The 46,769-nt window shown below is 44.5% G+C and carries 41 protein-coding genes and 4 pseudogenes (1 of these 45 cut by a window edge); 30 read left to right on the top strand and 15 right to left on the bottom strand.

All coding sequences use genetic code 11. From position 1 onward, the window contains the following. Positions 1-441: 441 nt before the first annotated feature. From REC12_RS16365 to REC12_RS16355, 3 genes are all read right to left on the bottom strand, one after another. Positions 442-1,137, bottom strand: coding sequence for a hypothetical protein (locus REC12_RS16365; protein WP_308896308.1), 696 nt, complete (start codon positions 1,135-1,137; stop codon positions 442-444). A gap of 885 nt (positions 1,138-2,022) precedes the next feature. Then, positions 2,023-2,259, bottom strand: a complete 237-nt coding sequence (locus REC12_RS16360) for a DUF2922 domain-containing protein (RefSeq protein ID WP_308896307.1) — start codon at positions 2,257-2,259, stop codon at positions 2,023-2,025. A gap of 34 nt (positions 2,260-2,293) precedes the next feature. Continuing rightward, positions 2,294-2,518, bottom strand: coding sequence for a DUF1659 domain-containing protein (locus tag REC12_RS16355; protein WP_308896306.1), 225 nt, complete (start codon positions 2,516-2,518; stop codon positions 2,294-2,296). Between the two features lie 331 nt (positions 2,519-2,849). Between REC12_RS16355 and REC12_RS16350 the strand changes: the two genes are divergently transcribed. After that, positions 2,850-3,671: a DUF3102 domain-containing protein gene (locus tag REC12_RS16350; RefSeq protein ID WP_308896304.1), complete on the top strand. Its 822-nt coding sequence runs from the start codon at positions 2,850-2,852 to the stop codon at positions 3,669-3,671. A gap of 280 nt (positions 3,672-3,951) precedes the next feature. On the opposite strand, the pseudogene REC12_RS16345 reads toward REC12_RS16350, so the two are convergent. Together REC12_RS16345 and REC12_RS16340 are read right to left on the bottom strand one after the other, a co-directional pair. Further along, a pseudogene (locus REC12_RS16345) lies at positions 3,952-4,137 on the bottom strand (fructose bisphosphate aldolase); the annotation flags it as partial. Between the two features lie 15 nt (positions 4,138-4,152). After that, positions 4,153-4,272, bottom strand: a pseudogene (locus REC12_RS16340) (winged helix-turn-helix domain-containing protein); the annotation flags it as partial. Between REC12_RS16340 and REC12_RS16335 the strand changes: the two are divergent. Both REC12_RS16335 and REC12_RS16330 read left to right on the top strand, forming a co-directional pair. After that, positions 4,270-4,687 (top strand): annotated as a pseudogene (locus REC12_RS16335) (D-alanyl-D-alanine carboxypeptidase family protein); the annotation flags it as partial. The pseudogenes REC12_RS16340 and REC12_RS16335 overlap by 3 nt on opposite strands. A gap of 595 nt (positions 4,688-5,282) precedes the next feature. Continuing rightward, positions 5,283-5,417 (top strand): annotated as a pseudogene (locus REC12_RS16330) (CRISPR-associated endonuclease Cas2); the annotation flags it as partial. Positions 5,418-5,440: 23 nt separating this feature from the next. Here the strand turns inward: REC12_RS16330 and REC12_RS16325 are convergent. Together REC12_RS16325 and REC12_RS16320 are read right to left on the bottom strand one after the other, a co-directional pair. Continuing rightward, the gene (locus REC12_RS16325; RefSeq protein ID WP_308896302.1) at positions 5,441-5,671 is read right to left on the bottom strand and encodes a hypothetical protein; all 231 of its coding nucleotides are present in this window, start codon (positions 5,669-5,671) and stop codon (positions 5,441-5,443) included. A 57-nt stretch (positions 5,672-5,728) separates the two neighbouring features. Then, positions 5,729-6,139 carry a hypothetical protein gene (locus tag REC12_RS16320; RefSeq protein WP_308896300.1) on the bottom strand — a complete coding sequence of 137 codons (411 nt, stop codon included), beginning with the start codon at positions 6,137-6,139 and terminating at the stop codon, positions 5,729-5,731. A gap of 1,397 nt (positions 6,140-7,536) precedes the next feature. Between REC12_RS16320 and REC12_RS16315 the strand changes: the two genes are divergently transcribed. Beyond that, a complete protein-coding gene (locus REC12_RS16315) occupies positions 7,537-7,677 on the top strand; it encodes a LysM peptidoglycan-binding domain-containing protein (RefSeq protein WP_308896298.1) in 141 nt (46 codons plus the stop codon). Positions 7,678-7,734: 57 nt separating this feature from the next. Here REC12_RS16315 and REC12_RS16310 read toward each other — a convergent pair whose 3' ends face one another. Continuing rightward, the gene (locus tag REC12_RS16310; RefSeq protein WP_308896296.1) at positions 7,735-8,133 is read right to left on the bottom strand and encodes a hypothetical protein; all 399 of its coding nucleotides are present in this window, start codon (positions 8,131-8,133) and stop codon (positions 7,735-7,737) included. Between the two features lie 235 nt (positions 8,134-8,368). Here REC12_RS16310 and REC12_RS16305 point away from each other — a divergent pair, with 235 nt between their 5' ends. From REC12_RS16305 to REC12_RS16275, 7 genes are all read left to right on the top strand, one after another. Continuing rightward, positions 8,369-8,596, top strand: coding sequence for a hypothetical protein (locus REC12_RS16305; protein ID WP_308896294.1), 228 nt, complete (start codon positions 8,369-8,371; stop codon positions 8,594-8,596). Between the two features lie 262 nt (positions 8,597-8,858). After that, positions 8,859-9,479: a GyrI-like domain-containing protein gene (locus REC12_RS16300; protein WP_308896292.1), complete on the top strand. Its 621-nt coding sequence runs from the start codon at positions 8,859-8,861 to the stop codon at positions 9,477-9,479. A 94-nt stretch (positions 9,480-9,573) separates the two neighbouring features. Next, positions 9,574-10,806 carry an LL-diaminopimelate aminotransferase gene (locus REC12_RS16295; protein WP_308896291.1) on the top strand — a complete coding sequence of 411 codons (1,233 nt, stop codon included), beginning with the start codon at positions 9,574-9,576 and terminating at the stop codon, positions 10,804-10,806. Positions 10,807-10,976: 170 nt separating this feature from the next. Further along, positions 10,977-12,176 (top strand): saccharopine dehydrogenase family protein, encoded by a 1,200-nt coding sequence (locus tag REC12_RS16290; protein WP_308896290.1) that lies wholly within the window; start codon positions 10,977-10,979, stop codon positions 12,174-12,176. 9 nt (positions 12,177-12,185) lie between these two features. Beyond that, positions 12,186-13,322: a carboxynorspermidine decarboxylase gene (gene nspC / locus REC12_RS16285; RefSeq protein WP_308896288.1), complete on the top strand. Its 1,137-nt coding sequence runs from the start codon at positions 12,186-12,188 to the stop codon at positions 13,320-13,322. Positions 13,323-13,363: 41 nt separating this feature from the next. After that, positions 13,364-13,612, top strand: coding sequence for a hypothetical protein (locus REC12_RS16280; protein WP_308896286.1), 249 nt, complete (start codon positions 13,364-13,366; stop codon positions 13,610-13,612). A 425-nt stretch (positions 13,613-14,037) separates the two neighbouring features. Further along, on the top strand, positions 14,038-15,222 hold the full coding sequence (locus REC12_RS16275; protein WP_308896284.1) for a pyridoxal phosphate-dependent aminotransferase: 1,185 nt from the start codon (positions 14,038-14,040) through the stop codon (positions 15,220-15,222). Between the two features lie 221 nt (positions 15,223-15,443). On the opposite strand, the gene REC12_RS16270 is transcribed toward REC12_RS16275, so the two are convergent. The 5 genes from REC12_RS16270 to REC12_RS16250 form a co-directional block, all read right to left on the bottom strand. Beyond that, positions 15,444-15,680: a hypothetical protein gene (locus REC12_RS16270; protein WP_308896282.1), complete on the bottom strand. Its 237-nt coding sequence runs from the start codon at positions 15,678-15,680 to the stop codon at positions 15,444-15,446. Positions 15,681-15,727: 47 nt separating this feature from the next. Then, positions 15,728-16,801 (bottom strand): GerAB/ArcD/ProY family transporter, encoded by a 1,074-nt coding sequence (locus tag REC12_RS16265; RefSeq protein WP_308896314.1) that lies wholly within the window; start codon positions 16,799-16,801, stop codon positions 15,728-15,730. An 88-nt stretch (positions 16,802-16,889) separates the two neighbouring features. Then, positions 16,890-18,074: a Ger(x)C family spore germination protein gene (locus tag REC12_RS16260; protein ID WP_308896280.1), complete on the bottom strand. Its 1,185-nt coding sequence runs from the start codon at positions 18,072-18,074 to the stop codon at positions 16,890-16,892. Positions 18,075-18,096: 22 nt separating this feature from the next. Further along, positions 18,097-19,590 carry a spore germination protein gene (locus REC12_RS16255; protein WP_308896278.1) on the bottom strand — a complete coding sequence of 498 codons (1,494 nt, stop codon included), beginning with the start codon at positions 19,588-19,590 and terminating at the stop codon, positions 18,097-18,099. A 298-nt stretch (positions 19,591-19,888) separates the two neighbouring features. Then, a complete protein-coding gene (locus REC12_RS16250; RefSeq protein WP_308896276.1) occupies positions 19,889-20,734 on the bottom strand; it encodes a patatin-like phospholipase family protein in 846 nt (281 codons plus the stop codon). A 188-nt stretch (positions 20,735-20,922) separates the two neighbouring features. Here REC12_RS16250 and REC12_RS16245 point away from each other — a divergent pair, with 188 nt between their 5' ends. The 13 genes from REC12_RS16245 to REC12_RS16185 all read left to right on the top strand — a co-directional run bounded on the left by REC12_RS16245 (position 20,923) and on the right by REC12_RS16185 (position 37,339). Then, positions 20,923-22,203, top strand: coding sequence for a 4Fe-4S dicluster domain-containing protein (locus tag REC12_RS16245; protein WP_308896275.1), 1,281 nt, complete (start codon positions 20,923-20,925; stop codon positions 22,201-22,203). Between the two features lie 308 nt (positions 22,204-22,511). Beyond that, on the top strand, positions 22,512-24,251 hold the full coding sequence (locus REC12_RS16240) for a methyl-accepting chemotaxis protein (protein WP_308896273.1): 1,740 nt from the start codon (positions 22,512-22,514) through the stop codon (positions 24,249-24,251). 77 nt (positions 24,252-24,328) lie between these two features. Continuing rightward, on the top strand, positions 24,329-26,248 hold the full coding sequence (locus REC12_RS16235; protein ID WP_308896271.1) for an LTA synthase family protein: 1,920 nt from the start codon (positions 24,329-24,331) through the stop codon (positions 26,246-26,248). A gap of 70 nt (positions 26,249-26,318) precedes the next feature. Further along, a complete protein-coding gene (locus REC12_RS16230; RefSeq protein ID WP_308896269.1) occupies positions 26,319-27,473 on the top strand; it encodes a YibE/F family protein in 1,155 nt (384 codons plus the stop codon). Beyond that, positions 27,470-28,264 carry a YibE/F family protein gene (locus tag REC12_RS16225; protein WP_308896268.1) on the top strand — a complete coding sequence of 265 codons (795 nt, stop codon included), beginning with the start codon at positions 27,470-27,472 and terminating at the stop codon, positions 28,262-28,264. The genes REC12_RS16230 and REC12_RS16225 overlap by 4 nt, the downstream gene beginning before the upstream one ends. An 862-nt stretch (positions 28,265-29,126) precedes the next feature. Next, positions 29,127-29,720 (top strand): NADPH-dependent FMN reductase, encoded by a 594-nt coding sequence (locus REC12_RS16220; RefSeq protein ID WP_308896267.1) that lies wholly within the window; start codon positions 29,127-29,129, stop codon positions 29,718-29,720. A 297-nt stretch (positions 29,721-30,017) separates the two neighbouring features. Further along, complete coding sequence (locus REC12_RS16215; RefSeq protein WP_308896265.1) at positions 30,018-31,799, top strand: ABC transporter ATP-binding protein; 1,782 nt, start codon at positions 30,018-30,020, stop codon at positions 31,797-31,799. A 91-nt stretch (positions 31,800-31,890) separates the two neighbouring features. Continuing rightward, entirely contained in the window at positions 31,891-32,715 is an 825-nt protein-coding gene (locus REC12_RS16210; protein ID WP_308896263.1) for an alpha/beta fold hydrolase, read from the top strand. Between the two features lie 57 nt (positions 32,716-32,772). Then, a complete protein-coding gene (locus REC12_RS16205) occupies positions 32,773-33,447 on the top strand; it encodes a response regulator transcription factor (protein WP_308896261.1) in 675 nt (224 codons plus the stop codon). After that, complete coding sequence (locus REC12_RS16200) at positions 33,444-34,487, top strand: ATP-binding protein (protein WP_308896259.1); 1,044 nt, start codon at positions 33,444-33,446, stop codon at positions 34,485-34,487. The genes REC12_RS16205 and REC12_RS16200 overlap by 4 nt, the downstream gene beginning before the upstream one ends. Positions 34,488-34,648: 161 nt before the next feature. Next, a complete protein-coding gene (locus REC12_RS16195) occupies positions 34,649-34,822 on the top strand; it encodes a hypothetical protein (protein WP_308896258.1) in 174 nt (57 codons plus the stop codon). A 104-nt stretch (positions 34,823-34,926) separates the two neighbouring features. Further along, entirely contained in the window at positions 34,927-36,468 is a 1,542-nt protein-coding gene (locus tag REC12_RS16190) for a Na+/H+ antiporter NhaC family protein (protein WP_308896256.1), read from the top strand. Positions 36,469-36,619: 151 nt separating this feature from the next. Beyond that, positions 36,620-37,339: a M48 family metallopeptidase gene (locus tag REC12_RS16185; protein WP_308896254.1), complete on the top strand. Its 720-nt coding sequence runs from the start codon at positions 36,620-36,622 to the stop codon at positions 37,337-37,339. A gap of 104 nt (positions 37,340-37,443) precedes the next feature. Here the strand turns inward: REC12_RS16185 and REC12_RS16180 are convergent, their stop codons facing one another. Next, entirely contained in the window at positions 37,444-38,358 is a 915-nt protein-coding gene (locus tag REC12_RS16180; RefSeq protein ID WP_308896251.1) for a LysR family transcriptional regulator, read from the bottom strand. A 430-nt stretch (positions 38,359-38,788) separates the two neighbouring features. On the opposite strand from REC12_RS16180, the gene REC12_RS16175 reads away from it, so the two are divergent. From REC12_RS16175 to REC12_RS16155, 5 genes are all read left to right on the top strand, one after another. Further along, positions 38,789-39,187 (top strand): PaaI family thioesterase, encoded by a 399-nt coding sequence (locus REC12_RS16175; RefSeq protein WP_308896249.1) that lies wholly within the window; start codon positions 38,789-38,791, stop codon positions 39,185-39,187. Between the two features lie 228 nt (positions 39,188-39,415). Continuing rightward, positions 39,416-40,843 carry an ATP-binding protein gene (locus REC12_RS16170; protein WP_308896247.1) on the top strand — a complete coding sequence of 476 codons (1,428 nt, stop codon included), beginning with the start codon at positions 39,416-39,418 and terminating at the stop codon, positions 40,841-40,843. Then, positions 40,836-42,230, top strand: a complete 1,395-nt coding sequence (locus tag REC12_RS16165; protein ID WP_308896245.1) for a sigma-54-dependent transcriptional regulator — start codon at positions 40,836-40,838, stop codon at positions 42,228-42,230. Before REC12_RS16170 ends, REC12_RS16165 begins: the two co-directional genes overlap by 8 nt. Continuing rightward, complete coding sequence (locus tag REC12_RS16160) at positions 42,217-43,587, top strand: MFS transporter (protein WP_308896242.1); 1,371 nt, start codon at positions 42,217-42,219, stop codon at positions 43,585-43,587. Before REC12_RS16165 ends, REC12_RS16160 begins: the two co-directional genes overlap by 14 nt. A 469-nt stretch (positions 43,588-44,056) precedes the next feature. Next, complete coding sequence (locus REC12_RS16155; protein ID WP_308896240.1) at positions 44,057-44,650, top strand: hypothetical protein; 594 nt, start codon at positions 44,057-44,059, stop codon at positions 44,648-44,650. 285 nt (positions 44,651-44,935) lie between these two features. Here REC12_RS16155 and REC12_RS16150 read toward each other — a convergent pair whose 3' ends face one another. Beyond that, a complete protein-coding gene (locus REC12_RS16150) occupies positions 44,936-45,577 on the bottom strand; it encodes an MBL fold metallo-hydrolase (RefSeq protein ID WP_308896238.1) in 642 nt (213 codons plus the stop codon). 436 nt (positions 45,578-46,013) lie between these two features. Between REC12_RS16150 and REC12_RS16145 the strand changes: the two genes are divergently transcribed. Beyond that, positions 46,014-46,769: the beginning of an alkaline phosphatase family protein gene (locus REC12_RS16145; RefSeq protein WP_308896236.1), read on the top strand. The gene runs 1,233 nt beyond the window's last position; 756 of the gene's 1,989 nt are visible here — the first part of the coding sequence; the start codon lies at positions 46,014-46,016; its stop codon lies off the right edge, out of view.

The raw sequence follows: 46,769 nt of genomic DNA, 5'->3' as shown, positions 1-46,769 counted from the left end.
CGGTACATTTTAACCTCCAAGTGCACGGTTTTATTAACCTTAATTCATAGTTCCTTGCACTAAAGATTCGACGAAAATGCCCAGAAAACCTTGCAAAATCAGGCTCTTTCCTGTTTTTTTGCACTCGTTAGCAAGCCCTATTTAGACATTGGGAGCATAAAAAAGACGCCGATTAACCGACGCCTGTCACACTTTGTTGGACAGGGCATATATTGTAGTAGGAAGATGTTTTTTTCAAAAAGCAGAAACTCGGCGAGGAGTGGCGCCAGATTCTGCTTTTTGTGTTGCCAGGAATTGAGGAGGAGAGCGATTAGGCTCTTCTTTTTGGTTCGTATATTTAATCTATTATTTGACTATCTGACGGATCGAGTAGTCCGTGAGCATGGGGAATAGCGAAACAAATAATAGGGAGACGATAATTTTTTAATAGTCTCCTCCAAATTAGTCCTCTGCAGAAGGCGTATAGCCACGCCTTTTAGCCTCTCCCAATGTTATGGGGATGCTGCTTTTTGAAAGATACTTAGACCCAGCGGTGTGGTACTTCTTGCCTGTTTTCGTTATATATACGATTGTATTGTCATCCTCCGTAGAGGGGCTTACATTGGCTGATGGGTTGGCTGTTTGGTCGGTTGATGCTGTTATTGAATTATTAGAACTAGTCGAAGGAGGGGGTTGAACCGGAGTAGAAATAGAAGGGATGGGCGGTGTTGAGTCAGGGGTTAGACTTTGGCTTGGTGCTGGGGTTTGTGGCGAACTTGCAGTAGCTGTCGCGGGTTGACTTGAGGTGGAAGAAGAATTTGATTGGGGCATTGTTACGGTATCTGTAGCCGGTGATGTTTTTACATCCGTTTGATGCTTCGCAACAGCGTCGGCATCATTCTCATCTTTAGTTGTTTGTTCAGTTTTTTGAGTAGTGGTTGTCGCATTGGGCGTAATGCTTGAGGCAGAGGGCACCGAGGCCTTATTAGGCGAATTGATTGCAAAAATACAGAATAAAACAAACATAACTAAGGCAGATAATAAAGTTTCTTTTCTTGTGTATTTTTTCTTGCCTTTCGAAATCCATTTAGGATTGATACTGACTATTGACATTAATACGAAGAGCAGGAAACTCAAAATGCCCAATATTTCTAACATTCAATGCATCTCCTTATAATTAATTTTTGACTTCAACGAATTAAGTTGATTTCCTTCTTTCCGACATTCTTAATTGTTTTTCGATAAATATGTAAGGAAAGGGAAATGCCTTCCTGATAAGAATGATGTGGATGAGGGTATCCATGAGGTGCACCGAGAAAATCGGGTAAGTTTCTTGAATCCCAGTTTTAGCATCTCATAGGTATCGATTTGGTCAATACCTATTGCAAGTCTGCTTTAAAGTCAGTCGGTCAAGCCGATTGACCAAGGTAGAGAGGACGATTTTTCCCACGCTTAATATCTGGACTATTACTTATATGCATCAGCAAAAGTGATTTATTGGGGACATATTGGGGACAACACCTATTTCAAGCTGTACAAATTCACCATAATCTGCACCATACTTAAAAGAAAAACCCCTAAAAAAATCAGGGGTAGGAAATCTGTGATAATATATAATAGGTAGGTTTCAAATTGTAAGGAATTGAAACCTGATTCCGAAGTTTTTATGAGATTTAAGGTAAACGTCTCCAGACTATCCAGCCGTCCTTATCTAATTGTTCCATCGTCTCTAACTTATTGGGGAAATCAGAAGAATGATGGTAGTTTGGTTCAAGTGATTGGCGATTTGTGCTAAGAAATACAAGAAAACTAATAAAACCTTCCCTAGTAAATAGTTTTTGCTGTCGCTCCCTACGAAGGAGCAGAGATTTATCAAGAAATGCATAACTAAGCCTCATCGTTTTGCGGTGAGGCTTAGTTATGCATTTTGAAAGCGGCTCATCAAAGCCATGCCGCCCGTCCCAAATTGGCATAAGCTTTCCAATTTGGGACGGGCGGCATTTAGCGGCGGTGGCCGAAGAAATTTCAGCCGCCGGCGATAGGCTACTCCTGAGGATCGTAAAGGTCATTGGTTGTCGTATCAATGACTTTTATATCCCGTATTCCCGTCAGAGCGCCGCTGGGCGTTAAGAAAATATCGCTTGCAATCAGCGAATTCATAACGGCCATGACCTCAGTCGGCTGCAGGTCCTCTTTCGGATCGGAGAGTGTTATAGCAAAAGTTTTGCCGCCTGTGGTATTAAACGTTAACCTGAGTACCTTATTTGTCGAGAGAGCCATAGTTTTGCCTCCTTTACGTCAGGTCTTTTTCCGGTTATTGATCCGTAAGTTCAAAGGTCTTCCGGTAGAGTACGTCCAGCACCGGATTTTGACACAGGCCGAATAAAGCATAGACCGCATCGTAAAGGGCCTGTTCCGAGGCATCGAGCCTTAGGTAATTGAGGCTTTTCTGCCTTTTTACTGGGGCGCCGAGGGCGGTGAGCCCAGCCTGGTAGACAACAATCAGAACCGAATTCAAAGGGGTCACTGCGACTGCCATTTTCTACTCACTCCTTTTCTCCGGATTGACAAGCCGCTTGAAGGACGGTCTGTCCCTATAGTTTATGATTTCTCTTGTCCAAGGGTGACACCAATCTGCCTGTTTGTCATATGTTAGAGATAACAAGGCGCCTCCCTGGGGAGTGTTGGGGGATTCTCCGAGGCAGGACTTTTGATGAAGATAAACCAGTTAATCTCAGATCTGACCGGGCTTGTACCAAGAATCTTACGCGCGTAAGATTCTTGGTACAAGCCGAGGAAAAGGCCCTCACCCTTGCCGGGATAATCCCATAGTATGTGGATAAAAGAAGAGAAAGGACCCGTGAAATAATATGGGGGATATTATCCCGGAGCCTACCCGGCTTTTACTTGCGGCTGCAAGTAATATCATTAAACACCCGCCGGAGAAAATAGTGCTTAACAACTTAATAGAAATCGGCAGACGGCTGACAGAGGCCAAGGGACTAATCAAATATGGGGAATGGGGCAAGTGGTTGAAAGAGTCCGTTGGATTTTCCCAGAACCGGGCTGAAAAACTGATGCGCCTCTATGAGGCGTACGGGAGCCAACAGCCCGCTTTAGGCGACGCCGGAGCACAGGCCCGGGATCTGCCTAATTTGAGTTACACCCATGCCCTCATTCTTCTGGGAGTGCCGGAAGAGGACCGGGCGCAATTTATCAGCGACATAGATATAGAAAGCATGACAACCCGTGAGCTGCAGCAGGCGGTTAACGAGCTGAAACAGTCCCAACAGGCGAAAGCGGGTCTTCAGAAAACCCTGGATGAGGAAAAGGAGAAAAACCTGCAGCTGGCCAAGGAGTGCGACAATCTAAAAAAAGAGACCGACGATTTGCGGAAGTCCAGGCAGGAACTTCAGCAGAATGTTGAGAAAAAGGTTATGGAGAATAAGAAGCTCGCCGAACATTCGAATTTGAGGAGCTACCAAAGAGTAAGTAACGAGCTTGCCGCCACCCAGATCAAACTGCTTACGAGCAAGGTCGCTTTTCGCTTTGAGAGCTTGGATAAAGCTTTTAAGGAACTGACCTATGAGATGAATCTGCTGGCGAAGATTGATCCCCAGGTGCATGGGGAGTATAAAAAAATGCTGAATGATTTTTTAATTAAAGCCATGCAAGAGAGAATGGGGAGTTAAAAAGGGATTTTGAAAAATTCAACATCAAAGTCAGACCAGTCTTTCCGAGGCGGGTTACTTGCTTGTGATTTTTCAGATGAAGTGTATAAAATATGAAAAAAATAACGTTATAATTAGAGCCAGTGTTCAGCACAATATAAATAGGTGGGAGGAGGCTCTATAAATGGCAAATCGATTGAGTCTCTGCCAAGCGTTAAGAAGAAATAGATCAAAAATGTCGTATCTCCCCTTGTATTTTAAATAGAAGGGGAGATACGGTAAAACCATTATGTAATTGATGCTGATAAATAGCTTTAATAGAGCTTGACAATGTCGCATTAAATTCTTCATCTGATTGCTGAGCCGTCAGGCCTTGCGATAGAGCACGCGAAAAGCTGGCGATCAATCCTTGATTACGATAACTTTCGTTTGCTTCAATTTGAGTGTACCCCTCAGACAAAGCCACAACCCGTGCAACATGAAGATCAGTTCTTGTAAATTGCTCCTGTTTTTGTTTATCGGTTTTAGCCAGGACATAGGTTGGGCGAGTATACGAAAGACTCAAACACTTAAACATTTTAGTAATGCCACGAATGGTATAGTCATACCAATATTCCCCCATTTTGAAAATACGACCGGACTTCACAATGTAAACCACTACACAACGGTCAAAGATTGGGCTATGCTTTTAAGCTTATGCTTGGCAGAATGATACTTTCCGGAAGGTTTTTACTTCTTCCCGTCCTGCCACACCACCTACGAATAAGCACTCCCGCGGGATAACCTTTAACAGCCCCATGCTTGAAGAACTCAACAAGCAAAACATTGTTGACGGGGAAATCTTAGAAGGGAAAACCGGATATACCGATGAGGCCGATTTATGTCTCGCGAGTCTCGACAAAGTAGATAACCAAGAATACATTTTGATTTCAGCTGGTGCGCAAGGAGATTACCATACGGAACAGTATGATATTATCGATGTCTTAGCTGTATACAACAGTATAGGAAAACAGCACTACAAGCGTCTTCCAGAATAAGGGCATAAAGTGTGTGACAATTGAATAGAACGCCCTTGAGACTGATGTTGCTTTAGAAAACAGCGAGGGTTTAGGATTTGCCGGATCGGATAGGATCTGGCATTATCTTTCTTTTGAAAGCCCATTGGTATTGGCGGCTTTTACCCCAAGTCCTTGTGCCTCAAAAGCTTGGAAATTTATTTGTGCTCGAAGAACAACTCTTGAGCGTACCTTCAAAAGAATCCTTGTTGACCGTAAAATTGAGAATGCTCGGCCTTTATTCTGTTGCCATTTGGGGAAAAAGCGAGCTTCTCTTTTGCTAAAGGGGAGATTCTCCAAGGAAGGATTCTGGATGAAGATAAATTAGTTAATCTCAGATCTGACTGGGCTTGTCCTAAGAATCTTACGCGCGTAAGATTCTTAGGACAAGCCGAAAGAGAGCTCGTACTCTTGCCGAGATGTTTGGGCCTTTATAAGAGTTTGCATATTCGAGTTAAAAAAGTACAATCCTCTCTGAGAACTTGAGGAAGAGGTCAAAACCCTAAAACTGGCTGCCCTTTTATGAGTCAGTGGTAACGAAAGATTAGTGGGCCAGAAGGGGGTGGGGCTATGTTTCATCCTGGTTTATGATGTTGGTGAAAAGCGCGTAAATAAGGTATTAAAGCGTTGCGGAAAGTACTTAAATTGGGTGCAAAATTCTGTTTTGGAAGGAGATATTAGTGAAAGCAATCTTAAGAAATTGAAAATGGAGTCAGAGTTGGCAGTGTAAGTAAATTAATTTTTAGGTACTCGTGTTGCCCATGATGTTACCCCACATTTCGGGCATTTAACAAGTTTTCTCCCCATTGAATGCGGTGCCAAAGTACCCATAATAGGTGATATGCTAAATTTGCCACCACAGTTTCCACATTGATAGTCAAACTTTTTATTCAAAAAGCCTTGAAATAAAGCTGTTAGTACCAAAACAATTGGAATTATTATAATTGTTCCTATGGATTTTGGCATATAGCGCCTCCCCTGATAAAGTCAAAAAATTTTACTCATATAAATTCAAGCGCTGAATTATGACTGATTAATTTTCGATTTCAATTGTTCATAGAGCGAATGTGTTTCTGCTGATGTTTGATCATTGATAATAACCATTCCGGTGCGAGTTGTAATGTAGATAAACGGAGGTTTAGAGAGGTCGATATAAACCATCATATCATTGCCGTCTGATTGAAACTTTCCTCTAAGTACGGTTCCGTCATTATATCCATAAATTTTCGATAGATTTGCAGGAGCATTATCTTTTTCTTGAATATTTTTTATATCGGAAAAATTAATAGTAGTCCCGTTTGATTCGGAGATCGTAATCGCCTTATTGCTGATACTTATAGCAGGAGACTTGGTTGTTACAAAAAAATGACTGTATATCATTGTGGCAGCAAGAATAATAACCGCCATTATTATTCCCATTCCTCTTTTTCTCATATTAGTAACTCCCTTAATATTTAGAAATACTGATTGTTAAAACCGCATTATCATCCATAACACGCAATTCATATTTCTGGTTACCTTTACCTTCATCGTATTAATATATCATTCGCGTCCGTTCTGTTCAATCGATCCGGGTCTTTGACACTTGCGCTTAATATAGAACTCTCTAAAGGCCTTGGAAGCAGGGCTTTTTTATTGAAAATATGTCAAATTCTCTCTGATTTTTAGTGAGTAAACTTACGTAATGTGTTGTAATGTAAGGGATTGAAGGAAATTATACTATGCGACTTAGTATATCCAAATCTAAAAATGCTACTTCGCTTTATTTGCCATCCAAAGTGATTTTCAATGATCGTCAACACTTCTTCAATGGCGGCATGATTGAAAATAAATCAAGTTGTTCGTGTAAATGCAAGAAGGGTTCCAATAATACGCCGGTATTGCACCACCTGAAGAGGTGGTAGTCTTCTCGCTGTACGATGATAAAAACTGCTCTATACGTGTTAATAAAGCGCCGGTGTCGGCCATACTCCAGAAAGAGGTCTCAGCTAAATAGTATTGAGACCTCTTTTTTCAGTTAAAATTCAGTTATTTCTCAGACCAGTTTCAGATTATTGTTACATAATAATATTATTCTAAAGCAGTTAAGCGAAAGAAGGCGCAAGTATGAAGCATTTTATTTTACACCTCGTAATGATCACTTACTATTAAATTGTGTATGCATTTTGAAAAAGAAGGGATGTTTAGCTAGGAAGTAGAAAATGCAAAATCCCGCCTTAGCGGTTAACATATACTTTCTTTTATTTTTCTTCCTTTTCTTTTAAATAATCCCTCCTAGCGAGGGACTTTTTTATTCTTAACACCTGCATAATCAAAGTGATCGACTGGACGCTATGCTGAAAACCCGCTTCCTTGGTTGGAGGGGGGGTTTCTTGTATTAGTATTTCTAATATTAACCTTTAAAAGATCTAATTTGTCTTTTCCATCGGTAAGTATTATCATTGTGAGTGTTAATACAGCCATATACTTATTATGCCCCTCTTAAGAGAGGGCCTTTTTTTTATTTGCAAGGGTATGAATCTCTCCCGCTTAGGCGAGGGAGGATTTTTTTAATTACCAGAGGCCGCCTGCGCCATATCCTCCAGCAGCCACTTTACCGGACAAGGCCTATATGATTAATAGAATTGGAAATTGTAACGGTAATGACTTTTCCTCTAAGCAGAATCTCGGTGGGGCATACCGGGATGCTGTCTTTTTTGCTCTGATTTAGGAATGCGCTTGTATGGAGTGTTTTGCTACGGATAAACTCGTGTAGAGTTATTTTAGTACACGCACCAGACGAGCCGGATATGGAATATCTTGGAGTATATTTAAGATAAGGGGGAATTTCAATGTATTATGTACGCAGAGGAGATACTTTGCATAAGATAGCTCAATGTCACAGGACTAGCGTTCATCGGCTTATGTCCTTAAACCCGCAAATTTCTAATCCTAACCTGATTTATCCGGGACAAAGAATCAGGATTCGTTAGGGAATATAGCATAAAAAGCCCTGGTTTTGCGCCAGGGCTTCTATTTTTAAGGAGAGATTAATCGTCCTCCTTTTTGGCTATCTTTATATCCATGAGCGATTTTTCGGTTTTCTGGATCGGAGAGTCTTGACCACCATTCTTTCTTAGATTTAAATGGTCTTGCTTTCCTAAAAGATCCGGATGATTTTTGTCGTTGATGCGATTAGCTTTCAAAGTTTTATTATATTTTAGAACTTTTATTGAAGTATCTGTAATAAACCATATTAGTGCAGGTATTAAAGGCAATAGCGGTAAAGGCCATAAAGGAGTTATACATAAAAGAAGACATACAATTACAGATAGCATTGCCTTTTTGTTATATCCGCCAGTAAATTCTCTCCAGCCGATGGTATATTCATTTGAAAACATCGAAGGATTGGAAGTTTGATCGATTAGCTTTCGAAATATAAATCCCATAAAAATACAAAATCCCTTTTCTAAAATATTAGTTATAATGACTTTCGCTTTCCACGGATATCTTGTATTTCCTGCTTTCCGACATTCTTAATTGTTTTTCGACTTACTTTAGATTGGCCGTCAACTTAGCCGCTTTGATCAAATAAATTCCAACCAATAACAAAAGAACAGGCTACATGTGGGATATAATGGAATATTCTATATCTGAGCTTATCGTTAGTTGGGAGGTATTGACATGATTGAAAATGAATCAAGTTGTTCGTGTAAATGTAAGAAGGATTCCAATAATACGCCGGTATTGCTGGGTGGTATTATTGTTTATGAATTGGCAATAGCGATTATTCTATTGATCTGTATCCTATGGGAATTGAAAAAACCCTGTGGCTGCGAACCGTGCGGCGGTGAATCCTGTGGCTGTAAAACAAAAAATGATTTAATTGAGCTGTCTCCGTTGGCAGAATAGTATGTGCTTTTATTTGGGGAAAGAAGATAAAAACTTAATACCTTTGAATAAGGAAGCCTCTGCTAAACTAGAGGCTTCTTTGACATGAGTAAAATGTTTAGAGAGTTGAAAGAATTTAAAGGGTTTAAGGAGTTTAAGGAGTTGAAAAGATAAAGGGGTTAAGGAGCAGGAATTAGGGTATTGGCGGTGAATTACCTATCATGGACTCGGAAAAATTAGTAACTATAAAATCTAGTGCATTCTCATTAGCTTGGAGGTCAGTATGGACAAACTGGATTACAAAAAAGACTTTAAAGAGTTATATTTACCCCCTAAAAAACCGGTTATCGTTGCAGTGCCCCCTATAAAATTTATCATGGTTGCCGGCAGCGGTGATCCGAATGGGGAAGAGTTTGCCTTGAGAACTGCCGCGCTTTATAGTCTCAGTTATGCGGTGAAAATGTCCTATAAGGGCAGTCACGTGCCGGTTGGCTATTACGATTACACTGTTTTTCCTCTTGAAGGTGTGTGGGATTTAGTTGATAAAACCTTACCGCTCACGGACAAAAGCAATTTCAGCTATAATCTGATGATCCGCCAGCCGGAATTTCTGACTGCGGAGTTATTTGCGCAATTCCGGGAAGAGACAGCTAAGAAAAAGCCCAATCCTTATTTGGATAGTATGGAATTTGGCACGATAACAGAGGGCCTGTGCTGTCAGATGCTTCATATTGGAAGTTATGATTGTGAGCCGGAAAGTTTCACAGTCATGAATCAATATTGCCGGGAGCATAATTACCGGAGGTGTTCGCTTCAGCATCGGGAACTATACCTCTCAGATCCCCGCAAAACCGAAACCCATAAGCTGAAAACAGTGTTGCGTTATCAGGTGGAAAATGCCTGAAATTGTATACATCGCCAATAGAGTTGCAAAATCTCCAGCGAATAAATATAATTTGTAACAACATAACCTGAATTTGACGAAGGAGTTTGGATACATGGCACTTGTAAACGAAAACTATTTAAAGTTACCCGGAAGCTATCTTTTTTCTGAAATAGCCCGCAGAGTGAACCAATTTAAGACCGCTAATCCTGAGGCGGATATTATTCGCCTGGGGATCGGCGATGTAACCCGCCCTTTGCCGCCGGCAGTTATTGCGGCGATGCATCAAGGTGTTGAAGAGATGGGTAAAGCGGAAACGTTTCGCGGCTACGGCCCGGAACAAGGCTACAAGTTCTTAACCGAAAAAATTATCGCCCATGATTTTACCCCGCGTGGCGTGGAGATTTCTGACGATGAAGTCTTTATCAGTGACGGAGCGAAAAGTGATACGGCAAATTTCCAGGAGCTTTTCGGAACCGATAACATTATGGCAGTGACTGATCCGGTGTATCCGGTTTATGTCGACAGCAATGTCATGGCGGGGCGAACCGGGATGTTCGATCCTGAGAAAGGACAGTACGGCAAGATTATATATCTTCCTTGCACTGAGGAAAACGGCATGAAGCCCTCCTTGCCTAAGACGCGCGTCGATATGATTTATCTCTGTTTTCCGAATAACCCAACCGGGATGACCCTTTCGCGGGAGGAATTGAAACAATGGGTGGATTACGCCCGGGAGAATCGCTCCATTCTTTTGTTCGATGCGGCTTACGAGTCTTATATTCAAGAAGAGGGTGTTCCCCACAGCATTTTTGAGATTGAAGGCGCCCGTGAGGTCGCTGTGGAGTTCCGCAGCTTCTCCAAGACGGCAGGTTTTACCGGAACGCGCTGCGCCTATACGATCGTACCCAAGGAAGTTAAAGTCTACGATTCTAAAGGCGAAGCTTATAGTCTCAATCAGCTTTGGCTGAGAAGGCAAACTACGAAGTTTAATGGAGTATCTTACCCGGTACAGGCTGCGGCAGTTGCCGTATTCTCGGAAGAAGGGCAGCAGCAAGTCAGGGAAACGATCAATTATTATATGGAGAACGCCCGCATCATTCGTGAAGGCTTACAAGAGGCTGGTTATAAGGTTTTTGGTGGAGTCAACGCGCCCTATATCTGGCTGAAAACACCCAATGATATGGGTTCTTGGGAGTTTTTCGATAAATTAATGACCAAGGCCAATGTGGTAGGTACACCGGGGGCCGGCTTTGGCGCCAATGGGGAAGGATATTTCCGTTTAACCGCTTTTGGCACACGGGAAAATACTCTGCGGGCGATTGAACGGATCAAAACGAGAATGTAAAGGAAAATAATTTAATAACTGGCTTTTTAAAAGGTTATATTAAAACAAGGGATGGGTTTGTCAAATCCATTCCTTGTTTTTCTGCATTTTTCTATATTTTTATTGATAATTTTTAGTGGTTTATGTATAATTTGCATTGCTGTAAAAGTGTTTTAAGGAGGTTGCTGATAATGGGAAAAGCGTTGATTATTGGGGCTGGTGGAGTTGCCAGTGTTGCAATTCATAAATGCTGTCAAAATCCGGATGTCTTCGAAGAAATTTGTATTGCAAGCAGAACTTTGGAAAAGTGTGAAGAGATCAAAAATAAATTGGCGGGAAGTCGCACTAAAATTCATACGGCTCAGCTTGATGCCGATTATACCGAAGAGGTCATTAACCTGATCAAGAGCTTTAAACCGGATATTGTTATGAACCTTGCGCTCCCTTATCAGGACTTGACGATTATGGACGCTTGTTTGGCCACGGGTGTCGACTATTTGGATACTGCAAATTATGAACCCCCCGATGTCGCAAAATTTGAATACAAATGGCAATGGGCCTATCGGGAAAAATTTGCTCAGGCAGGGTTGACCGCCTTGCTGGGCAGCGGTTTTGATCCTGGAGTTACGGGGGTTTTTTGCGCCTATGCTCAGAAACATTATTTTGATGAAATCCATTCCATTGATATTGTAGATGCCAATGCCGGTGATCATGGTTATCCTTTCGCCACGAATTTTAATCCTGAGATTAATATTCGGGAAATTACGGCGAATGGCCGGTACTTTGAAAACGGTTCCTGGGTGGAAACAGCGCCTCTTTCCGTGAAAAAAGTCTATGACCTCCCGGAAATCGGTCCCAAAAGTATTTACCTGATGTATCATGAAGAACTGGAGTCCCTGGCAATTCATATCAAAGGAATTAAGCGCATTAGATTTTGGATGACCTTTTCGGATAATTATCTCAACCACTTACATGTCCTGGAAAACGTTGGCATGACCTCAATTGAACCTATCGAATTTGAGGGACGGCAAATCATTCCTTTGCAGTTTTTAAAAGCTATCCTTCCCGATCCGGCATCTCTGGGACCGAGAACGAAAGGAAAAACGAATATCGGCTGTATTATGCAAGGGATTAAGGACGGAAAGCCCAGAACTTATTACGTCTATAATGTTTGCGATCATCAGGAATGTTACGCGGAGGTTGGCTCTCAGGCTATTTCCTATACCACAGGGGTTCCGGCTATGATTGGAGCCATGCTCATGCTCAAAGGTCTCTGGAAAAAACCCGGTGTCTTCAACGTGGAAGAATTTGATCCCGATCCTTTTATGGAAGCCTTAAATAAATGCGGTTTGCCGTGGCAGGAAAGTTTCTTGCCAACTCTCCTTGATTGAGGTGTATAAATGGACATTGACGTCAGTGCCCTGCCTTCCCCCTGTTATATTGTGGATGAACGCTTGCTTCTCAGAAATCTTGAAATACTGCATTCCGTGCAACAGCGCACGGGATGCAGTATTCTCCTTGCTTTAAAAGGCTTCTCAATGTATTCCCTGTTTCCTTTGATCGGCAAGTATCTTAAAGGCGTCACGGCAAGTTCTTTGTTTGAGGCCCGGCTGGGTCATGAGGAAATGGGAAAAGAAGTTCATATTTATGCACCGGCTTATGTCGAAGAGGATTTTGAGGGTATTCTCGCCCATTGCGATCACATTACTTTCAATTCCTTTACTCAATGGCAGAAGTTTAAGCACAGAGTAAACGGACAAAGCAAGAAAATAAGCTGCGGCCTCCGCATCAACCCGGAATATTCCGAGATAGAGACCCCTATTTATAATCCTTGCTACCAGTATTCCAGACTTGGTGTGACGCTGGCCAATTTCCGGCCCGAGGAGCTTGAGGGCATTGAAGGTCTGCATTTTCATACCCTGTGTGAGCAGAATTCGGATACCCTTGAGCGCACTGTGAAGGTTGTTGACCAGAAGTTCGGGCAATATATAAAAACCATGAAGTGGCTTAATTTGGGCGGCGGGCATCATATTACCAGGCCCGATTATGATCTTGAGACCTTGGTTCAGACCATACAGTTTCTTCAAGATAAATATGGAGTAGCGGTCTACTTGGAGCCGGGTGAGGCCGTAGCTTTAAATACAGGCTATTTAGTAGCCAGTGTTCTCGACATTGTGGACAATGGCATGGAGATTGCCATTTTGGATACCTCAGCGGCATGTCATATGCCGGACGTACTGGAAATGCCTTACAGACCTAATATTATTGCTGCGGGCAAACCGGGGGAATATCCCTATACCTATCGGCTTGGTGGTCCTACTTGCCTTGCTGGGGACGTTATTGGCGACTATTCTTTCAAAAAACCATTAAAAATCGGTGAAAGACTTGTATTTTGTGACATGGCCCACTATACTATGGTCAAGAACAATATGTTTAATGGTGTCAATCTTCCGTCCATTGCCTGTTTTAAGGCAGAGCAAGGCATTAAGGTTATCAGAAAGTTTGGTTATGAAGATTTTAAGACCCGACTATCCTGAGAATTTGGTTGTAAACAGGCAGCCAGCTGGTGAGGTATTTTATGTATGATTTAGTAGACTACAGGAAAACGAAGAAAAAGTATGTTCAAGATTTTCCGGAAGGAATTCTAGACGTGATCGAGGCAGCTTATCCGAGTAAATATCGTTTGCTTGCAGAAGACCCATCTCTGATGACAGCCTTGTTTTCTAACGAGGAATGGACAGATATTTTGACGAAGTCAAGAAATTCTTACAGCGATCATATTCAGCGCCTGATTTTTTCCCAAAAAAAATGGGCTCAAGGAATTTGAAACTGGTCGGATTAAAGTTTAGGAAAACTTTAAACAATATGTTCTGTAAAGAAAACTTGGCTGCAGTCCGAAGACACTGCTTGCGCATGGATTAGCGGAGCTGAGAAGCACCGGACGTGGCTGTCCAAGTGTCCCTGGAGCCAAGGATGGCGGGAAGGGATATTTGGGCGAAGGCGGCTGTCCAGTTGAACGTAGGCCGGAAAAAGTAGGCAAACGAAGTTTCTGCTTTCAGACAGGACAAAGAAAGCCAGGGCCATCTCGGATGGAGTCCCTGGCTTTGATGTATCCTTTTGGAAATATCTTTAACGTTTACTAGTTGACATAAATTGAGAAACCATTAAACTAAATGAAAAGGAAGTCCACCGTTTACATACAACCAAACAAGAACTGGGTCAACGATAACTTACTGAAGAAAGGTGAAGACCATGATATCCAATAAAATGCAGGAGCAAGTCCAAAACAGTTCGATCATTCGGGCAATGTTTGAGGAAGGAAAACGCTTGGCAGGAATCCACGGCGCGGAAAATGTTTTTGATTTTAGCCTTGGGAATCCAAGTGTCGAACCACCTGAGGAAGTTAAGCAGGCAATTCTGGAGATCTTAAATACCGAAAATTCCATAAGTGTTCACGGTTACATGAACAACTCAGGCTTTGAAGAGGTGAGAGCTGCCATAGCCCAATCGCTCAACAATAAATTTGGCACCACTTTTTTGCCTCAAAACATACTTATGACGGTTGGAGCGGCAGGTGGCTTAAATGTTATCTTCAAAACCTTGCTCAATCCGGGAGATGAAGTGATTACTTTTGCTCCCTTTTTTGGGGAATACCGCAGTTATGTCAAAAACTACGAAGGTGAGCTCGTTATAATATCTCCCAATACCCTTAATTTTCAGCCCAACCTGGAAGAATTCAAACAAAAAATCACCCCGAAAACTAAAGCTGTGATTATCAATTCCCCCAATAATCCGACAGGCGTTATTTACTCGGAAGAAACGATTGTTAAACTCGCGGACATATTAAGAGAGAAACAAAAAGAATTTGGGACGGATATTTATCTTGTTTCTGATGAGCCCTATCGCGAATTGGCTTATGATAATGCCAATGTACCTTATCTGTCCAAATATTACGCCAATACAATTATCGGCTATTCTTTCAGCAAGTCCCTTTCTCTGCCCGGCGAAAGGATTGGCTACCTTGTCATTCCGAATCAGGCGGCGGATTTTGAAAATATCATAGTTGCGGCGAACATCGCCAATCGCATCTTAGGTTATGTCAATGCCCCGTCTCTATTCCAACGTGTCGTTGCTAAATGCTTGGATGCTAAAGTGGATGTCGATACTTACAATAAGAATCGGGAACTTTTGTATAATAACCTTGTATCTTACGGCTATGAATGTATCAAACCTGAAGGGGCGTTTTACCTGTTTGTTAAAACTCCTATTGAGAGTGATGTGGAATTTTGCAACCTGGCCAAAGAGAAAAACATTCTTATTGTTCCCGGAACCGCCTTCGGTTGCCCTGGTTATGTGAGAATTGCTTACTGTGTTGCTTATAGAACTATTGAGAAAGCTTTGCCAGGCTTTAAAGCCTTAATTGCAGAGATTAAATAGACTAAATAAGTTAATTTAGACTCTGAATGAAATTATTAGGGTGGCAAGATTAGCAGGATTCAAAAAGTGTAAAATTAGTTTATGGTCCGAATAAATGGAAGAGATGAAAATAGAGTCAAGGAAAACCATTAAAATCGGGGCTAAACAAAATAAAGTAAGTAAAGTAAAGCATCTGCCTATCAATGAGCAGGTGCTTTACACTTGTATAGGTTCATGATTAATTACTGAGGCGGCACATGGTAGCCAAGATATTGGTAGATTGTATTCATCAAAAGGGTCAAAAGCTTCACAGGGCTGAATATCGGCCAATTAAGAGCGTAAGAAATAGCGGTAAACAAGGCTAACAAGTAGATGACACCATAAACTTTGCAATCTCCCCACCTTTTTTTTTGCCATAAAGGTGGCACTTGAATTAAGGCCATAAGGCCGAATCCTAATAAAACCAAGATTACCGCCATTGTTTAAAGAGTCCACCTTTCGGGTCAATGTACGGGATAATGACGCTTTAAGACTTAGGGCTGTGTTGTTTCAGGAAAGAAAGAACATAGAGAAGAAACGGGATTCCCACTTCAAAGGTCGGAACTGCATACTGGCTCCAAACGGACTTGCCATAATAGCTCATTTCCCGGATGTTATCCATACCCGGGAAGGCGGATATGCTGAGGAGGATAACTAAGGGCGGAACTAAGCTGCGGCGGCTTTGAAGCTGAAAAATGTCTCCCAGGAGAATAATCCCCGCGTAAATCCATACGGCAGCCTTCACACTAACGGCTGTCACCCAGACTGTCATCACGAGGGCATCATACCCGCGAATACTTCCGCTGACCGTGGCTATCCGCGTGAGCTCCAAGGTAGGAAATTCGTAGAAAGTGGCTAATGTTGGCCCCATAATAAGTATGAGGACGACAATCAGATACTCCAAAGCAAAGGCATTAAGAATTACGGTCCACAAAAGAGTTCGTTTAGTAATGTGCCGAACTTCCGGAGCGAAGATCAAGGCTAGAATGACCTGATCAAACCAACCGATCGGTGTTATCATACCCGCCAAAACAGGGGATATCCCATGCTCCAAAGGAGGAAACAGCTGATCGACGTTAAAATTTTTGGCATTAGCCACGCCGATTACAAGAAAGGTCAGGATCATCAGGGGAATGACAAACGTATTAAAACGGGCTAAAGGTTCCAAGCCAAGGTAGGCAGCATATCCTGCCAGGCAAGTTAAAAGGAAGACCAAAACGAACATCGGTGTTTCGGGCATGAAAGCGCTTTTAATCATTTCTCCGCCCGGAACGACAATCGTAAGCACCGTAACATTGAAAAATATCGCATACCCCAAGGCGATGAGATTTCCCAAGGGCTTGCCTAATATTTGGCTGAAAATAGTCAAAGCCCTTTCTTGCGGGTGTTTTTTACAGAGGTTTCCGATGAGCCATACTGCGGGAAGACTGAGAACTGTGCTCACAAGAAGCGTGAGGTAAGCATCTCGCCCAGAGTTGGACAATAGGGATGAGGGAATGTAAACCAGGCCGGTAGCCAAGACTTCAATGACAATTAGCCCGATAAGTTGACGCTCTGAGATTTTCCCCGCTTCCAGCTTAAAACACCTCCCGCTTGCTAAAGGATCTGCTGACTATGATGTAAGACTTCTTTCTTTTTTCCTTCAAGGCCTATTCTTTTAAACCTGGATATTTGTCCATAGCACTTGAATTGCGAAAATGACTGTTAACGACAATTTCAATGGGCAGCCCGGCATAGACATCCGGCCAGTGATCCTGGACTTCCTGCCAGGAGCGGAGATGATAGGCGTGAACTTTTTCCGCAATGTTAAAAACGTCGGCTTTGTTTTCCTGCAGATGGGTCATAAGCTGGTCGAAACGCTGGGTTAAAACGTCGTCAAGCCGGTTTTCCAAAGCCCTGATATCTGCCGGACTGCTGAGGTGGCTCGTTGAAGTTTCAGTAACATTAAAGTCACAGGTTACTTGGAGGCGAACATTCAGTTTAGGAGATGTCATGACTTGAAATACGGCCGGGTCTCCGGAAAGCATGACACTCAGGAGAGGAGCACCAGGGTCCGGTACTTGAGTAAAGGAAAAGCGAGAGTTTTGAAAACCGTTTTTCAGCCATTCGTAAGTTTGCCCGTCAAGATCGTCAAGATAGCCCGTAAGCTTATCCTTTTGAAAAAGGGCGCTCGTTCCAAGGAGAAGCTGATCGATTTGAAAGCCCGCCGGAGCGTCTGTGTTTTTGAGATCAATGGCATTGACGAGAATCTGCGATCCGCTATCGCTGTGATAATTAAGCAGAAACTTGAATAAGGTTGGAATTTGAGTTTGATGTTTGCGCACCAATTCTTCCAAGCCCATCGCCGGATAGCGAACTAAGAGGTTGGTTGTTGTCAATAACTTTTGCCCGGTTCCTCCCTTGGCAATAATAATCCAGGCGGATTCCTGCCCCCATTGGTTGCGGGCAAAAAAATCCAGGTAGGGCATGAGGCCCTTTTTGGCGAGGTCTTCGCCAATAAAGAAAACCGCATTGTGTCCGAAGTAGAGAAAACGGGGAGTAATTTTATCGATTTTTTGGATTGCATCCTGAACAGAATTTCCATCCGCCGAAAGGAGAGAAAAGGTAGATTGATCCCCTCCTGTCGGCGAAGAAGGCGTCGATGTGGATGAAATAAAAGATTCTGGCAGAATTCCCTGGAGTGTCAGGCGAATTTTTCCGTTGACACTGTCCAGACTGATCCCCAGGACAATTAAACGGTCGGTTAATTCGTGCCCGCTCCAGCAGCCAGGCAGGAGCAAAAGTATGCTTATGAGAATGAGGAAACAGGTATTGCGGCTCAACTTGGCAAACAACCGGTATGCCCCCTTTCCTTACTTACTGCTGATTGTTCCCATCCTTGTCCTGGGGTCTCATGACTTGTTGTTTCCCTTTAAGAATTTCCCAGGGCGGCCGTAAGAAAACATCGGACCATTCCTTTAAGTGTAAAGAAGAAACCGGAGAAAAATAAGGGACACCTAAGCTTTCCAAGGAAGAGGCGTGCAGCAGGATGGTACACCCCCCCAGTAAAAACCCGTACAGACCGAGAATTGAGGAGAGTATTACCAGCAGGTAAGAAAAAAGGCGTACCGTTGAGCGCAAGTCCTCTGTGGGAACAGCAAAGGTGGAAATGGCTGTCAGGGCAACCACGATGACCATAATGGGGGAGATAATCCCGGCAGATACAGCGGCCTCGCCCAAAACAAGTGCGCCGACGATACCGATGGCCGGTCCGATTGTGCGGGGAAGACGCAAGGCGGCTTCACGAAAAATATCCAATGCCCCGAGCATAATGATGATTTCCGCCACGGTTGGTACAGGGACGTTGACTCGGGATGCCGATAAGGAAAAAAGAAAGCGTAAAGGAAGCATATCGGGCTGAAAAACCGTAAAAGCCAAGTACAAAGCCGGCAAGGTTGCCGCTAAAATGTAGGAAAGATAGCGAATCCAGCGGATAATGCTGCCCACCATAAAGTGCTGAAAATAATCGTCAGGGGATTGGAAATAGGTCCAAAAAGTTGTGGGCATTAAAAGAGCGAAAGGACTGCCTTCGGCGAAAACAGCGGCACGCCCCTCCATAACGGCGGCGACAACTTTATCCGGCCGTTCAGTCGATTGAATTAAAGGAAAAGGTGTATAGGTTTTTTTCGACAGGAATTCCGTCAGAAAACCGGTTTCCTGAACACTGCGGAGTTTAATCTTAGTTAAACGGCTGCTAACCTCGTCAAGGAGAGAGGGTTGGATTTTGCCGTTGAGATAGACAAGGGCAACGTCCGTTTTCGATTCTTCGCCTAATTTATAGATTTCAATTTTTAAGTTTGGATTTTTCAGGCGAGCTCTAATAATGGACAGGTTAGGGTCCAAAGGTTCCGTAAATGCTTCCTGTGGCCCGCGGATTACCGGTTCCGTTTCGGAGCGTTCAATTGAGCGGTGTTCGATCCGGGCCGTCATAGCCAGGAAGGCTTCAGCCGCCCCGTCAATAAGAATCAGGGTACTGCCGCTCATCAAAGGAATTAGGATTTCCGACCATAAAGTAAGGGAATTCTCGGGCAGGAAAGGCAGGGCCAGGCGGAGGGCCTTGGGAAATAAGCCTTTTTGCGGTCCGATTTCAAGGCGATACAAAGCGGGCAGGATCGTTTGACTGATAAAATTCAACTCCGCCGCCGGTGAGGAATAAACAAGCATACCTGAGGAATCGGCCGCGGTTGTAAAAGGCCGGAACACAAAATCATCACAATGCTCCAGTATTTCGTGCAGGTAGGCAAGATTATCTTTGAGAGAAGGAGAAAGAGAAGCTCCCATTTGAGGAGGAGGCTGAGATCTGCGCGGCATGTTCTACCCCCTTGCGGTTGATTTTTCTAAAATAGTAAACGGTAGGAATTTTGTGCTAAAGTTATTCTCCCTAGAAATGGAATATTTATGATAAATTTAGTAATGGGAAATTTGAGCGCTGTTGGACGGGGGTAAAGAAAACCCGGCTTATGCCGGGCCTGCGGGAACGGAGGTCGTTAGTTGCCTCTGTGTAGGAGGAAACTATTAGCGAAATTATACTTTTTGCCCTGATCCTATAAAAATAGCACCTGCCGCAGTGCGGCAGGTGCTTGGACTAAATTCAGATAGTGAGTAGAGTTCAGGAAACAAATTTTATGATTTGCTCATGGATGTCTTTAGTATCGTTATAGCCATTGTGAAGCAGTTCATAGAGTTTAACGGGGTCTTTTTCCAGTCGCCCGACGTCTAATTTCTTTGACGGTCTGATGACGAGTGCTTTACCTTCTTGTTCGAGCTGCTCAATCAACTCCAAGGTTTCATTGTAAACCTTGTAACGGTTCAACATGGTCTCCACCAACCTAGGGTAGTTCCGGTAAGTCAGCTTTAAAAGTCCGTTGAATTTTCCCGGACTCTTTCGGTAGTCTTTGTTTCTGGTTAAAACCACGATGTTTTTGGTGTTGCCGTCCTGCAGGGACTTCCTGATGGGTATGGAGTCGGAAAGTCCGCCGTCCAATAATTTATGACCTTTATAAGTAACTATGGGAGAGAGTATGGGCAGAGAAGCGGATGCTCTTAAGGCTTCAAATTTTTTACCCATCTCTTCTTTAGTCAAATAGACAGGCTTTCCGGTTTGGCAATCCGTTGTCCCCACTAAAAAGTTACAAGGCGAATTGTAAAAAGCCTCAAAATCAAAAAAGACATGTTTGTTGGGAATTTCATCGAAGATGAAATCCATCCCGAAATAGGATTTGTAGAGGAAGAGACTTCTAAAACTCATATAGCGCCAGTTCTTGACATAGTTGATAATGACTTTTTCGTTTCTTCCCGGTTGTTTGGAAATATAGGATACGGCATTACATGCTCCGGCGGATACTCCTATTATATAGTTGAAATATAGATCGTTTTGCATAAACCATTCCAGAACACCACAGGTGTAGAGCCCCCTCATCCCTCCGCCTTCTAATACGAGTCCGACATTTTTCATCTGAAACCACCTCATTTTCACTGACGATTATTCCGCCGCTTAGCTAATTAAATTCAAAATGCTTTAGCCTAAGATCCTCGGCCGGTCAAAGTAAGGAGAAATTTAAAATAGCTTGGAAGAATGAACCAAGTTGTACTATAATCATTTTATATTATTTTAGCAAATAAAGCACTTTGAAAGGAGTTTAAATGGCACATCGAACTTTAAAATCCGGGTACCGGCAATTGAGCGAACGCTTGAATCGCTTTCCTCAAGGGGCGCCTCCTACGGAATATTTTTTTCAAATATTGAAGGTTTTAATGAGTGAAAAGGAAGCGGCGATTTTGGCCAGGCTGCCGATAAAACCCTTTACGCTGCAGACTGCCGGTGAAATTCTCCGCCTGAATCTCCAAGATACTGAAAAGACTCTGACAGAACTGGCCTCCCGAGCCTTATTGCTGGATATTGAGGAGCCGAACGGAGAAAGGACTTTTGTTTTACCGCCGCCTATGGCCGGTTTTTTTGAGTTTTCCCTGATGCGTCTCAGAGGAGATCTCGATCAGAAGCTGCTTGCCGAACTTTTTTATCAATACTTAAACGTTGAAGAGGATTTTGTGCGCGAGCTCTTTGTCAGGGAGACAAAACTCGGCAGGATTTTTGTCAATGAACCGGCCTTGAACACTGTTAATGACCTGCACATCCTTGATTACGAACGCAGCAGTGAAATTATCAAGAAAGCCTCTCATATAGCCGTTGGACTCTGTTATTGCCGGCACAAGATGAGTCATATGGGGAAAGCGTGTGCTGCCCCCCTGGAGATCTGTATGACCTTGGGAGGGACTGCGGCGAGTCTGATAAAATACGGTTATGCCAGGGAAGTAAGTGTTGCGGAATGTATGGGTTTGCTCGAAAAAGCTTATGACCATAACCTTGTGCAAATTGGAGAAAACGAACAGGAAGGGCTGCCTTTTATTTGTAATTGCTGTGGCTGCTGCTGTGAGGCTTTGCTGGCTATTAAGAGGTTTGGCACTCTGAATACGATCAACACCACAAATTTCCTGCCGAAGATTGAGGAAGCCACGTGTAACGGCTGCGGAAGGTGCGTTTTGACCTGTCCGGTCGGGGCTTTGTCCCTCAGCACACAAACAGAAGAGAATGGGACTGTGCTGAAAAAGAGCAAGCTTGATGAGACGATTTGTCTGGGCTGTGGTGTTTGTGTTAAATCCTGTAACCGCGGAGCGATAAAACTCAAACACAGAGATAGGCGAGTGATAACGCCTGTCAATTCCGTTCATCGCATTGTCAGGCAAAGTATTGAAAAAGGGAAGCTTCAAGATCTCATTTTTGACAACCGGGCTATGTATAGCCATAGGGCCATGGCGGCAATACTGGGAGCAATCCTAAAAATGCCCCCCATAAAACAGATCATGGCCAGTGAACAAATGAAGTCTAATTATCTTTTAGCCTTGATCAAAAATTATAAAGGGTAACTCTTAAACAGTAAACTGTGCCTGCGGCACTAAAATAACCAAGGAAATCATCGCGTTGCCATAAGGGCAGGAGATCGGCTAAAGCCAGTCTTCTGCTCTTATTTATCGTATTATCGTATCTTTAAATTTACAAATAGGAAGACAATAAAGGGTTATTAAGTTTGTATGTCGAAATATGACATTGCCGGACCGGAAAGTCGGAAAATCCGGAAAATCAGACGGTATAAGTTACCTGTCCGGCAGCTTGCAATGTCAAAGGCTGGCACTGGCAGGAGAATTGACTTAACAGGGAAATGGAGTGTCATAGGATGGATAAAACACTTAAAACCTCAAATTCTGGCATAAATTTCAACATACGAATTAAATTGCGCTTAAGCTTCCTGGCTGTTATTTTACTGGCCTTTCTTGTCGGGGGAGTGGGATATTATGGCGTCCATAAAATCGATCTGGAAGCAAACGATCTGGGGAACCATTGGCTGAAAGCAACCAATGCTTTGTCCCAAGTGCTGGAAGATACGGAAGACATACAGCGCACTCTTTTGCTGGGCTTTATAGAACGAACAGACGCCACTGCTTACCAGGGTATCAAATTTAGCTTTACGACCTATCGGACGAAATGGGCAAAGGATTTCGCCACTTATACAAGTTATGTGACAACAGCGGAAGGGAAAACAAGAAATGAGGCTTTGCAGAAATCCTTCACCGCTTATATGACCGATGCTGAACAGGTGTGGAAATTAATAGAGGAGCAGAAAGACGCTGAGGCTAGTTCGGTCCTGACAGATAAAAGCAAGGTGAGTTTTGACCAGCTTCTTACAGATATGGAAGCTCAGATGTCTTTTATGGACCAAGGCGGGGCCCAAGCGGTGGCTGATGCTCAGGCAACAGACGGTTCTGTTTTGAAGCTGCTGATTGTGATTGTGATCCTTGCGCTGGTTGGCGGGATAGTTCTGGCGCTTGTGCTGGCCAGGAATATCAGCCGGCCCCTTGCTAAAGTGACGCAGGTTGCCCAGCGTGTGGCCGCAGGAGATCTGGACATTGAGATGCCGGCGATCAAAAATAAAGATGAAATCGGCTTTTTATCCCAGGCCGTCAGTGAAATGCTCCACTCCTTAAGAGATATCATCGGAGAAGTTTTAACCCAGTCCGCGAATGTGGCGACTACCAGCGAATCACTGACAGCGGCGGCAGAGGAAGCCACCGCCGCAAGCGAACAAGTTTCCGGTACCTTAGCGCAGCTTGCCGCCGGGGCAACGGATCAAGCCGCAGCGGTGAAAGATGCCGGTGCTGTCATGGAACAAATGTCTTCAAGTGCCCAGCAGGTGGCCGCCAATGCGGAGATCGTTAACCAAAGCAGTGAAAAAGCGGCACGAGCCGCTGGAGTCGGCCTTGTTCAAGCGGAAAATGCTGTGCAAAAAATTCAACATCTGCGTGACGCATCCGAGCAAGCCGCCGCTGCTGTGTTTCAATTGGAAGAACAGTCCGGGCAGATTGGGCAAATTGTCGATGTGATCAGGAATCTGGCAGAGCAAACCAATTTATTGGCTTTAAATGCGGCGATTGAGGCCGCGAGAGCGGGGGAACAAGGGAAAGGCTTTGCGGTTGTTGCCGAAGAAGTGAGGAAGCTGGCCGAGCAATCTTCGCTGTCAACAGCTCAGATAGCTGAGCTTATCGGCAATATTCAAAGGGAGACCAAACGGGCTGTAGAAATAATGGAGAAGGGTAAGGGCGATGTCGAAGCCGGAGTAGAGGCAGTTAATTTGGCTGGACATTCCTTTAAAACTATTGGCGAAGAGGTCAACACGGTTGCTGAGCAAATTCAGCAAGTTACTTCCGTTGCACAGCAAATGGCCAGCGGAACCGTTCAAGCCGTTCAAGTGGTGAGGAATATTGGAAGTATTGCGGAACAAGCGGCCCTTAGCACGGAAGAAGTCTCAACTGCTTCAGAGGAACAAGCGGCGACGATGGCATCAGTGAGTGAAGCGGCGGAAGCTTTGGCAGGGTTTGGCGATGGTTTAGCGTTATTAGTCGGCAAATTCAAAGTTTAAGGCTGACATTTCATTTTCTAAAATCTGTGTTATATTAGGACTATGGCAAAATTTATAGAAATATGGAGAAATGATGGTTGCTGAGTTTTAAGAAAATCGCCTTAAGGCCGGGATTAGTTCAGGCATTCAGCCGCAATTACGAGATACTTCTCGTAGATTTTTTGTTGCTGCTCAAAATATTCTACCTTAATTTCTTTATAGGAGTCACCTCATCTCTGAGCATGTCAGTCTGCTCCTTGGCAATTTTACTGGCCTTTTCGATTTGGACTTGTTTATTGACACCGAGGAGCAGAAGGACGGCACTATTTGTAGTGGCAGGTTTAATAAGCACCTTGTTATGGGTGGACTTATTATTCTATCGGATCTACCACACTGTTCTGTCAATTCCCGTGCTCTACGAGGCCGGACAAGTTGAGGGAGTGTCAGGCAGTATTGCGACGCTTATTAATAAAGGAGACATAGTTTTCTTTATCGATCTTCTGCTGCTGGCTTATCTGTTTTTTTTAAGAAAATCCAATAAGTATAGTTCCCCCATAGGGATTGTCAGGAGGATCGCCCAAGCCGTTTTGGTATTCCTGATATGTGGCTTGATTTTGGGCATACGCTTGAGGAGTGTCAGCCAATCTTTTGATCAAGATGCCTATATAGGCTTGAACTGGACCAATACAGTTCTTGAGCAAATGGGTATTATTAATTATCATATCCTGGATCTCTATCAATTTTTTAATGTTAAGGACGCCAAGGCCGATTTTGACGGCAAAGTGGGACTGCTGAAGACTTGGATGGAGCATCATCAGAGTCTCGAAGGCACTAATTTAAAAGGTGTTGCCCAAGGGAAAAATCTGATCGTGATTCAATTAGAGGCCATGCAAGGTTTCTTGATTAATAACTCCATCAATGGTCAGGAAGTCACGCCCAACCTTAACAAGTTGCTTAAAAGCAGTATGTATTTTGACAACTATTTTACACAAATTGCCGAGGGCACTACGTCGGATGCCGAGTTTATGTCCCTGAATTCCCTCTATCCGGCCGCTGAAGGTTCGTATTACATATTGAAACCGTTAAATACCTATTATTCCCTGCCCGCTGCCCTCAGAAATTCAGGCTTTACGGGCAGCTATGCTTTCCACGGCTATAAGCCGGAGTTCTGGAACAGAAATATCATGTACCCTTCGGAAGGATTTAATAAATTCTACAATGAAAATGATTTTCAGATCGATGAGAAGATGGGCATGGGTCTCTCGGATGAGTCCATGTTTAGGCAGACTCTGTCCATTCTTGAGCAAAAAAAACAACCCTTTTTCTCCTTTATTGTAACCTTGACGGCTCATTATCCCTGGGACGGTATTCCTGACAACAAAAAAGGATTAAATATCCCTCAAGGTGAGTTTAGCGATATGTTTGCCGATTATCTTCAAGCTCAGCATTATGCCGATGAGTCCCTGGGCAAATTTATGGACAATTTGCAGCAACAGGGAATTCTGGACAATTCCGTTGTGGTAATTTACGGTGACCATTTCGGACAGTATTTAAAAGATGAGGATATCCGGAAATTCCTCAACTCACCTACGCCCATTAATGATGATACTTCTCTTGAATTGCATAAAGTGCCGCTGCTTATTCATCTGCCCGGCGGAAACTATGCCGGTGTGCGTCATATTTCCGGAGGGGAGATGGATTTATACCCTACTTTGGCTAATTTATTCGGTTTGGATAAAGGCAAATTATTTTATTTTGGGCACGATCTCTTGAATATCAAGGAGGGATTCAGCGCCTTCAGAGTCTATGCGCCGGACGGTTCTTTCGCAACGGATAATTTATTGTATATTGCCAATAAAGACGGTATTTTTGAACACGGTGCGGCCTATGACCGTCAGACAGGGAAACAAGTTGACATCGAAAAGGCCAGAAGCGGGTATCAACGTGCTTTATGGCATCTTACCATGTCCGACCTCATTCTAAAGGTGAACGGTCTGCCCCAATTACTGAAAAAATAAAACCAAAGTTCTTTAGTTGCGACCCTATACAAGCCTTAAGGATTTAAGCTTTAAAGAGGATAGTGCCAAGATGCTGAAAATATTTTTTCTTCAAGATAAATTTAAGAACTCCGGGGTATTTGTAAAAGATGGCAACTGCCTTAAACTAAATAGAACAGTCGTTCTGGTTGTAATATCTTTGTTGGTCGCGCTCATTGGTTTGCTGTTTATATCCCATAATGAAGGCTATTATCATAAAACGATTGCTAAAGTTACAGCGCTGACGGACCAATACAGCTTGGACAAACAAACGGACAACCAAAGGATTCAAGCAGTAATCTTGAACGGCAGTTACAAAGGTCAGGAAGTAACCCTTGAAAATAAAGCGGCTAATTCTCAAGCTTTGAACTTGAAGTTCAAGATTAATGACGAAGTTTTCGTACAGGTTCAAGGGGATATAAACAAGCGGGCCATTTCTGCCGAAATAACAGGTTTCAAAAGAGACAATTATATTGCCTATGTGACGTTTATTTTTGTTGTCTTAATTCTAAGCATAGCAGGCTCTAAAGGCTTGAGGTCTTTAAGCAGTCTGGTTATTAATGTACTGATTATTTCCGTCGTCTTTGCTTTGTATTTGCGGGGAGGGAACCTTATTTTGGTTTCCTCCGTCGCCAGTTTTTTATTTATTTTCACGTCTTTGTTCCTTGTCGGCGGCATAAACAGAAAAACCTTTTCCGCAATTCTGGGCACAATCCTGGCTACTCTTATGGCGATGCTGATAGCGCTTGTCATCTTCAAAGCAACCGATGGCAACGGAATCCATTATGAAGAGATGGAATTTCTGACCTCCCCTCCGGAGCCGATTTTTATCGCGGAGATTTTGATCGGTACTTTGGGTGCGATCATGGATATCGCCATTACCATGTCAGCCTCGATACAGGAAATGTACAATAGGAATCCCCATGTTGAGAGGAAGCTTATACTAAACTCAGCCCGGGAAATCGGAAAAGATATTATGGGCACCATGACAAATACCTTAGTCTTTGCTTATTTCAGCGGCAGCATCCCGATGATTTTGCTTTGGCTTAAAAATGGTTATCCGTTATATGAGATTGTCAATATCAATATCTCCCTGGAAGTTATAAGAATTCTTACCGGCAGTATAGGGATTGTGATCAGCATTCCGATTACAATGTATATCGCTATGGTCCTTCTGAAAAATCACAAGATTGGACTGAGATCATGAGTGTGCAATTTTTATTGTTGAGCATCCTCTTTATCCTGATGGCTGTTATTGGCGGCAAGAGAGGCCTGAAAGCTTTTTTCTCCTTATGGCTGAACTTTCTGACCTTGTTTATGATGCTCATTTTAATATCTCTGAATATTGATCCGCTCAAAATAACCATATTGGGTTCGATTATTATTGGCTCGATTACTTTATTTTACATTAATGGAGTTAATAAAAAGACAGTCTCCTCCTTTCTGTCAGTAACTTTAGTCGTTCTGTTAACGATGATGCTCGTTTATAAAATAGCGGCGGCGGCTAAAATTCAAGGATTCAGCAGCGAACAATCGGAAACTATCTCTTACTTATCTCTGGACGTTCAGCTTGATTTCACAAAAATCGTGGTTTGTGAATTTTTAATTGGGTTATTGGGGGCAATGATTGATATTGCTATTTCCATCGCCTCGGCGATGAATGAGCTGTATGTCAATAAGCTGTTTACCACCCCCCAAAGCCTATTGATCTCGGGAATTAATATTGGCAAAGACATTTTGGGTACTATGACCAACACCTTGCTTTTTGCTTTTATCGGCGGATTTATGACCCTGGTAATTTGGTTCAGCAAATTCAATTACTCGCTCACAGATATCTTGAACAACAAGGTGTTCGGAGCGGAAATTCTGCAGGTTCTGTGCAGCGGAATAGGTATTGTCTTAATCATACCTGTCACGGCAATCATAACCTCAAGAATTTTGCTTAGGGATAAGTCCGGCAGCCCTTGTGACGATAGCGGCAAAAGTCCTTCATATTAAGAGCATGGAGCAGGCGATGATTATTCAAGAAACGCTGAAGCAACTCCCGCAATGCCCGGGAGTCTATCTAATGTTCGATTCACAGGAACATGTAATCTATAGAGCCCAGAGTTAAGAGGATTGTAGAGCGGATTACGCTTAGGTGTCCTTCTTAACTTCTTAAATTCTGCGGCGTTTTGTCCGCATGAGCACTTATACTTAAGGCCAGGAAGATTTTCTCATTGATATTGGGAGAGGATCTGGCTATAATAAGAACACAAGTTCGATACGAACCAAATATACGTACCGAGAGGTGGTCTGAATGCGAGATATTTGTGCTGAATGCGCTCAAAAAAAGTGTTGTCCGGAACCTTGTGAAGCTTGGCTGATTGCTCACAATCAATGCCCTGTATGTCGGAATAAACTTATACATACGGGAGGGTGTACGGAATGCATCACGGGCGACTGGGCGAAGTGTGGCTGACATGAAAGCAGTCATAGCTCCCAGCGAAATGACGATCAAAGAAAAGGCTTTGAACTCAAATTTGACAGCGGTATTGGTAAAGAACTTTTGCTTAAAATTTAATGCTTTTTTTGGAGCCTTTCCTGTTCAAAGCAGAGAAAGGCTCAATTTTTTTGTCGGCAGACCTTAATTCTAAGGTCAGAGACCTATAAATTTGAATGTTAAAAAAAATCACTATATTTATTTGTTATTATCGGATTATTTTTTATTATCGGACTATTAGTGACTATCCTGGAAGGAAAAGTATTACAAATGTGGAATGTATAAAGAATATGGAATTGAGGGTCGGACCACTAACTCTTTCGCTTACGCTGTTCAGCTTTAGAGAAGGGGTAAAATTTATGGGGGGTGCTGCTTTTGGTGACTAAAAAAATTAAAGTGCTTGGTTTTGCTGGAAGCCTACGTGAAAAGTCTTACAACAAGGCCGCTTTGCGCGCGGCTGCAGAGTTACTTCCTGAAAGTGCAGAAATGGAAATCCTGGACTTATCGTCGATACCGTTTTTTAATGAAGATCTTGAGGTTCAAGGGGTGCCTCAAATTGTTGCAGACTTTAAAGAGAAATTGGCAGCGGCTGATGCCTTTTTAATATCAACACCGGAATATAATTATTCCATACCTCCGGTGTTGAAAAATGCTTTAGATTGGGCCTCACGGGGGACTGAATTGCCTTTGAGCGGCAAATCTTTGGCCATCATGACGGCTACCTCAGGTGCCTTGGGGGGAGCGCACGTTCAGTACCATCTGCGACAGGTTTGCGGCAGCGTGGGGCTGAAAAACTTAACGAACCCCAAGGTCCTGATAACGAGTGCCGATAAAAAATTTAACCAAGAGGGAAAACTGACAGATGATTTAACCAAAAAGTCCATTGCCAAACTTTTGCAGGCCTTGGTTGACAAAGCCCAGGAAGGGCCAGTAGCCCCCAATGCGGCAAATGGCCTGTCCTATGCACGCTAAGGGTTAATGACTCAAATAGATCAGGCACGTTGAGCACGAAGGGATAGCAAACCTTCGTGCTTTTGTGTTGCCGGCATTTTTCTTGATAATAAAACACAATAAACTTAAAATAAGCTCACCGAATTAAATTTGCTTACATAAATCTTGAACATTATGGCTTAATTAAGCTAAAAGGCAATAATTCTCTGACGACTTTTGTTTTTGTTCATATTCAGTTCATAAAAGCAGAGTATAGTTCATCTCGTTGAAAAGATCTCTTGCTTAGGAACTATACTGAAAAGAAAAGGAGAGAGCTGAATGTCTCACGAAGGATCACAAATTGCAACGACTTCCCCTAATGCGCCCAAAACTGGTGATTGGCGTTCCTTTATTAACCTGCTTAGGCAAACCAAGCCGCCTAAATTGCTGTTGAGTATAGCAATTTTAATGAGTGTCGCCACGACCTGTGCCGGGCTCATCGTTCCCTTGTTTACCAAAAACCTTGTGGACAGTTTTTCCTTGAATTCCATAAACCGAACGCAAATTGTCACTTTAGTCCTTGTCTTTATCACTCAGGCAATTGCCGGCGGGCTTTCCATTTATTTATTAAATTATGCGGGCCAAAATGTCGTTGCCGCCTTAAGAGACCGATTGTGGAAAAAACTGCTGGTTTTACCCGTATCCTATTATGATAACAGCTTAAGCGGAGAGACGATCAGCCGCATGACCAATGATACCGGGGTGGTCAAGGGTCTGATCACTGAGAATTTAACGAATTTTTTTAACGGTATGATCTCTATTATTGGCTCGATTGTGATTCTTCTCTACCTCGACTGGAGAATGACCTTAGCAATGTTGATTGCTGTCCCTTTGTTAGTTCTCGTCTTGGTGCCCCTGGGGCGGCAGATGCATAAAATTTCCAAGGGGACACAGGACGAAACGGCTCGCTTTACGGCGGTTATCACTCAGGTTTTAGCGGAGATTCGCTTGGTGAAGGTTTCCAACGCCGAACCTAAGGAGTACAGCAACGGCAGGAAAGGAATCGGCAATCTTTTGCAATTCGGCCTAAAAGAAGCTAAAGTTCAGGCTTTAATTTCTCCGCTCATGTCCTTCGTCTTGATGGTGTTCCTGGTGATTATTATCGGCTACGGCGGAATGAGGGTCTCTTCAGGAGCTCTGACCTCGGGGGGACTGGTCGCTTTCATTTTGTATCTCATTCAAATTGTGATGCCCATGGGCCAGATCACGACCTTCTTTACTCAATTTCAAAAGGCTATGGGAGCGACGGAAAGGATCATCGCAACCCTGGGTCATTCCGAAGAGGAGCAAGAGGCGGGAATCCGGCTGCAGTATACCAATCAGGCGATTTCTCTGGAAAATGTGTCCTTTGGTTATGAAAGCGAAGAAGAGGTTCTCAAAGGCTTGAATTTCACTATAGAACCCGGTAAGGTCACCGCCATTGTCGGACCCAGCGGCGGCGGCAAAACAACACTGTTTTCTCTTCTGGAACGATTTTATCAACCGCAACAGGGAACGATAAAGCTGGGTCAGGACTCCATTGACAAATTTTCGCTGCAATCTTGGCGGAGCCAGATTGGCTATGTGTCTCAGGAAAGTCCGCTGATTGCCGGTACTATTCGCCAAAACCTTTGTTACGGACTAGCAAGAGAGATCAGTGACCAAGAGCTGGAGCGTGCCGCTAAAATGGCTTATGCCGATGGCTTTATTGCTGAACTTCCCGAGCAATATGAAACCGAAGTCGGGGAGAGGGGAATCAAATTGTCGGGCGGCCAGCGTCAGAGAATTGCCATTGCCCGGGCCTTGTTAAGGGACCCTAAAATTTTGATGCTTGACGAAGCTACTTCCAGTCTCGACAGCAAGTCGGAAATCGCTGTGCAAAAAGCTTTGGAAAACCTCATGAAAGGCCGGACAACTCTGGTGATCGCTCATCGCCTTTCCACAGTCGTTGATGCCGATAAAATTCTGTTCATCGAAAAGGGCAGGATAACGGGAAGCGGAACTCACGAGCAGCTTCTCCAAACCCACCGGCTTTACCGCGAATTTGCCGCCCATCAATTGCGTCTCAAAGAAGCAATCTGACCGTCGTGATAAAATTAAATCCTCAAGAAGAATACGAGATTTAGTTAATAAAACGTTTTAATAAACCAAACAAGCGAAAGGGAGAACTACCATGAGTGAGACAGCCAACCGAACATTACAAGTGCTCGGAGCGAAACTCTATTATAAGGTCTGCGGTTCAGGCCCCCTACTTTTGTTAATTCACGGAGGAAATGGCAACGCTGACGTCTACCACGGTATCGTCAGCCGGCTTGCCGAAGACTATACGGTCGTAACTTATGATCGCCGGGGACATTCGCGCAGTAAGCTTGAGGACTTGACAGAGGCTTATAGTATAGAGACCCAGAGCGACGATGCTCACCGCTTGTTAGCCGCCCTGACTGCCGAGCCGGCCTATGTCTTTGGCAGCAGTTCCGGCGCTGTCATCGGACTTGATCTGACCGCCCGCTATCCCGGGCAAGTACGGACGCTGATTCCCCACGAGCCTCCTTTGCTCCAAATCCTGCCCGAAGCTGAAAGGGTTCAGGCCCAGAAAATCCTGGGGAGTTTGGAAGAACACTATCACAGCGAAGGGGCGATCCCGGCTTTTATGAAATTCAACTCAGCCTTGGGTATGGGCATGAATGACCAGTCCCAGCAATTGAGCGCGGAACAACTGGCCTGGCTTGGTCTCAATCTGGAGTACTTTTTAGCCCGGGAAGCTCCGGGAATCCGCCGCTACATCCTTGATCCGGCAATTTTGAAAACTGTAACGTCACAGATCCTGCCCGCCGGTGGCCGTACCTCAAGGGAATTCTTCCCTTATCATTGTTCAGCCGCTCTGGCGGACTATCTGGGAACAAAACTTGTGGAGTTCCCCGGAAATCATATCGGTTATGTAACGGCCCCCCGGGAATTCGCTGCAAAGCTGCGGGAAATCCTGGCCGGCCAGGCTTGAACCAGTTATTAAATAACCTCCGAAGTTGGGACGGAATCTTATAGGGGATGAAGTAAATTGACGAAACTGCTGATGGTCGATGACGACCCGCATATTCGGGAATTGGTGTGCCTCTTTTTGGAAAAGGAGGGATTCAAGGTTTATGAAGCCGCTGACGGTCTGGAAGCTCTCACCTTGCTTGAAAAACTTAAAATAGATCTGGTCATTCTGGATATCATGATGCCGCACATGGACGGTTGGGAGCTCTGCCGGGAGTTGCGGGAGCATTATGACCTTCCTTTGCTCATGCTGACGGCCAAAGGAGAAACAGCTCAAAAAGTGAAAGGGTTCGAGCTTGGTACCGACGATTACCTCGTCAAGCCCTTCGATCCTTTGGAACTGATCGCCAGAGTGAAGGCTTTACTGAAACGCTACCGCATCTCTGCCTCTCAGAAAGTACAAATCGGGGAACTCCTGCTCAATCGCCAAACCCATGAGATATTCAGCGGCCATGAAATGCTCACGCTGCCTCTGAAGGAGTTTGAACTTCTTTTCAAACTAGCCAGTTATCCCGGCAAAACCTTTGCCCGGGAGCAATTGATCGAAGATCTCTGGGGCTACGACTATGAAGGGGACGAACGGACGGTTGACGTTCATATTAAACGCCTGCGCGAGCGCTTTCCGGAAGACCTGTATGCTTTTAAAATTACCACAATACGGGGACTGGGTTACCGCTTGGAGGTGCACTCATGAAAAAGCGCTGGCCGCTGCAAGCTGCGGCGGGAATCCTTGCCGTTCTGATTGCCTTATGCCTTTGCTGGTCAGCCGCTTTTTTCGCAACCCTTTTCATTTATAAACTCATAGGTATAAACCCCTCCGCCTTTGTGCGACAGCTGCTCAACTCTCTGCTCGGTTTCTTCTGCTTTGGCAATATTATATTTGTCATTGGCATGATTAATCGTCCTAAGCAAAGTGCCGTGTTTCAACCGATTATTGATGCTTTGCGACGAATTGCCAAGGGGGACTTTAACATTAACCTCAGCCTCGGACAGCGCAATCATCCCTACAGTGAAATTGTCGAGAGTATCAACCATATGGCGGGGGAATTAAGCCAGATCGAGCAAATGCGCCAGGAGTTTATATCCAATGTCTCCCACGAACTTCAGTCTCCCCTTACTTCCATCAGCGGCTTTGCCAAAGGTTTGAAAGATGACAATTTAAGCAGGGAAAAACGCCTGCATTATCTGGAGATTATTGAGACGGAGAGCCTAAGACTGGCTAAATTAAGTGAGAATTTATTGAAGCTTACCTCCCTGGAATCGGAGCACCATCCTTTTGAGTTAAAACGCTACCGTTTGGACAAACAGCTGCGGAAAATCGTTTTGGCCTGTGAGCCTCAGTGGGTGGAGAAGGCGCTTGTGCTCGATATCGATCTTGAGGAAGCCTCCATAGTGGCCGACGAGGAGCTAATGAGCCAGGTGTGGGTCAACTTAATTAACAACAGCATTAAATTCACGCCCAGAGAGGGATCAATCAGTGTTTGTATCAAGAAAGAGGAAAGTGAGACCGTTGTCCGCATAGCGGATACGGGGATTGGTCTCAGCGCTGAAGATCAGGCGCATATATTCGAACGTTTTTATAAAGCGGATAAGTCGCGAAACCGTTCCCAAAGCGGCAGCGGTTTAGGACTTGCCATCGTGAAAAAGATTGTCGACCTGCATCAGGGGACGATTGAGGTGAATAGTAAGCCGGGCGAGGGGACGGCTTTTAAAGTGTTTTTGCCCATTTCTTAGAAGATATAGCGGTGAGCTCAAATTAAAATAAGCGGCAGGGAATTTTAAGGCGAGGTAGAATATTAAAGTTAAGACAAAATAAAGATTAAAAGCAAAGAATTTGTCTAAATGAATTCAGACCGCGCTAAAATATGGCAGTGCGGCCATAAAGGAGGAGAAACATGGGGGCCCTAATTGCCGCTCTCGGTTTAAAAAATATTTTGCTTGTCGTTCTGGGGATTGCTGCTGTCGGCTTTGTCCTCAAAAAGTTATTCAAATTGGCTATTACCATAGCCGTGATTGCCGCACTTATACATTTTGGCTTGCCCATACTGCAAACTGTCATGGTAAAGTAAACAGCTTAACCTTGACCCTTGGTTTGAAGTATAGTTAAGCTGCATAGATTCCCTTTCAGCGCGGGATATTAAAAAAATAGCCTATGTTGAAAGGGGACTCCTAAATGCATGGAACCGTCTGGTCGTTATTGCCGTTTCTGGTTGTAATTCCGCTTGCCTTATTCACAAGACAGGTTCTGCCGGGGTTAGTTGTCGGTTTGTTTATCGGAGCGTATATGCTCAGTCCCACGCCTTTTGGGGGGATTGATACCGCCTTGCAGTATATTTTGAAAGAACTGGCGATTTCCGATAATCTGCGTCTGATTGTCTTTATGTACGGTTTTGGAGCTTTTGTCGGTTTGGTGCGTGTTACCGGGGGAGTCAGTGGTTTTGCCCGCCTTATGGAAGAGAAAATCCACTCGGGGCGGGGAGCTTTTATAGTAACCTGGCTTTCTTCTCTCCTCACCTTTATGGCCCCGGATTTTCGGATTATTACCGTAGGTCCGGTGATGAAACAGGTGTTTTCACGGCTTAAAGTTCCCGTCGATAAAGTCGCCTTTGTTGTTGATGCGACGGCAACACCTTTGTGTGCGATTATGCCCTTGGGCACTGTGTTTATTGGCTATTCCATTGGCCTTTTGAGCACGGTGAGCCGGCACCAGGGGGTTGTAACGCCTCCTTATAATCTGTTTTTATTGAGTATCCCCTTTAACTTTTTCTCTTTGGCGATGCTGGTCTTTGCCTTTCTTTATTCCTTTCGGAAAACGAAACCCGATAAAGCTCAGGCAAAAGAAGGCGAGCCCGCCTCTCAGCCTGTCGAATCTCTCGCTAAAATGAGAGCCCTGGGTTCGGCCCAGTTGGCCTATGGCGAAACCTCCATGGAATTGGCCATACATCCGCCAATGTTGACAAGAAAAAACAAGGTCAAGCGTGAATCCGAGATTTATCCGGACCCCGTTGAACTGGTTGCTGAGAAAGTTGCTCCCAACGCTCTCAATCTCATTGTCCCCCTCGCCCTTTTATTGAGCTTAACGCTGTTTTTTACCTGGTGGGACGGTCACTTGCATGCTTCCGGCTTGTTGGGGGCTTTAATCCAGGCTAACGCGGCCAAAGCAATGTTGGAAGCCTTGTTAACCACCTTGATAGTCTCCTTTGTCTGGTATGCCTTTCAAGAACAGCCGATCCAGCGCACGCTTTTCGGTTTTTTGCAAGGCGGCAATGAGATGATGGCGGTTAACGTTCTTTTAGTGTTTGTCTGGGCGGTCTCGGCAGTTTCCACGGATCTTGGCTTTGTGACTTATACGGAACGGACCGTAGGAAGTTTGGTACCGGCCGCCTTGATAGCACCGGCATTTTTTGTTCTGGGTTGCCTGCTTTCTTATGTCATCGGTTCAACCTTTGGCACCTGGGGTATCTTGCTGCCCTTGGGGTTTTCTCTGGCGACCACGGAACATGCCGCTTTGCCTCTCATCGCAGGGGCTGTGTTCGCCAGCGGTACTTTCGGAGGGTTTGTCTCTCCCCTAAGTGACAATACCGTGGCTATGGCAACCGTAATGAAAATTCCGGTGATGGATTACGCTAAGCTGAAACTGCGTTTGGGACTTATGGTCGCGGCCGTGTGCACGGTGATCTATGGCCTGGTGGGGTGGTTTTACCGGGGAGCCTGAGGTTTTTTGCTTGCCGGACGAGTGCTGCCGGTGAAGTTGACTGCTGACTGACATACCCGGCCAATATGAGCGCAACCTTAAGCGAACGGATTCCAATGATATAAAATGATATAAGATAAACACCCGGAGGTTTGTGAGGAGGAGTCTTCCGGTGGATCACCTGAAGATTAACGATGAAATTATTCCCTGTGAAGAACGCCGAAGTAAAGGGTATCGCAGGGTTACCCTAAGCATCTTGGATGATCGTGTCCGAATTTCCGCGCCTAAACATGTGTCGGCCAAACAGCTTAAAGAACTATTGCTGGCCAAGCAGGAGTGGATTTTAACCCACTGGCTGGAAAGCCGCCAAAAGCAGGTTCGTTCCTCAAGGCAATATCTTGACGGCGAACACTTTCCTTACCGGGGGCAGGTTTTAGAACTTCGTCTCAGACGATACGCCCAGCGCTCAATTCGGGTAAGCTTGGAGGGCTTGATTCTCAGAGTGGATTTGCCCCAGGATTTAGCTGAAGTTCAAGGTTCGGCCGATGTTCCGGGCGCTGTTATGGCCTGGTATAAGGTTCAGGCGCGCAAGGTACTCAAGCATAAGCTTGATGAACAGGCGCAGCGTATGCAAGTCATTTATCAGGAGTTTCGGCTGAAAGATCAGAAGACAAGGTGGGGGAGTTGTTCTACTCGGGGAAATTTAAATTTAAATTGGCGAATCATTATGGCCCCGGAAGAAGTCATTGATTATCTGGTTATTCATGAACTGGCGCATCTGACGCATCCCAATCATTCGGAGCGATTCTGGCAGCGGGTACGGGCGTTTATGCCGGAATATCCGACTTGGAAAAAGTGGCTGAAGGACCATGGGCAAGAATTAGTGCTCTGAACAGGTTTGCCTCGGCAACCCCGGCCAAACAGCAAAACAGCCAAGCGGCGGTCAGTCCTGAGGACTTGCCGCCGCTTGGCTGTTTAAGCTATCAGAAATTATGTTTAAGTTCTAAGGCTTTTGTGAGACTGTTCAGCGGCGGTAAAGTAATTCTCGGCAAAGTCAAGCCACAAACGTGCGGCGTGAGACATGGAACGGCCTCTTTTCCAGATTATGGACATACTGTGGATGATTTGTGGCTCTGTTAAGGGAACAGAAACAATACGCTCAGTGTCCAGTTCTTTGCATACCGCGCTGGGGAGAAAAGCAATGCCCAAATTAGCGGCCACCATCTGAGTCATCAGCTCCAGCTGTGAGGTCTCGAAAATAACGTTCGGAGAAAAACCTACACTTCTGCACTGATTGATAATTTCATCATGAAGACTGAAATCTTTACTGTATAAAACAAAGGATTCGTTGGTCAGAGAGGCCAGCTCAATGGCAGGAAACTGGCTTAAAGGATTCTGCGCAGAGATGATCACAAAGAGAGGGTCTTGGGAAAAAGAAAGGGAGTCATAATATTGATGATCCGGTACTATGCAAACAACTCCGGCATCTAAGGTTCCGTCATTAATGGCCTGGGCTACTTTTTTGGAACCGTATTCCGCCAGATTAATTTCGATCAGCGGGTATTTCTTTTTAAATTCTCCCAATAACTCCGCAAAGATAGTGGAGCTGGTTATGGGCAGCAAACCGATGGAAATTTTGCCTTTTTCCATTTTGACCTTAGTTTCAAATTCAGTCGTGAGATTCTGAAACATGTCGACAACTTGCTGTGCTTGTTCAAAAAAGATGACGCCGGTGTCGGTTAATTGGACATATTTAGAATTGCGGTTAAACAGAGAAGTACCTAATTCCGTTTCTAAATCTTTTATCATTTTGCTGATGGCTGATTGGGACACGTGGCTTATAAGGGCGGCCTTGCTAAAACTTTTCTGACGGGCAACTTCTACGAAATATTCCAGATGTCGGATATCCATTATAAACACCTCCAAATTCAGTTTAATATCTATTTATGTCATAGTAAAGACTTCAATTATATGTTTTACTTATGGAAGGGCTGGATTTAATTCTTGGAGGGGCTTGATTAAAAATGCAAAACTGAGCAGCCCAACCCCGGCAAGGAGCTAGACGCTCAGTTTTCAGAGCAAATCAGAATGGCATTGGTAACTCAGAACTGGAGTGTTGGCGGCACTTCAGTTTTTTGTTAGAGTTAACTTCTCATTCAATGATTCGTGATGCTTTAAATTATATAAGATAACTTTGCTTCAGGCAATGCTTGACTTATAAATTTAACGCACTTTAGCTGTTCTTAAAAAGAAAATACTGATTTAGTTGGAGGAATGTGTCAACTTTTGTGGAAAACTGAAACGATTGCAATGAAACTGTATTTAGAACAGGAGGAACATTATGACGAGTAATCTTATGAATTATTTTAAAAATGATAGATTTGCGGCGCTGGTAGGGATAAAGCTGGTTGAAGTAGGACCAGGTTATGCCAAGGCGTCCCTGGAAATCGGCGAACAGCATTTAAATGCCGTCAATATCGTCCAAGGCGGAGTTATATTTACCTTGGCGGATTTCGCCTTTGCGGCGGCCGCCAATTCCTACGGGCAAATTTCTCTGGGGATCAACGCTAATATTTCCTTTTTCCAGCCTCCTAAAGGGAAAATGCTGTTTGCTGAAGCTGAAGAAATTTCCGGCAGCAAGAAGATTTTAAATTATAACGTTGACGTCTTTGATGAATCAGCGGCCTTGATAGCCAGGTTTACCGGTATGGCCTATAGAAAAAAGGATGCCCTGGATTGAACTTAAAGGCTTTGATCTCAAGGATTATAGACGGGGCGGCCTAAGGAATAAGAAAGCATAAGCGTTCTCAATCTCACATTGATAGTGATAGGAGAGCGCTTTTTGCTTGTAAATCTCTTTTAGTTAGGGACTTTTCCTCAGTGCTGATGTTTAATTATTCAAATGTTGCAGGAATTTAGACAAGTCAGACGAATTATTAGACTAGAGACTTATGATGGGGGGAAGGCAATGAAATTCCGTGCATACCTGATTCTTTCAATTTTCTTGCTTGTCGTCACCCCCATTGTCATCACCGGTTTTGTGACGATGGAAGCCGCGGAGAAAGCCTTACAATCCCAAGCCCTGCAAACAGGGTATGCTCTTAGCCTCGAACGGACGGAAATATCCCACCTGCGGGAAAACATTATTTATATTCTAATTATCGGGACAGTCGTTAGTCTGTCGGGAGCGGGGATTTTTACCAGCGAATTGTCCGGTTCCGTTAATAAAATAAAGCAAGGGCTTGATGCTTTAAGCCATGACACCAACCTTATTTTGCTTCCTCAACGGGGCATTTTAGGGGAAATAGTTGCCTCAATTAACCAATTGGCGGAGAAGCTCCGGGAAACCCGCAGTCATCGGGATGCTTTGCTGAAAAGCAGTCCCAACGGAATTATTACTGTGGATAAAAATGGCAAGATTATTTTGTTTAACCCTGCGGCCTCAATTTTAACCGGCATTTCCCAGGAAAAGGCTTTGGGCAAGAAGTATTCCGACCCGGAATTAACGCTGCCCATTGGCCATTTAATCGCTGCAACCTTGGCTGATTGCGAGCCTGTTTTGGCCAAGGAAGAAATCCTTTTGCGGCCTGATGGGAATTCCCTGGCTGTCGCGGTTTCCACCTCGCGGATGCATGATTTCCATGAGGAGCTAATAGGAGTGCTGGCGATCATGATTGATCTGCGTGAAAAGCGTCTTTTAGAAGCCCAGGTCCTGCGGGCTAATCGCCTGGCGGGTCTGGGCGAATTGGCGGCGGGCATTGCCCACGAGATACGCAATCCCCTCACAGCCGTTAAAGGCTATTCCCAGGTCCTGGAGGATGAGTTGGAGCCTGCTGATCCTAAACGGGAGTATACGGGAGTCATTGTCAAAGAAGTAAACCGCCTGGACAAAATTGTGCAGGGGCTTTTAGACTTTGCCAGACCCTCCGCCAGTCGTTTTGAAGCGGCAAATCTCAATGAAGTGCTTGAAGAAACCTTGGCCTTAGTCGGAACTCCATCCTTCAAGCGGCGAATCCTGGTGCAGAAAGACTATGCGGATAATGTCCAGGCAGAAGTGGATAAGGAACAGTTCAAACAAATTTTACTCAATTTGTTGCTGAATGCCAGTCAAGCTATTCCCGGACAGGGCACGATCAAGATTACCACTCAGTGCGCAGAGTCCAATGTTTCCGTCAGCATTCTTGATTCCGGCGTGGGGATTGCGGCAGGAACCCTTGATAAGCTCTTCGACCCTTTTTTTACAACCCGCGAAAACGGTACCGGCCTGGGCTTAGCTATCGCTCATCAATTAATGGAACTTCATGGCGGAAGGATCGAAGTACGCAGTGAAATCAATGTTGGGACAGAATTCAAACTCATTTTACCGCTGAAGCAAGGGGGCATCCTTGATGGCTGAAGTTAAGGGGTCTATTTTAGTCGCTGATGACGAAGAAAGCGTCCGCAATTTAATCCGCCGGGTGTTAACGAAAATGGACTATGCAGTGGAAACTGCTTGCAACGGGGAAGAAGTCCTTGCTCAAATTAAGAAACAGGCCTTCGATCTTTTGATCATGGATATTCGCATGCCGAAACTGGACGGTATGGAAGCTTTTAAGGCCTTGCGGATTGACTATCCGAGTTTGCCTATTATCATGATTACGGCTTACAGCACGGTGGAAACGACGCTGGAAACTATGCGCCTGGGAGCTTTCGATTATTTGACCAAACCGTTTGATGTATCCGAAGTAAAAATGGCTGTAGAAAAGGTATTTTCTTCATGCTTGGAAAACGCTGATCTTCAGGATGCTCCTGTCAAAGCTCCCAATCGCCATATTAAGGCTTTTGTCGGTTCCAGCCCCTTAATGCAGGAAGTATTTAAGACGATCGGCCGGGTCAGCGCCAGCGATTCGTCTGTTTTAGTCCAGGGGGAGAGCGGAACCGGCAAGGAATTAGTGGCGCGCACAATTCATCAATACAGCAACCGCAAAAACAAGCCTTTTGTTACCGTCAACTGCGGCGCTATCCCTGAAGGAATTTTGGAAAGCGAATTTTTCGGACATGAAAAGGGAGCTTTCACTGGGGCACACCAGCAAAAAATAGGGAAATTGGAACTGGCCGACGGAGGAACGATATTTCTCGATGAAATCGGAGAAATGAGTCCCTCTTTGCAGGTTAAGCTCCTGCGGGCTTTGCAGGAAAGGGAATTTGAGCGGGTCGGCGGCAATGAAAAAATAGTTGTTGATGTTCGGATCATTGCGGCAACCAATAAAAACCTGCGCCAAAGCATTCAGGATAAGAGCTTTCGGGCAGATTTATTCTATCGTTTGAACGTTGTTTCCATCCTTATCCCCCCTTTGCGGGAAAGAAAAGAAGACATCCCGCTCTTAGCGGCCTATTTCCGGGATAAGTTCTGCGGGAAATTGGGCATAGAACCGAAAACCATCTCCAAAGAAGTGCTCAATGTCCTGCAGGCTTATGATTGGCCGGGGAATGTACGTGAACTGGAAAATATGCTGGAACATGCGCTGGTTATGAGCAAAGGACGGGTTATTCTGGTCGAGGACCTGCCGGAGGAAGTGCTCAGCAGCCAGAAGGCTTATGGCACGGAAACAGGGACGAAACAAGAAACCTTGCGTTCCATGGTTAAATCCCTGGAGAAAGAAGTTATTGCCCAAACCTTGCAGAAAACCGGAGGAAATAAACTCCAGACAGCGAAACTGTTGGACATCAGCAGACGTGCTTTGCAATATAAAATCGAAGAATACGGCTTAGAGAATCGAGAGAATAGCTATGAACAAGAATAACGGACAGCAGGCGGGATATTTCCGGCAAAAGACGCGCTATTGGTTTTCTGAAGCGATTACCCGCCAACAGGGATTGGTCCTTTTGGCTGCCTGGATCGGCTGGGTATTCGATTCCATGGATTCAACCATTTATGCTATGGTTATGCCTTCGTCCTTGCAGGATTTACTGGGCTATTCGGCTTCCAAGGCCGATGTGGCCTCCCGCGGGGGGATCATCTTAGCCATTTTCCTTGTCGGCTGGGCCTTGGGGGGGACCCTTTTCGGCACTCTCGCCGATTATTTCGGCCGCAGCAGAACTCTGGCCATATCCATTCTCTTTTACGCCGTTTTTACGGGAGTGGCGGCCTTGTCTCAAAGCTGGGAACAGCTGGCTTTGTTTCGTTTCCTGACGGCCCTGGGCATCGGGGGAGAATGGGCTGCCGGCTCGGCCTTAGTCGCGGAATCTTTTGCGGATCAGGATCGTTCCAAAGTTCTGAGCTTTATGCAAAGCGCCTGGGGAGCAGGGTTTTTCCTGGCGGCAATTGTCAATTTGCTGATCGTCCCCTGGGCTACGGGCCACCAATTTACACCCTGGCGCGCCGTCCTGATGATTGGGATTTTTCCCGCCTTGTTTGCAGCCTTTGTCCGTGAAAAGGTAAGTGAACCTGAAAAATGGCTGCTCATTCAGAAAGAACGGGAAAATCTCAAATTATTGGGCAATCAGCCTGAAGGTGCAAGCAAGAATCTTACGGTCTTAACGCTCAAACAGATATTTTGGCCGGAGCTGAGACGGGATACGATCGTGGGCACGCTTTTGGCCTTTTCCGCCACCTTTGGACTCTGGGCTGTGACAAACTGGACTCCTACCTTTGTTGAGGAATTGCTGCGCGTACATCAGACTTCCGAGGATATTATCTCTAATTATAAAAGTTATGCTATCATGGCCCTCAATATCGGAGCTATCTTAGGCTATGTGCTGTTTGGGCCGCTGGCCGACCGGATCGGACGCAAACCGACGTTCTTGTTTTTTTTCCTGGGAAGCATCTTGCTGGCGCCCTATATTTTTTATAATGTCACCAACTATGCAACCCTGCTTTTGCTCCTGCCGGTGCTGGGCTTTTTTAACAACGGTATTTTCTCAGGATTTCCGATTTATCTGGCTGAACTTTACCCCACGCGGCTGCGGGCTACCGGCCAGGGATTTTGCTTTAATTTCGGCAGGATTTTGGCCGCGACCGGTCCGCTCTTGACCGGCTTTCTGGTCAATAGTTTCGGCTCCTACGCTAAAGCGGTTGCAGCGGTGTCCCTGATTTATATTGTCGGGATTATTACGCTTATTTGGGCCAGAGAAACGAAAGGCAAGCCCTTGCCGGACTGAATTGCAAGCGGACTGGGCAGCCTTGGGGAGCTGTAATGAATTTAGCTTACTGACAACTATCCGGGAGTACAATATTGGTAGCTTTAGAGTTTGATTCTAACAAAAGAGGAGATAGGGTAATAAACCTTATCTCCTCTTTTGTTAGATTTTCACTTCTTCCCAAGTTCTTCCCCCATCTTGCTCCGAATAGAACTTTAATTCTTTTAATAAAATATCCCTGTTGGAATAACTTGGATCATAGCATATCATATTTGCCGTACTCCAAAAAGAGAAGACATCTTTTTACAATGGGGACGGTCCTTTTTATACATTCGGCAGAATTATGGCCGCAACCGGGAATCGTCACGCTCTTTTGGGCCAGGGAAACGAAGGGCAATCCTTTGCCGGGCTGAATTGCTAGGGCAGCATAAACTTTCCAGTATTTATACCGTTGTTATGGGAATTATTACTGAAAAGGAGTGATTAATTTATGAGAAAGATAAACGATAGAATTTATCTCGGTATAGTTTCTGGTGCCGTTGGTTTTTTAGCTCAGAATCTTATTGACACCATGGCATCTAAAATGAAAATTTCCCAACGCTCCTATTGGTCAACTGCCGCAGGGGTATGGGTATCTTCGCGCAGAGAGTCACAAAAGTGGACGGGACAGTTTCTGGGAGCCTTAATGAACTTGGGTTTAAGTATGGTTGGGGGAGTAAGCGTTGTGGCAATTTTATCGAAATATGGACGAGACAAATTAGTCCCGAAAGGCATCTTCTTTGGAGTTACTTTTGGAGCCATGATAACTGCCCTGCTCAGCGGTTTTGCTTCCAACAAAATTAAGCCCAAAGATGCTAAAAGCAATCTCTCTTACATTTTAGCGAATGCCGCGTTTGGTTTAACTTCAACTTTGACAGCAGCAAAGTTGGGTGCTGATTCCCTATTTGATGTTATGCCCCAAAATAACTACTTGCAACCGACGAATAAAACGACAGAGCAAAGAACAAAAGGAAAAGATATTAATAGCGTTCAGCCCATTTATTCGGATATTTCCCCTAATTTGGAGGAAACCCCCATAATGTAAATGCAAAAAAGCCCTTAACAGAACAAAAACCATGCATAAATAGTGGCTAAAGTCCACGTTTATGTATGGTTTTATTTATGAAAACTTATAAAGAAGACTAAGATTCAGGTGGAGTTTTAACTCCATCTGAATCTTAGTCGCCCTTATCCGCTGACTAATCCGCTCCTAACTCACCGCTTGCCGAAGCGGGAGTCTTAGAGCGGCTAAGTCAACAGATAAATATTCGTTTTGCAATAGCCCCTTTTATATAAGTACAGCCATTTTGTGGATTGTAATTTAGATACTTCAGTCTGTAAAGAGTTCTAAAACGACAACCTCCTGAGTCTGGGGCAAGGAGGCCGAAGTTATGTCCAGAGTTTTTGCCTTTGTAACCTTGGTAAAACGTGTCAGAAAATTGTCAATTCCCTCAATGGGCAGAGGAATTGTCTTGTCCAGTTTATAGTGCATGGGCAAAACAATTTTGGGATTAAGCTGTTGTACTACTTGGTAAGCTTGTTCCGCGTCGAGGGTATAAAAGCCGCCCACCGGAACACAGGCAATGTCAACATGCCCAATGCCGGCAAGCTGATCCGGGGTCAGAAGATGTCCGAGGTCCCCTAAATGGGCAATTCGCAGACCGTCCAGCTCGAAAGAAAAGAGGATATTCTTGCCTCGTTTGGCACCTTGTTCAGTGTCGTGGAATGTTGTTGTGCCTTGGATTGACAGACCGGAGATGTTGCAGGTACCTTCACTGTCGACAACTTGAGGTTTTCCCAAAAGGGCTTGAACACAGTCGTGATCAGAGTGATGGTGACTTACGGTGACAACGTCTGTTTCGACGTGGGGCAGAGGGTAGCCGACTTTCTCGTTAAATGGATCGGTGACAATCTTTAGCCCCTCCTGGTTAGTAAAGAGGAAACATGAGTGGCCCAGCCAACGGATATTCAATTTTCTCACCTCATCTTTGGAATTAGAAAATACGGGTATGGGCAGTCAAAGTGTGTCTCAGATAATTTTAGCGAGCCGCAAACTAGCTGTCAACGCCTGCTGAGACTAGCATTTTATGAAGTCTATGCTATAAAAGTTTTTCTGATCTCAGGATAGAAAGCTCCTTCCACAATGGGAAAGGAGCAGCAGCTGAAGAAATGGTTCCAATTCCATAGCTCCGGCAGAATTTTTGGCTTCAACTTGAAAGTCTGAGATTTATATCCCCTATAAATTCGTGCAATTTTACACTAAGTTTGCTTTGTAGTATCATGATTAATATAAAAGATAATATTTGATCTAAAAAATTAATTTAAATTATATTTTTTAGATTTAATTGTTATCATCTTTTTAAACTTTAAGCTCATTAAATATTTTTTAAGATAAAGGAGGAAGAAAAATGTCATTATCCCTTGGAAAAGCCCAAAAAGTAATCTTTATTGGACTTGACGGTGCCGATCCGGTGCTTATCAAAAGGTTTATTGCCGAAGGAAGGCTCCCCAATTTTAAAAAAATTGCGGAAATGGGCACTACAACGTCCGATTATGGAATGCAAGGCGCTTTGCCCACAATTACCCCTCCTAATTGGGCTTCACTGGCCACCGGCGCTTGGCCCAAGACTCATGGAATCACCTGCTTTTGGAACCATACCCCGGGAAATCCTTTAGATATTCTTGACTATGGCTGGGATTCCAACCTGTGCCAGGCAGAATTCATCTGGGAGGCTTTCGAAAGAGCCGGAAAAAAGAGTATTATGATGAATTACCCCACTTCCTGGCCTCCCCGGGGTAAAAATTCAATCTTTATCGACGGGACCAGTATCTTTACCAATCTGCGCGGTTACAACGATTATGAAAAATATTTTACTTGTGTGGCAGGAGATTTTCCCATTGAGGAAATTCCCCACCAAGTGGATAACAGCGGCACCGACTGTCGGGTTGAAGGAGAGGTTAGCACTCAGCAGGCCCAGATTAAAAAACTTGAGGGATTTGGCTATTCGGCACCCGGACTTGTAACCGAAGAGGGTGGCAGTGAAGAAGAAGCGGATGCGGCCAAATGCGATAAGGTCATGACGCCGATTAAGCCTGCAGCGGGTTGGAAAAACGCCCCCCAGGGAGCCAAAGAGGTCGTTCTGCCGGTAAACAATGGGCTGGCA

The organism is Candidatus Desulfosporosinus nitrosoreducens (genome assembly GCF_030954495.1).
In the GTDB taxonomy this organism is placed as follows: Bacteria; Bacillota; Desulfitobacteriia; order Desulfitobacteriales; family Desulfitobacteriaceae; genus Desulfosporosinus; species Desulfosporosinus nitrosoreducens.
This window is presented reverse-complemented; position numbering and strand designations above follow the sequence as displayed.

Excerpts from the sequence above, each read along its gene's own strand:
- REC12_RS16290 (WP_308896290.1), top strand. The coding sequence starts at position 10,977 with ATGGGAAAAGCGTTGATTATTGGGGCTGGTGGAGTTGCCAGTGTTGCA.
- REC12_RS16250 (WP_308896276.1), bottom strand. The coding sequence starts at position 20,734 with ATGAAAAATGTCGGACTCGTATTAGAAGGCGGAGGGATGAGGGGGCTC.
- REC12_RS16280 (WP_308896286.1), top strand. The coding sequence starts at position 13,364 with ATGTATGATTTAGTAGACTACAGGAAAACGAAGAAAAAGTATGTTCAA.
- REC12_RS16295 (WP_308896291.1), top strand. The coding sequence starts at position 9,574 with ATGGCACTTGTAAACGAAAACTATTTAAAGTTACCCGGAAGCTATCTT.
- REC12_RS16155 (WP_308896240.1), top strand. The coding sequence starts at position 44,057 with ATGAGAAAGATAAACGATAGAATTTATCTCGGTATAGTTTCTGGTGCC.
- REC12_RS16245 (WP_308896275.1), top strand. The coding sequence starts at position 20,923 with ATGGCACATCGAACTTTAAAATCCGGGTACCGGCAATTGAGCGAACGC.
- REC12_RS16230 (WP_308896269.1), top strand. The coding sequence starts at position 26,319 with ATGCTGAAAATATTTTTTCTTCAAGATAAATTTAAGAACTCCGGGGTA.
- REC12_RS16170 (WP_308896247.1), top strand. The coding sequence starts at position 39,416 with ATGAAATTCCGTGCATACCTGATTCTTTCAATTTTCTTGCTTGTCGTC.
- REC12_RS16360 (WP_308896307.1), bottom strand. The coding sequence starts at position 2,259 with ATGGCTCTCTCGACAAATAAGGTACTCAGGTTAACGTTTAATACCACA.
- REC12_RS16350 (WP_308896304.1), top strand. The coding sequence starts at position 2,850 with ATGGGGGATATTATCCCGGAGCCTACCCGGCTTTTACTTGCGGCTGCA.
- REC12_RS16325 (WP_308896302.1), bottom strand. The coding sequence starts at position 5,671 with ATGCCAAAATCCATAGGAACAATTATAATAATTCCAATTGTTTTGGTA.
- REC12_RS16275 (WP_308896284.1), top strand. The coding sequence starts at position 14,038 with ATGATATCCAATAAAATGCAGGAGCAAGTCCAAAACAGTTCGATCATT.
- REC12_RS16300 (WP_308896292.1), top strand. The coding sequence starts at position 8,859 with ATGGACAAACTGGATTACAAAAAAGACTTTAAAGAGTTATATTTACCC.
- REC12_RS16160 (WP_308896242.1), top strand. The coding sequence starts at position 42,217 with ATGAACAAGAATAACGGACAGCAGGCGGGATATTTCCGGCAAAAGACG.
- REC12_RS16195 (WP_308896258.1), top strand. The coding sequence starts at position 34,649 with ATGGGGGCCCTAATTGCCGCTCTCGGTTTAAAAAATATTTTGCTTGTC.
- REC12_RS16320 (WP_308896300.1), bottom strand. The coding sequence starts at position 6,139 with ATGAGAAAAAGAGGAATGGGAATAATAATGGCGGTTATTATTCTTGCT.
- REC12_RS16165 (WP_308896245.1), top strand. The coding sequence starts at position 40,836 with ATGGCTGAAGTTAAGGGGTCTATTTTAGTCGCTGATGACGAAGAAAGC.
- REC12_RS16225 (WP_308896268.1), top strand. The coding sequence starts at position 27,470 with ATGAGTGTGCAATTTTTATTGTTGAGCATCCTCTTTATCCTGATGGCT.
- REC12_RS16200 (WP_308896259.1), top strand. The coding sequence starts at position 33,444 with ATGAAAAAGCGCTGGCCGCTGCAAGCTGCGGCGGGAATCCTTGCCGTT.
- REC12_RS16240 (WP_308896273.1), top strand. The coding sequence starts at position 22,512 with ATGGATAAAACACTTAAAACCTCAAATTCTGGCATAAATTTCAACATA.
- REC12_RS16355 (WP_308896306.1), bottom strand. The coding sequence starts at position 2,518 with ATGGCAGTCGCAGTGACCCCTTTGAATTCGGTTCTGATTGTTGTCTAC.
- nspC (WP_308896288.1), top strand. The coding sequence starts at position 12,186 with ATGGACATTGACGTCAGTGCCCTGCCTTCCCCCTGTTATATTGTGGAT.
- REC12_RS16190 (WP_308896256.1), top strand. The coding sequence starts at position 34,927 with ATGCATGGAACCGTCTGGTCGTTATTGCCGTTTCTGGTTGTAATTCCG.
- REC12_RS16255 (WP_308896278.1), bottom strand. The coding sequence starts at position 19,590 with ATGCCGCGCAGATCTCAGCCTCCTCCTCAAATGGGAGCTTCTCTTTCT.
- REC12_RS16175 (WP_308896249.1), top strand. The coding sequence starts at position 38,789 with ATGACGAGTAATCTTATGAATTATTTTAAAAATGATAGATTTGCGGCG.
- REC12_RS16315 (WP_308896298.1), top strand. The coding sequence starts at position 7,537 with ATGTATTATGTACGCAGAGGAGATACTTTGCATAAGATAGCTCAATGT.
- REC12_RS16310 (WP_308896296.1), bottom strand. The coding sequence starts at position 8,133 with ATGGGATTTATATTTCGAAAGCTAATCGATCAAACTTCCAATCCTTCG.
- REC12_RS16305 (WP_308896294.1), top strand. The coding sequence starts at position 8,369 with ATGATTGAAAATGAATCAAGTTGTTCGTGTAAATGTAAGAAGGATTCC.
- REC12_RS16180 (WP_308896251.1), bottom strand. The coding sequence starts at position 38,358 with ATGGATATCCGACATCTGGAATATTTCGTAGAAGTTGCCCGTCAGAAA.
- REC12_RS16210 (WP_308896263.1), top strand. The coding sequence starts at position 31,891 with ATGAGTGAGACAGCCAACCGAACATTACAAGTGCTCGGAGCGAAACTC.
- REC12_RS16215 (WP_308896265.1), top strand. The coding sequence starts at position 30,018 with ATGTCTCACGAAGGATCACAAATTGCAACGACTTCCCCTAATGCGCCC.
- REC12_RS16270 (WP_308896282.1), bottom strand. The coding sequence starts at position 15,680 with ATGGCGGTAATCTTGGTTTTATTAGGATTCGGCCTTATGGCCTTAATT.
- REC12_RS16365 (WP_308896308.1), bottom strand. The coding sequence starts at position 1,137 with ATGTTAGAAATATTGGGCATTTTGAGTTTCCTGCTCTTCGTATTAATG.